Genomic DNA, 57,671 nt, shown 5'->3' on the forward strand with positions numbered 1-57,671 from the left:
GTTTACTCTCCTAGCTTGTTAAAATTTCATCCTGATAATTTTAAAATTATTAGGATGGATGTTTTTATTGTATTTATTTTTTTATTTTTGTTTTATTATTTAATTTTATAAAAATATAATTATCTTTTTATGCAACTTATAAGATAATATTAGATTTTAATGTAACTATCAAGGAAAAATATGTTTGATAAAATTCATTATTATTATTTTAATGCTAATTATGAAAAATGTTTAAACTTGAGTGAGCAATTTTTAAAAGAAAGTCCAAAATTTGCTTTAGAATTTGCTACGCTTTCTTCTTATAAACTTTCTCTTTTTCAAAAAGCTTTATATTATGCTCAAGAGCTTTTTTCTTTAAATCCTACAAGTTTTAATGGTCTTATGCTTGCTAAAAGCTATATTGAAAATTTAAGACTTGATGAAGCCTTGAATTTATTACAAACACTTTTAACTCGCAAAGATGATTTAGAAGATGAACTTAAGTTAGAATTGGCTTTTATTTATAAACTGAGTAATAAACTAGAAGAATCTGAACAAATTTTCAAAGAATTACTTTCTAAAGATATGTATAATCTTAATCTATGGAAAAATTATGCAGAAATTTATTTTAAACATGATTTTACGAAGGCATTAAATGCACATGAGCACTTGTGTCATTTTATGCAAGATTTGATTGATAAACTACAAAAAGGAATCATTGCTGAACAAACCAATCTTAATTTAGTCAAACTCGAAGATAGGCTTCACAGTAAAACCAAAGAAAATCTTACCATTTCTAAAATAGAAGATTTTTTAACTCATCAAATTTTACCCCAAAAAGCATACTTGCTTTTTAAGCTTTTTAGAATATCTGATTCTTTAGAACTTTTTCAATCACTACAAGAAGCCAATCAACACCATGCACAGTTTTGGCAAAACTATGCTAAGGTATTAGAATTTAACTCAAACTATCAAGAAGCTTATCATGCTTATAAAAAATGTCTTAGCTTGGATTCTCATGCAACCTATCAATTTGATTTGGCTTATCTTTTGATGCGTATGGGAGTGGATGATAATTTTGAAGAGGGCAAGAAATATTATGAAAGCAGATTATTTTATGCTCATAATGAAACTTTTTCTACTTATCATTATAATGAAAGCCTAAAAGCTTTTAATAAATTTGGCGTTGATGCTTTTAAAAATAAAGAAGTTTTAGTATTTTGCGAGCAAGGCTTTGGCGATACTATAATGTATGCAAGATGCTTAGAAAAACTTTGCAAAATCGCTTCAAAGGTTTTATTTGCTCCTCAAAGTGCCATGTATGAAATGTTTAAAAATCAAATCAAATTTTTAAATCAAAATGATGATATTTTTAAAAATGTAAAGGTTTTAAAAAATCTACCTACAAATTTTGATTATGCTATTCCTATTTGTTCTTTGCCTTTTTTTATTGATATTAAGCTTGATGAGATTTTACGATTAAAAACACCTATATTGCCACAGAAAAAACCGCATAATCAAAGAAAAAAACTTGGTATTTTTTATGCTACTCCTAATGCTGAAAATTCTGATTTATTAAGAAATGTAAAATTTGAATTTTTATTTGATGTATTAAAAGACTTAGATTATGAAATCATTTCTTTTCAAATGCAATTAAAAGAAGAATTACCTAAGGTAATAGAAGATAGAAGCAAGCTTATAAAAAATTGGAATGATACTCTAAATTATTTATATGATATTGACTGTATGCTTAGTATTGATAGTGCTATAGCGCATTTAAGTTTAGCTATGGATATTCCTACTATAGTTCTTTTACATCCTAGGTTTGATTGGCGTTGGGGAAAATTTGAAAATCCTAAAAGTTATTTTTGGCCAAAAGCAAAATGTTTTATCATAAAAGAACAAGAAGAAACAAAAAGGAATTTGCAAAAACTGATTAAAGATATTTTAAATTAAAGCTTAGTTTAAGAGCTTTAGGTGGAAAATTTGGTTTTTGATAACATCAGCTAGCATTTTTGGCATTTGGTTTATAATATCTTGATAATTTTGCTTTGCATCTTGACCTTTTAATGTCAAATTTAATTTTGCATTTTTTGCTGCAAGAATTTTTCCATTACTTGTAGAAATGATTTTAAAATTAATACTAGCCACACCTTCCTTACTCGTTGTGATAAAATAATTTGTAATATTTACATAAAAATCTTGCAAATTTACCACCACAACATAATCTGTAAATTTAGCATACATTTTAGCCTTGTCTTTTTCTTGTGTTAAAAAAGGACTTACATTTATAAGTTTTGCATCTTTAGGACTAAAATGTGACAAAGTTTTAGAACTTTGATAAATACCATTTGCAGCAGAATTAACCCAATTAAGCTTTAAACTTTGAATCAAATTTTTAGCAAATAATGTAGAAAACTCCTTATCACTCACCCTGAAACCATCTAAAAAATAACCGAAATTTTTCCTAAAAGTTAATACAATAGCAAAATCAATATCTTTATCTTTGGTGATTTGTGATTTTTTTTCAATCAAAGTAGAACTATCAAACAATGCTTTTTGTTGATTTAGATTTGGATTTGTAACATTTTGATTTAGATCTATTAGCTCAAAACTATCTGCGTTTTTTTCAATTTTAATAACTTTTTTCTGAGAAAAATTATTTGCCAAAAGATTAGAACTTAAAACTAAACTTAAAAACAAAATGAAACAATACCTCATCTTCATCCTTATAAACTATTTAAATATAAAATTATACTCTTTATTTTATAAAAAATCTTGTAAAAAATTCATAGATGAAACACAAATAAAAGGACTGGATTTATAATCTAAAGGGTTATATAAAATGTATTTTTTAGAAAAATCTCCCATAAATCCTCCATTTTGATTAATCAAAAAATCTCCTGCTACAATATCCCAAATATTAAGCTTTTCAAATCTTTTATAAACTCCTGCCTTAGCCTCTAAAATAGCACAAAATTTCAATCCAGAGCCTATATTAATAGCTTCTAATTGATGCTCTTTTGCAAAGTCTTCATCTTCTTTGCTAAGATGATTAACACTCAATAAGGCTTTATATTTATTTTTCTCGTATTCTTGCTGGTCAATTTGCAAAGGTTTATCGTTTTTATAAACCTTAGTTTTTGCATGAGCATAGAACATATCACCTTTTGATGGATTTTGTATAAGCGATAAAACAGGGCGATTGTCATGAACCAAACTTATCATAACGCAAAATTCATCACTGCCTTTTAAAAAACCACTTGTTCCATCAAGAGGATCAATAAGCCAAAAAGTTTTTAATTCTTCACATTCTTCTTTGCTGAGTAATTTTTCTTCTGATAAAATTTTAATATCCGTAGAACCTAAAATATCATTTAAAATTTTATTAGAAGCAAGATCTGCTGATGTAAGCGGGCTTTTATCTTCTTTTTCCCAAGTTTTGAAATTTTTTCTCTCTTCTAAAATAGCCTTAGAAGCTTGATTGCTAGCATTTATAGCAATTTCTAAAAATTTATCAAGATTAAGCATGATTATAAACTTTCTATAAGATTTTTAAAATTATACAAGAAGATTTTGTGGAATTTTTAATTTCCACAAAAAATTTTAATTAAATTTTACTAGTTTCACCCAAATAAAGTTGTCTTGGACGGACTATTTTAAGACTTTCTTGCTCTTTTTGTTCTATCCACTGAGCTATCCATCCTGGGGTGCGTCCTATAACAAATAAAGTAGCAAACATTTCATTTGGAATACCTAAGGCTTTTAAAATAAGTCCGCTATGAAAATCAACATTCGGATATAGCCCTCTTTGAACAAAATAATCATCGCTTAAAGCAATCTCTTCTATACGCGTTGCTACTTTAATAAGATTGGTATCAATACCCAACTCATCAATAAGTTGATCACGAAGTTTTTTAAGCACTTTTGCTCTGGGATCAAAATTTTTATAAACCCTATGCCCAAAGCCCATCAAACGGAAAGGATCGTTTTTATCCTTAGCCCTTTTGATGAATTCATCTACCCTATCAACACTACCTATTTGCTCAAGCATTCTAATAACACCTTCATTAGCTCCACCATGTGCATGACCCCAAAGTGCGCCAATACCTGCTGCTATACAGGCATAAGGATGAGCATGAGTTGAACCCACAGCACGAACCGTTGAAGTTGAAGCATTTTGCTCATGATCTGCATGAAGCATAAAAACTGTATCAAGTGCTTTTACCTCTATAGGTTTAAGCTCTACATGATCGTAAGGATAAGTTCTTAACATATATAAGAAATTTTCTGTAAAACCACGATCTAAATTTGGATAAGCCATAGGAAAGCCATGTTTATATCTATAAGCGGTGGCGACTATAGTAGGGATTTTAGCTACTATTCTAGCTGCCATTTCCATATATTCTTCTTTTACGTTCATATTTAAATGATCAGGATAAAAAGCACTAAGCGATGAAACAGCACCTTGTAAAACTGCCATAGGATGAGCATTATCAGGGAAAGAATCAAAAAGACGATGCATACCTTCATGGATAAAAGAACGCTTTTTCATTTCATAACGAAACGCTTCAAGACGCGTAGCATCAGGTAATTCTTTATAAAGTAAAAGATGAACCACATCTAAATAAAGTTTGTTTTCAGCAAGCCACTCTATAGGATAGCCACGGTGCATTAAAATTCCGTTTTCTCCATCAATATAAGTGATTTTTGATTTACAAGTAGCTGTAGAAGTTAAGCCCTCATCATAAGAAAACATTCCTGTTTGTTTATAAAAACTTGACATATCTACAACGCTTGGCCCAGTTGTACCATCATATATAGGAAATTCATAGCTTTTTCCATTTCTATTATCGGTTATAGTAACGGAATCTGACATTTTCGCTCCTTTTATTGTTACTTTTATTAATTCTAACAAAAAAGGACGATTATGAGTTTTTTTATTATTGAATTTTTAAGATTTTGTTTGCTTTTTTGAGTAAAAAAGTAACTTTCATTTTTTAGAATTAGAAAGAAATTTAATCATACTCATAACAATAATAGCCTCAAATAACGCTGTTAAAATAAGTGCTGAATAAAGCTTCTCATCAATAACCTTGCCCGAATAACCCAGAGTAGCTGTTGCTATAAGCAAGGTTAAAGGCATAGAATGACTAAGACCAAATAAAATCATATTTTTAAAACCAATTCTTTTTAAAAAAACACTTGCACATAAAATTCTTAAACCCACCATAACAAACATAAGTAAAAATGCTTGTAAAACGATTTTATAATCTAAAATCATTTTAAGATCAAAGGTTGAGCCTATATGGATAAAAAAAATAGGGATCAAAAACCCGTGTCCAAAAGTAGAAAGCTTGTGCTCAAGATCTTTTTTATGATCAAAAAAAGTAGCTATAAATGAACCTGCTATAAAAGAGCCAAGAACGATTTCAAGTTTTGTAATAACCATAGCAACAATAATCAGTATAAAAATGGCCATACAGAATCTTATATCTTTTTCATTTTTATCTTCCCATGGCATAAGCACAACTTTAAGCTGAGGATACCACCAAAAAAGCACACCAAGCATTTTAAATCCGAGCAAACAAAGTCCCAAAAAGATATTAAGATATAAAATACTTTGCGCTACATCAATAATACCTGTTCCTTCGCGCAAAAAAGCTCCCGCTATAGTCAAAAGCACAATAGAAATCACCTCAGCTAAAGTAGCTACTATCATAGCAATATTTAGCCAATAACACTCTTTTCCAAAATCCTTAAAAAGTAAAGATAAAAGCCCTACACTCATCACAGGTATAATGATAATAAATACTAAAGAAAGTCCAAAAATCCATACTATAAAAGAAGATAAAGCGTAAAGTAAAAAAATATAAAAAAAACTTTTTTTGACAACTTCTTTATCCATATTAAAAAAGGCTCTTAAATTTACCTCCATGCCCGCTATAAACATTAGATAATAAAAACCTACATTGGCTAAAAGTGCAAAATTTTCACTTTTTCCTATGAAACCAAAATACGCTATTATTGCCCCTAAAATAATTTCAGTAGCCGAAAGAGGCAAGCGTAAAATTTTTGCAATATGCGGAGAAAAAAGTAAGCATAAAGCTATAACAATAAGAATTTTTAGATCAATTAAACCTTGCGGATCAATGACACTCTGATGCAAAAGTAAATCCCATTTCTTTTAATTTTATTATATCTTGACTTGGTTCTTCACCTTTAGTGGTTAAATAATCCCCTATAACAATAGCCCCAGCACCTGCTTGAAAAATTTCATATTGTCTTTCTCGTAATACCACTTCACGCCCACCTGCTACCATTACCACGCTTTGCGGTAAAGCCTCTTTGGTATCACGCACGATTTTTAAAGCTTCATCAGCGCCAAGTCTTGGAACTTGTAGTTTTAAATTTTCATTTGCTATAAAAAAATTAATAGGCGTTGAAAAAGGCTGTAATTCTTGCAAAGATTTTCTAAAACTTAGCCTATCTTCTTCACTCTCACCCATACCATAGATTCCACCACAACAAAGCATAAGCCCTGCTTCTTTAGCGTTTAAATTGGTTTGAAATCTACTTTCCCAAGTATGCGTGGTGCAAATTTGTGGAAAAAATTCCTTAGAAGTTTCAAGATTGTGATTATAAGAAAAAATTCCTGCTTTTTTAAGTTCTTTGAGTTGCTCCACGCTTGCCATGCCATTACAGGCAATTAAAAGCAAGTTAGGCACTTCTTTTTGCACAGCCTTAGCAGCTTCGCAAACATACTCAAGCTTTTCATCATCAATCCCAAGTCCTGCTGTAACCAAACAAAAACCCAAGGCTTCATTTTTCTTTGCCATTTTTGCTTCTAAAACGATTTGTGAAAGTTCTTTACGACGATATTTTTGAATATCTGTTTTTACATGGGCACTTTGGGTACAGTATTTACAGTCTTCTGAACAATTTCCACTCGCTATATTTGAAATAGCACAAAGCATGATTTGCATTTTAATCCTTCATTTCTTTTTTAATTTTACACTTTAAACATTCTAAGAATGTACCTTTTTTAAGCTCTTTTATCACTAAAGTTTCGCCACACTCTTCGCATTTTTCTTCGCTTGGTTTGTATTTACTTATAAAATTGCATTTTGGATAAGCGCTACAGCCATAAAATTTACCGCGTTTTGAAAAGCGTTCTACGATTTCACCTTTTTGACAACTTGGACAAGTAATACCTGTACCATTAGCTTTAGCTTTTGCGGCAGTATTTTCGCTTTCATTTTTACTTTCACTTTTTAAATTTCTTGAATACTTACATTTTGGGAAATTTAAACACGCTACAAATTCTCCAAAACGCCCTTTTCTAATAGCAAGTTCCCCACCACAATCAGGACAACTTTCACCTAATTTTGTAACAGTTTTTTGACTGGCGATTTTTGTTTTTCCTTCTTCGATTTTTCTCATAAAAGGATAGTAAAATTCTTTTAAAGTTTCTTGCCAATCTGCCTTATCTTCAGCGATTTCATCTAGGGTATTTTCAAGATTTGAAGTAAATTTACTATCCACTATATCGCTAAAATTTTTTTCAAGCACTTCGGTTACATTAAAAGCAACCTCACTAGGAATAAGTTGTTTTTTGTCTATTTTTACATAATCACGGCTTGTAAGTATAGAAATGGTTGGTGCATAAGTAGAAGGGCGACCTATGCCTAAACTTTCAAGTTTTTTTACAAGTCCTGCTTCTGAATACCTTGAAGGTGGTTCGGTAAAATGTGAGTTCATTTCTAAATTTTGTATTTTTAAATTTTCACCTATTTTAAAATTTGGTAAAATTTTATCCTTATCCATATCACCATAAACTTTATAATATCCATCGAAAAGGATTTTTCTACCGCTTATTTTAAAAACTGCTCTATCATTTTTTACAAATACATTTTGAGTTTGAGAGATAGCAGGATTCATCTGACAGGCTAAAAAGCGATTGTAAATAAGTGTGTAAAGTTTTAACTCATCTTTGTCTAAAAATTTGGCCGCAATTTCTGGAGTAAAACTTAAATTTGTAGGGCGTATAGCTTCATGAGCTTCTTGAGCACCTTTAGCCTTTGTAGTATATACATTTGCTTGGCTTGGAAGATAATCTTGGCCAAAATTTGCTTGTATGAATTTTCTTGCATTTTCTATAGCTTCTTTGGCCAAATTTAAACTATCAGTTCTCATGTAGGTAATAACCCCCATCACGCCCTCGTGAGTATTTACTCCTTCATAGAGTTTTTGAGCTATCATCATGGTTTTTTTAGGGTTAAAACCAAGGCGATTGCTAGCACTTTGCTGTAAAGTTGAAGTCATAAAAGGAGGTGGTGGAGCGATTTTTCTTTCTTTGCTTTCAATGTCACTTATAGTATAAGCTTCATTTTTGCAAGCTTCCAGTACAAGTTTGGCACGATCTTTGTTGATAATGGTAAGTTTTTCTATCTTAGCTTTGTCAAACTCAACTAGTTCTGCATCCAAATCTTTTTGAAAAATCATATCTATGCTAAAATATTCCAGTGGTACAAAGGCACGAATTTCTTTTTCACGATCGACTATGATCTTTAAAGCCGCACTTTGAACACGCCCTGCGCTAAGTCCTCTTTGAATTTTTTGCCCCAATAAGGGGCTGAGTTTATATCCTACAATGCGATCTAAAAGGCGTCTAGTTTGTTGGGCATTTACAGAGTGCATATCTAATTTTCTTGGATTTTTTAAAGCATTTTCTATAGCACTTTTAGTAATTTCATGGAAAACGATGCGTGGCAAGGTGTTTTCATCTTTTCCTATAGCTTTTGCAATATGATAAGCTATGGCTTCTCCTTCTCTATCCTCATCCGTTGCAAGATAGACTTCTTTGGCATCTTTGGCTTTGCTTTTAAGTTCTTTAACTAAGGCGCTATGATCGCTTGTGATTCTATACTCAGGGATAAATTCATCATCTTCTATTTTAATCCCAAAGCTTGATTTAGGTAAATCTCTAATATGTCCTTTAGAAGCAATCACTTCATAATCTTTTCCCAAAAAATTTCCTATGGTTTTAGCTTTTGCAGGAGATTCTACTATGATTAAATTTTTCTTCATTTTACACCCTTGTTAAATAAAAAGCTGAATTTAGCTAAAATTATTTAAAATTCTACTTATAAAATATATTTTAAAAACAAAACTATCATAACAAAATAAATAAAATATAATTTTAAGTAATTTTAAATACAAATCATAATTTTTGGAGTATAATAAAATAAAAAAGGCAAAATTATGAATGGCAAAACTTATAAATTTCATCCAAATGATACAAAAATGGATAAAAAAATAATTCAAATTACCGAAAAATCCGGATTTAAAGCAGCTGTGTTTTCTATGGCCGCTATGACTATGCTAGGAAGTGTAGTCATTTCATCTGCTCTACCTGCTATCAACAGACATTTTGAAGAACTTTTAACCCAAAGTGGTGCTACTCTTGCTTCAAGTTTCACATTAGCTCATCTTGATATACTTGTTCGCTTAGTTTTAACCATTCCTGCTATTTTTGTTGTCATTTTATCTCCATTCGCTGGTATTTTAATGGATAAATTTGGCAAATTAAAATTCATTCTTCCAGCTATGGTGGTTTGGACTATTTCTGGAGTAAGTGGCTTTTTCTTAAATGATATTTATGCTATACTGACTTCAAGAGCTATTTTTGGTATGGCAACTGCTTTTATAATGACAGGCGCTTCGGCTTTACTTGGAGATTATTATAGTCGCGGTGGCTTTAATCGCAGAGAAAATGCTTTAAGTCTTCAAGGATTTTTTTGTGCGGTAGGGGGTGCTATTTTTATTTCTATTGCGGGATTTGTTTCAAGTTATTCTTGGCGTTATCCTTTTTTGGTGCATGGACTTGGAATTTTAATTACCTTAATGGCTATCATTTATCTTTTTGAACCTAGAAAATTTAAATTCTATAATCATACAAAAATAGAAGCAAAAACAAATTATTGGCAATTTTTCCCTATCTATTTTATAGGTTTTTTTATCATGGTAGTTTATTATATTTCGCCAACTCAACTTCCTTACTATATAGAAGAACATTTAAGATTGGACCCTAAATATATAGGTATTTCGATGTCTGTGTCTGCACTATGTTATGGTTTTTTCTCTCTAAGCTATAGATATATTATAAAATTCTTAAGTATTAAAACTATCTATGTTTTAACTCTTTTTATCGTATCTTGTTCTTTTTTACTGCTTTTTTTAGTAGATAGCTTTTTCACAGTTTTAATCGCCTTAGCTTTGCTTGGAATGGGCGGAGGTATTATGCTTGTAAATAATACGGCTTATCTTTTTTCAATCTGTCCCGAAAATGCTCGCGCTAGGGCTTATGGAATTTTAGCAAGTTGTATATTTTTAGGACAATTTTTAAGTCCTATTATCTCTCAACCTATCGTTAGGCAAATGGGTCTTGTAGATGCTTTTTTAATATGGTCAATAGTAATTTTTATAGTGTGCATTGTGTTTTTATTTTTAAAGCAAAAACCTAGGATAAATTAGCAAGAAAAATCTTGCTAATTTTATTTATTACAAACCTACTGCACTTAAAGTTTGGTATTTACTCATATAAATTTGAGCTTCAATTTTTCTCATTGTATCAAGCGCTACTTGAACTACAATAAGTACAGAAGTACCGCCAAAATGAAAAGGCACACCCATAAATTTCACCAAAACCCAAGGCAAGGTTGCAACAAGCCCTAAATAAATAGAACCTGATAAAGTTAAACGAGAAGCCACTTCATTAAGATAATTTGAAGTTCCTTCACCTGGACGAATTCCAGGGATAAAACCGCCTTGCTTTTTCAAATTTTCTGCTATGTCTTTAGCGTTAAATACAATAGAAGCATAAAAATAAGCAAAGAAAATTACAAACAAGAAAGTTAAAACATGAAACAAATAACCATTTGGATTTAAAAAGTCATTAATGGCTTGTAGATAAGGATTTGTACTAGTTTGTAAAATCGTTGTTGGAAACATCAAAATCGCACTAGCAAAAATCGGTGGAATAACTCCACTAAGATTGAGTTTAATAGGAATATAATTCATAATGCGTTTGTTTTGATTTTGCATTACAACTTTACGAGAATAAGAAATAGGAATTCTTCTTTCTCCAAGTTCTACATAAATAATCACGCCTATAGTGATTAAAATCAAAGCAAAAATTGCAAAAGCGGTTAAGAAATTCATCTCACCTGAATTAATTTGTCCTACAGTTCCTGAAATCGCTCTTGGAATACCTGAAACAATACCTGCAAAAATGATTAAAGAAATACCATTTCCTATACCTCTTTGTGTAATTTGTTCGCCAAGCCACATTAAAAGCATAGTTCCTGCAAGCATAGAAATAGCACAAAGTGCGATAAACATATTTAAATCTTCCACCATTATAGCCCCTGCGCCACCACGACCATGTAAGCTTTGCAAACCTATAGCAACGCCTATACTTTGAACCAAAGTAATCACAATAGTCGCATAACGGATAATTTGCATATATTTTTGCATACTATCACGCTCTTTTTTCATCTTACCAATATTTGGAAAAGTTGCTGCAAGAAGCTCCATAATAATAGAAGCAGTAATATAAGGCATAATACCTAAAGAAATGATAGAAAAGCGTTCAGCCGCTCCACCACTAAAAACATTAAATAAACCCAAAGCATTGTTTTGATTGTTATTAAAAAATTCCGCAATCACATCAGCATTGACGCCAGGAACTGGCACATAAGCCAGAACCCTATAAGCAAACAAAAATGCTAAGGTGATTAAAATCTTATTCGTCAATGCTCTATTCATTATTTTGATCCGGTGACGCTAATATTCTCGTCTTTGATTTTTGATACTAAGTCTTTTGCACTTGCACCAATTAATTTGATTTTATTCACAGATTTTGAAATTTTGTGAACACTTTTAACGCTCTCAAATGTAATTTCACTAAGCTCTTTTATAGCTGTGATTTTTTCAACATTGATCACATAAGGTTTTTGAATTTTAGAAGTAAAACCTACTTTTGGTAGTCTTCTTTGAAGCGGTTGTTGACCCCCTTCAAAACCTCTTTTTTCATTATAACCTTTTCTAGCAGTTTGACCTTTACCCCCTTTAGTAGCAGTCTTACCCATGCCAGAACCTTGACCACGGCCAATTCTTTTAGTTTTATGCGTTGAACCCGCTGCTTTTGTTAAATTCATCTTCTTATCCTTTTAACATTGTTAAAGCTTTGATTGTAGCACGAACCACATTAGCTGAATTATTTGAACCCAAAGACTTGGTTAAGATGTCTTTAATACCTGCAAGTTCCACGATAGGGCGTGTAGAACCACCTGCGATAACTCCTGTACCTTCACTAGCTGGTTTAAGTAAAATTCTACTTGCATTATATTTTACCTCTACATCGTGAGCAATAGTTGAGCCTTTAGTTTTAACTTCAACGATATTTTTAAACGCATCGTCAACAGCTTTACGGATAGCATCTGGAACTTCCTTAGCCTTACCATAACCAATACCTACTAAACCTTTGCGGTTTCCAACGATAACTAAAGCAGTAAATCTAAATCTTCTACCACCTTTAACAACCTTAGTAACTCTGCCGATATCGACGATTACTTCTTCAAATTCTTCTCTATTATATTTTTCCATCGATTTACCCCTTATAGCCTAATGCCATTTTCTCTTAAAGATTCAGCCAAAACTGCAATAACACCATGATATACATAACCATTTCTATCAAAAACAGCTTGTTCTATCTTTTTAGCTTTTAAAGTTTTAGCAAATTCAGCAGCGATTTTTTTAGCGCCTTCTTTATTTGCTTTAACGCCAAGTTTGCGTCCATCAACTGCTGCTAAAGTTACAGCTTTTGCATCATCAATCGCTTGGATATATAGAGTTCTGTTCGATTTAAATACAGAAATTCTTGGAAAATTTTCACAACCTGAAATTTTCGCTCTAATTCTTTTTTTTCTTTTGATTCTTAAAGTTAGTTTTCTTTTTAATACATTTGCTCTCATATTCTACCCTTACTTCTTAGATGTCTTACCAGCTTTGCGGATAATGCGTTCATCAGAATACTTAACGCCTTTTCCTTTATATGGCTCTGGTGGTCTAAATTCACGAATTTGAGCAGCAACTTGACCTACAACTTGTTTATCACTTCCTTTAACTGCAATAGTATTTTTATCCACTACAATTTCAATTCCTTCTGGAATATCATAATTAATAGGATGAGAAAAACCAAGGCTTAGTTCTAAAACTTTACCTTTTAAAGCTGCTTTATAACCAACTCCATTGATTTCAAGAGTTTTTGAAAAACCTTGAGTTAAACCTACAACGATATTGTAAGCTAAAGCTCTGTAAGTTCCCCAATAAGCTCTACTTTGTCTATCTTCACCTTTTGGAGAAAAAAGAATATTATTATCTTTAATCTCAACATTTACATTTGCTTTAGTATCAAGTTCTTTTGCCAAATTTCCTTTTTTAAATTTAAGCAAATTTCCTTCTAATTTTACTTCTACTCCTGCTGGAATAGCAATCGGTTGTTTACCTATACGAGACATATTTTTCCTTTTTATTTGTCTAGGATATTTCTACTTTTTTAAAAGAATGGATACCCAATGCCATAAAAAGCAGATTTTTTACCAAATAGTACATAAAATTTCGCCGCCAACACCTGCTTTATAAGCTTCATCATTAGCCAAAACGCCACGACTTGTGCTAACTACAATAGTACCATAACCATTTTTAAAACGCTTGATTTCATCTTTACCTTTATAAACACGACGACCGGGCTTAGAAATTCTTTTAAGCTCATTGATAACACTCTTACCTTTTTCATCGTATTTTAAAACTACATTGATAAATTTCTTTTTATCTTCTTCAATAACGTTAAAACTCTCAATATAGCCCTTAGCTTGAAAAATTCCAACTAAAGCTTCTACAACTTTAGAATGTAAAAGCTTGGTTGTTTCAAGCTTTCTCATTCCTGCATTTCTGATACGAGTGAGTGAATCTGAAATAATATCATTTATCATATTTTATCCTTACCAACTTGCTTTTTTAAGACCTGGAATCAAACCTTCATTGCCCATTTTTCTTAAGCAAACTCTGCAAATTCCAAAATCTCTATAAACCGAATGCGGACGCCCACAAATTTGGCATCTCGTATAAGCTCTAACCTTAAATTTAGGCTTGCGTGCCGCTTTTGCAATCATTGATTTTTTAGCCATCTTACTTTCCTTTTGTAAATGGCACACCGATAAGTTCTAATAACTTTTGTGCCTGTTTGTCATTTTGTGCTGTTGTAACTATAGAAATATTCATACCATGAGTTCTTAAAATTTTATCATACTCCACTTCTGGGAACATCAACTGCTCATCAAGACCGAAGTTATAGTTTCCGCGTCCATCAAAACCATCTCTACTTAAACCTCTAAAGTCTTTCACCCTTGGCAAAGCAATAGAAATTAATTTATCAAGAAAAGCATACATATTTTCTTTTCTTAAAGTTACCATTACACCTACAGGAAAACCTTCGCGAACTTTAAATCCTGCAACTGATTTTTTAGCTTTAGTAATCACAGCCCTTTGTCCTGCAATTAAAGAAATAGTATCTGCAACATTTTGCAATACTTTTTGATCTTTAGCTAACTCACCAGCACCTACACTGATAACTACTTTTTCGATCACAGGGATAAGCATAGGATTTTTAATATCAAATTCTTTAACCAATGCAGGTTTAATGCTTTGATTGTATTTTTCTTTTAATCTCATCATCGCTTACTCCTGAACTTTTGCCACATTGGAAATATCCATTGGCATTTCTTTATTGATAAAACCACCATTTGGGTTTTTCTCGCTCGGCTTAATAGCTTTTTTAGCAATTTTACATCCTTCAACTACCACTTTAAGTGTTTTTGGATATACCGCCAAAACTTTACCTGTTTTACCTTTATCATCGCCTGTGATAACCTTAACGCTATCACCTTTTTTGATTTTTAATTTAACCGCCATTATAATACCTCCGGTGCTAGTGAAACGATTTTCATAAAGCCACCATATCTAACTTCTCTGCCCACTGGCCCAAAGATACGAGTTCCGATAGGCTCTCTTTTATTATCAAGAATAACTGCAGCGTTTTCATCAAAACGAATCAAAGAACCATTATCTCTATGAATTTCTTTTTTAGTTCTAACGATAACCGCTTTTACCACTTGACCTTTTTTAACTTTTCCATTTGGTAAAGCTTTTTTAACAGATGCAACGATTACATCACCTACAGTAGCGTATCTTCTTTTGCTACCCCCTAAAACCTTGATACACATTAATTCTTTTGCACCGCTATTATCAGCAACTGCAAGTCTAGTAAAACTTTGAATCATTACTCAACTCCTGTAGCTAATACAGATTTTAAGCGAAATGATTTTCTTTTTGAAAGTGGTCTGCATTCTACTGCAACAACAGTATCACCCACTTTAACTTCATTTCTCTCATCATGAATTAGATATTTTTTAAAGCGTTTAACAATTTTTCTATATCTTGGATGAACCACTTTTCTTTCAACCAAAACACTTGCGGTTTTTTCACCAGCGATTTTAACAACAACGCCTTGAATTTCTCTTTTAAATGCCATTTTCTATCCTTATCTTAAAGCGTTAATTGCTGTATTTATTCTAGCAATGTCTTTTTTTACTTGGCTAATCTCTTTTGGATTAGTAAGTTGCATTGTTTTTAGCTTTTGTTTTAAAGTGAATAAAAGCACCTTTTTTTCTTTTAGCATTGTTGCAAGCTCAGCTGCTGTTTTATCTTTAATCTCAGTATATTTCATTTTGGCTCTCTCTTGTAACAAACTTAGTTTTAAATGGAAGTTTATGCATAGCTAAAGTCAATGCTTCTCTTGCCATTTCTTCGCTTACTCCTGCCATTTCATAAATGATACGGCCTGGCTTGATATTCATTACCCATTCCTCAACAGCACCTTTACCTTTACCCATACGAGTTTCTAAAGGTTTTTTTGTCAAAGGCTTATCTGGGAAAACTCTAATCCAAGTTTTTCCTTGTCTTTTAACAAAACGAGTTAAAGCAATACGCGCTGCTTCGATTTGGCGTGAGTTAATGCGTCCTGCTTCAGTTGCTTTTAATGCAAATTCACCAAAAGTAAATTCTGTTCCACGATTAGCATAACCTCTGTTACGCCCTTTCATCATTTTGCGATATTTAGTTCTTTTTGGCATTAACATGATTATTTACCCCTTCTTGTGCGTCTTGGCTTTTTAGCTGGAGCACTTTCTTCAGTTTTTTCAGGTTGCATACCTTTGTGTAATACCTCACCTTTAAAGATCCATACTTTAACCCCTATGTTTCCATAAGTAGTTCTAGCTTCTGCAAAACCATAATCGATTTTTGCTCTTAAAGTATGAAGTGGAACGCGTCCTTCAAGATACCATTCTGTTCTTGCCATTTCAGCACCGCCTAAACGACCAGAAACTGAAACTTTAATCCCTTTAGCACCTGCTTTTTGCGCGCCTTGAATTACTTTTTTCATTGCTCTTCTAAAAGCAATTCTTTTTTCAAGTTGAGTTGCAACACTTTCAGCAGCAAGTTGAGCTGAAGCTCCTGCTTTTCTTTCTTCTTTGATATTGATATTTACATCTTTACCGATTAAATCTTGCAATTCTTTTCTTAAATTATCAACATCACTACCTTTTTTACCGATGATGATACCTGGTCTTGCAGCAACTACAGTAACGCGAAGTTTTTTAGCAGTTCTTTCTACTAAAATTTGGCTAATTCCTGCATAATAAAGTTTTCTTTTTAAGAAAGCTCTAATTTTGTAATCTTCACCGATATTTTCTACTAAATTTGCTTTAGTTGGAAACCATCTTGATTCCCAGTTTCTATTGATTCCTAGTCTTAGACCAATTGGATTAACTTTTTGTCCCATTAGCTTTCCTTTTTCGCTGTTGCTTTTTTAGTGCTTGTTGTTTTTTTAGCTGGAGCTTTTGTTGTAGTAGTTTTTTTAGCTACTGTTTTTTTCTCTTCAGCTTTCACTTCTGCTTTTGCCACTTCTACTAAAATATGTGAAGTTGGTTTTCTAATACGACTTGCACTTCCTCTAGCTCTTGGTCTAAATCTTTTTAACACCGCAGCTGCATCCACGCGACAACTTTTTACAATCACTTCGTTTGCTTCAAAGCCACCATTTGCTACTGCACTTGAAATTGCGTTTGCGATATATTTTGCACCTTTATTTGGCATAAATTTTAAACTAGCCATAGCTAATTCTGCATTCATCCCCTGAACTTCCCTAGCAATCAATCTTGCTTTAGTTGGAGATAATCTTATGAATTTAATTAATGCTTTACTCATATCTTATCCCTTACTTACCAATTTTCTTTTGCACAGAGCCTTTATGCCCTTTAAATGTGCGTGTTGGAGCAAATTCACCAAGCTTATAACCGATATGATTTTCAGTAATATAAACTGGAATAAAGCTTTTACCATTATGAACATTAAATGTAAGTCCTATCATATCAGGAGTAATTGTGCTTCTTCTTGACCAAGTTTTAATTGGTTTATTATCATTAGCCTTTTTAGCAGCGATGACTTTTTTCATTACATGATCATCAACAAAAGGACCTTTTTTTAGTGATCTAGCCATCTTACTTTCCTTTTCTTCTTGAAATTATTAGCTTATCGCTAGCTTTTTTACGACGAGTTTTCGCACCTTTAGTTGGTTTACCCCATGGAGTTACTGGATGACGGCCTGAATTTTTCTTACCTTCACCCCCACCGTGCGGGTGATCTACTGGGTTCATAGCAGAACCACGAGTTTGTGGACGGATACCTCTATGGCGATTTCTACCTGCTTTACCGATAGTTACATTAGCCCATTCTTCATTTCCAACTTCGCCGATACTTGCCATACATTCAGCTAAAACTTGTCTCATTTCGCCACTTGCAAGTCTTAAGATAACATATTTTTCTTCTTTACCCATAAGTTGTGCATAAGCACCTGCAGAACGGATCATTTGACCGCCTTTGCCTGGCTTTAACTCAACATTATGAACAATAGTACCCACAGGAATGTTTTTAAGTTTCATTGCATTACCTGGTTTAATATCAAGTCCGCTTTCAGCAGCTGCAACAATATCGCCAACGCTTAATCCACGTGGTTGAAGAATATATCTTTTTTCCCCATCTTTATAAGCAATCAAAGCAATTCTACAATTTCTATATGGATCATACTCGATTGCTTCTACTTTACCTTCTATACCGAATTTACGACGTTTAAAATCAATAATTCTGTAAAGTTTTTTAGCACCCGCTTCTTTATGACGACTTGTAATTCTTCCATAGCTGTTACGACCCGCGTGTGCTGGAAGTTTAACAAGTAGTGAGCGTACACTTGGTTTAGCTGTAATATCTTCAGAACTTAAACCTGTGATATATCTTCTACTTGGAGTATATGGTTTATAAGTTTTAATTGCCATCTTAAGCCTCCGTATTTTCTAAGCTAACACCTTCAGGTAGCTTAACATAGAATTTTTTATAATCGTTTCTTTGACCTAAACGACCTCTAAAACGCTTAACTTTTCCATCCATTCTTAAAGAATTGATACTTTTTGGAGTTACACCAAAATACTCTTTTAAAACCGCTTTCAAGCCTGTTTTAGTCATTTTTGGTGAAGTTTGAATAACTACGACACCTTGCTCTTGCAAATTCAAACTTTTTTCTGTGTAAAGTATAGTCTTTATATCAGTAATATCTGCCATAATTATCCCTCTTTTGTAATAGATTCTAATGCTGATTTTTCTATGATAACAGCATTAAATACAGATACTAAATAAGCATTTACTTCAGTTACATCAACTACATAGCAATTTGCTAAATTTCTGTAAGCTAAAAGTGTTTTTTCATCTAGTAAATCTTTAACGATTAAAGCATCTTTGACGCCAAGTTTTTTAATCACAGCGTTTGCATCTTTTGTTTTGCCACTTTCAATAACCAAAGAATCAGCAGTAAATAACGCACCTTTAGCTGCTTTATCTGCTAAAGCTCTTTCAAGCGCCAATCTTTTTTGTTTTTTATTTACTTTTTGAAAGTAGTTTCTTTCATTTGTTGGGCCAAAAGCAACCGCGCCACCTACCCAAACGTTAGTTCTTGTTGAACCCGCTCTAGCACCGCCACGACCTTTTTGTCTCCAAGGTTTTTTACCACCACCACTTACATCACTTCTACCTTTAGCATGAGCTGTATTTGCTCTTAAACTTGCAAGGTAAGATTTTACATATAAGTAAAGATTGTGTGGATTTACTTCCGCATATTTTGAAGGCAAATCAAGTTCACCTGCTTTTTCTAACTTATCATTTAAAACAACTACTTTACTCATTTTGCAATCCTTATTTTACCCATAGCACCATTATAACCTGGTACTGCACCCTTAACTACTAAAATTTTGTTTTCAGCATCATAAGATACAACTTCGTTTTTAACGGTTACTTTAGTATTTCCATAATGTCCTGCCATTTTCATACCTGGTTGAACACGACCTGGCCATTCTCTATTACCAATAGATCCGTGGCGTCTATGAAATCTCGAACCATGACTTGCTGGACCCCCTGCGAAGTTATGTCTTTTCATAACACCGCTATAACCTCTACCTTTAGTGTTAAAGCTTACTTTTAAAATTTTTGCTTCATTTAATGGAGTTTCATCTAAATCTCCTGCTTCAGTATTTGCTACTTCTAAAGTCGCAAATCTATTGTATTCTGCAGAAAGATTATACTTTTTTTGTTGTCCTGCGACACATTTATTACTTGCTTTACCTTTTGGATATGCTACTAAAGCCTTTCCGCCTTCAACTTCACATACTTTTGCATTTACAACTCTTAGTAAAGTTACAGCGATACTTGGATTAGTAATTGTTCTGCTCATTCCGATTTTTTCTACAATATATTCCATATCTTATCCTTACTTACCCATAGCTCTTACTTCAACGCTTACTTCTGGCGCTAAATCAAGCTTAGTTAAAGAATCAACTGTATCTGGAGTCGCTGCTACTATATCTAGCATACGCGCGTGAATTCTTATTTCAAACTGCTCACGAGAATCTTTGTTAATGTGTGGAGATTTTAAAACTGTATAGCGTTTGATTTTAGTAGGCATTGGTATCGGACCTCTGATATCCGCACCTGTTCTTTTAACAGCTTCTACGATTGCTGCAACTGTTCTGTCTAGTACTCGATGGTCATAAGCTTTTAGCTTAAGCCTAATTCTTTCCATAATATTTCCTTTAAAAAGAACTCGTTAGTTAAAAACTAACCAATTTATAAAAATTGAAATGAGAGTATATAAAATCTTGTTTTCAAAGTCAAGGAATTTGATGAAATTTTTCTATTATTTTCCTTTTAAAAAGGATAAAAATAGAATTTTTAGAATTTAAAAATTATCATTATTTTTTAAATTTTTGTATATAATGATCAATATCTTATTTCATTAAATTTTAAAAAATCTCTTAATTTTTCATATTCGCCATTTTCCAAATAGCGATGTTTTCCTGCCTTTAACATACCAAGATCTAAAGCCCCAAAAGCAACACGCTTAAGATCCATAACCTCAAGATCAAAATGCCCAAAAAAGCGTCTAAGCTCTCTATTTTTACCTTCATTTATAACCACTCTAAGCTTAGTATAACCTCCACTTGATCCAAAAATTTCAAAGTCAATAAAAGGAGCAAAACTCATAGAGGTAATTTTGGTTTTTGCGTGTGCACCTTTTTTTTCATTTTTAATCTCAAGTCCATTTTGCATGGCTTCGATGACTTGTTTGCTCACCGTGCCTTTAACTTTAAGGTAGTATTCTCTTTCTAAATCGCTATGCATTAAAGCATCAGCAATCACAGGAGAATCTGTAAGCAAAAGTAAGCCTTCACTTGCATAATCCAGCCTACCTACGCTAAGCCAAGTACTAAATTGTCTTGGCAAGGTATCATATATAGTTTTTCTTCCACGATCGTCTTTTTTACTGACAATTTCACCTTTTTGTTTATGGTAGATTATCACGCTAAATTGCGTTCTTTTTTGCACTCTTTTACCCTTAACAAAGACTTTATCATCAAATTTAACCTCATCGCTTAAAAGGGCAATTTTATTGTTTATTTTTATTAAGCCTTGTTTGATAAGCTCATCAGCTTCACGACGTGAATAGCAGGTATTATGGGATATAAATTTATTAATTCTCATTTGATCTTCCTTAAAAAGGGCGTTTTTGCCCTTTTTTACATTACAAAAATAGTTGGAACTATGGTTGGGTATTTTTTAATCTTTCTAAAAATATGCTTTCTTAAAACTTGGCGGATTTGATTTTCTAAAAATCTTGGATCATTGAGTACTTCATCTTTAACATTGATGAAAAACTGTCCTAAAACTTCAGCCATATCTTTGCTAAAAGCATGATCGTGTTTGTCAGCTACTAACCCATAGCTAAATACTCTTGGTTTGTTGATCAGTGTTTTTGTGGCTTTGTCAATTTGTGCGATAATAACCACTATACCACTATCTGCAAGTTTTTGGCGATCTATAACTACATCATCGGCGATTTGTTTGTTGATTTGATTATCCACAAAAACTTTACCTATTTTTACGGTTTTTATGCGTTTGACATATTTTTGACAAAGTTCTACTTGATCGCCATCACTCATAAGATAAATATTTCTTTCGGGGATACCGCACTTCATCGCTGTTTCTTTGTGCTTGGTGATGTGATTGTATTCTCCATGAACTGGTAAGAAAAATTTAGGTTTGGTAAGGGTTAGCATAAGTTTTTGCTCTTCTATACTAGCGTGTCCGCTTACATGAATTTCACTAAATTCTTGATACGCTACTTTAGCTCCTGCTTTTAAAAGATAGTCAAGCACCGCAGAAACACTTGCTTCATTTCCTGGTATGGCTTTAGCTGAAATGATTACTTGATCTGTAGGTTTGATTTTTATAAATTTATGCTCATCTGTTGCCATTCTATAAAGCGCACTCATGGTTTCGCCTTGACTTCCTGTGGTTACAATAAGCACTTCATTGTCTTTATATTTACTTACTTCATCAGCATCGATGAAAATTTTTCTATCAAGTTTGATGTAGCCTAATTCCATAGTGGTATAAAGATTTCTTTCCATAGAACGACCGATGACACAAACTTTTCTGCCGTATTTTAAACCATAAGTGATAGCTTGATAAACGCGGTGGATATTAGAACTAAAAGTACTCATGATCACTCTGCCCTTAGTGCGTGCAAAAATTTGATCAAAAGTTGGTCCTACGGAGCTTTCACTTTTTGTATAGCCTTCTTTATAGGAATTTGTACTATCGCTTAAAAGACATAAAACCCCTTCTTCCCCATAATGTGCCAAACGCCCTAAGTCTGTTGGATAGCCATCGATTGGGGTTTGATCGATTTTAAAATCACCTGTATGGATAATAGTTCCTGCTTTTGTTTTGATCGCAAGTGCTGAAGCATCAATAATAGAATGCGTGATATGGATCCATTCTATATCAAATTCGCCTATCTCATAAACACGGCGTTTTTCTACAGGGCGAAACCATTTGCGTTCTGCTTTTAAGCCATGTTCTTCAAATTTGTTTGAAATCATCCCTAAAGCCAAAGGCGTAGCGTAGATAGGAAATTGAAATTCTTTAAAGAAATAAGGCACCGCACCGATATGATCTTCGTGTGCATGGGTAATCACTATACCACGAATTTTATCTTTAATTTTTCTTACATAATCAAAATCAGGGATGATAATATCTACCCCATGCATAGTTCCATCAGGAAAACTCATGCCTATATCTATTATGATTGCATCTTTATTGGTTTCAAAAACGCTAATATTTCCACCGATTTCTCCTAAGCCTCCTAAAGGAGTAATGCGGATTTTATGTTCGCTAGAATTATTATATTTTAAAGGGTGTAAGCGGTTTTCATGTGAAACACGGTTAGCTTCTATACATTCTGCAAGAGCGATTTGCCAATCTTCATTGCCTGTGAGTTTTGAAGGAAGATTGCGATTTTTCTTCTTTTTTTTCTCAGTTTTATTTTCTGAGTTTTCAGAATTTTCCTTGTTAGAAATTTGATCGATTTTTGGAGTATCGTTTTCATTTTGCAAAGAATCGGCTAATTTTTTTCTGCGATTTTTATATTTATAGCGTTTATTGTTTTTTGAATTTGAGTTCGGATTTTGTTCGTTTTTATTTATCTCTTTGTTTTCGTCCATATTCATCCTTTAATTTGTCATAAATTTTAAGGTATGAATTAACGCAAATTTCATGTGGTCTGATGTTTTCTTTTAAGCCAAGAATGCTTAAAACTTCTAAAACTTTTACTTTATATGTTTTTAAATTTCCTAAGAGTTGTTTTCTAGGAGCTTTAAAACAGTCTTTTAGAAAATTTTTGAAATTTTCTATTTCACAAAATTCATCAAAATCCTTAGTTTTAATCAAACTCATTACCGCTGATATAACTTTTGGCGGCGGATTAAAACATTGTGGATCAACATCAAAAAGTATTTTTCTTTCGCAAATCATTGCACTTAAAACGCCTAAGGAAGAAAACTCACTATTTCCTTCCTTAGCGCAGAATTTTTCAGCCATTTCTTTTTGCACCATTACAATAAGCCCTAGACAATTTTTATCTTCTAAAGCTCTTAATATAATGTGACTTGCAACATAATAAGGCAAATTTGCAACCAAAAAATATGGTTTTTCATCAAGACTAGAATTAAAAGCTTCGCTTGCGTCTTGATGGATCAAGTTAAATTTTCCACATTCAAGTTCTTTTTGAAATTTCTTTTTTAAAATAGGTATGAGATCATTATCGATTTCATAAGCTTTTACTTGAGAAATTTTTAAAAGTTCTTGCGTTAAATCACCTAAGCCAGGCCCAATCTCAATGATATTGTTCATCTCTTTGGGTATGGCTTGGATGATTTTTGCTAATACGCTTTTATCGATTAAAAAATTTTGTCCGTATTGTTTTTTTGCTTTAACCATAAGAAATAATTTTATCTAAAAATTCTTAATTAAGTCTTTTTAGGTAGAATTATTTTTTATAAAATTTCATAAGGAACAAAATGATTGTTTGTGCGGGTGGAAATGAAAATTTTTCTTTTGCAAAAGCTATAGGTATAGGTTTGGTTGAATCAGCTTTTCATTTGGGTCAACTTTGCTTAAAAGAAAAACCATCAAAACTCATATTTATAGGAACTTGTGGGCTTTATGATAAGGGGGAAATTTTAGAAATTTATAGAAGTTCATATGCTTTTAATGTAGAATTTTCTAAAATTTCACATGCTTTTTATACTCCTGCAAAATATGAAATTTGCTTAGAAAAAGAAAATGTTTCTCGTGAAACAATCAAAATCAATTCTTCAAATTATATTTGTCAAAATTCAAAAGCAGCAAAAGAATTTTCAAAATTAGGTTTTTTTGCAGAAAATATGGAAGCCTTTTCTATTTTGAGCGTAGCTAAAAATTTAAATATTGATGCAGAGTGTATTTTGTGTGCAACAAATTTTTGCAATGAAAACGCTCACGAAGATTTTATAAAAAATCATCAAAAGGCAAAAGAAAAATTAGAAGAATACTTAAAAAAATATTATTATATTTAAAAATTCAAAAAGGAAAATAATTTTGAAAGAGCTTGTTAATATTTTAGATTTTTTACCTGAAGAATTAGGAGAAAAAATCAAACCGATGTTTCGCGTGAAACAAATTTATCAATGGATTTATCAAAAATACGCCAATAATTTTTCCGATATGTCAAGTTTACCAAAAGATCTACGTTTAGAACTTGCACAAAATTTTCATTTCTCTCCTGTAAAATGCGTTAAAAATGAGCAAAGTAAAGATGGAAGTATAAAATATCTTTTTGAACTCGTTGATGGTTTAAGGATAGAAAGTGTGCTTTTGCCTATGAAAGAAGAAAAAATAGACGCGGAAGGCAAAAGAATTTCTCATGCGAGATATACTATCTGTGTTTCTTCTCAAGTGGGTTGTAAAAGTGGCTGTAGTTTTTGTCTTACTGCCAAGGGTGGTTTGAAAAGAAATTTAAGTGCAGGGGAGATAGTCGGACAAATTTTATGGATCAAAAAACAAAACAATATCCCTTACGAACGCCGTGTAAATATAGTATATATGGGTATGGGTGAGCCTTTGGATAATCTTAAAAATGTTTCTAAAGCGGTAAAAATTTTATCACAAAATGATGGACTTGCCATAAGCCCACGCCGTCAAACCATCAGTACTAGTGGTTTGGCAAAACAAATCAAAGAATTAGGTCAAATGAATTTAGGTGTTTTACTTGCTATATCGTTGCATGCAGTTAATGATGAGCTTCGAACTGAGCTTATGCCTATCAATAAAGCTTATAATATCGCTGCGATTATGGATGCGGTGCGTGAATTTCCCATAGATCAAAGAAAAAGAGTGATGTTTGAATATCTTTTAATTGATGGTATTAATGATAAGCTTGAACACGCTAAAGAATTAGTCAAGCTTTTAAATGGTATTAAAGCTAAAGTAAATTTAATACTCTTTAATCCACATGAAGGAAGTTTATATAAACGCCCTAGTTTAGAAAACGCGATTAAATTTCAAGATTTACTCAGCAATAAAGGTGTAACTTGCACCATAAGAGAAAGTAAAGGGCTTGACATTTCAGCTGCTTGTGGACAGCTTAAAGAAAGGGCAAAAGAACAATGACAATGTTAGATATTTTCGAAATCATTTTTATAACAGCTGTTGTGATTATAGGTTTTGGTGGAATTGTTTTTGTAGTAACAAAAGAAAAAAAATAATTCTTACACTTAATGGTGTCAAGGGGGAGACTTGAACTCCCGACCTCCGGCTTATGAGACCAGCGCTCTAACCAGCTGAGCTACCCTGACTAAAATAAAAATATAATTATACTACTTTTTACTAAAAATTTTCTGATTTTTTTTAAAAAATAATTTTATTTTCAATATTTACAAAATTTCTTTATTTTTAAAGCTTTTATTAGATATAATAAATACTTTATTTCATAGACAGGTGTCCGAGCGGTTGAAGGAGCACGCCTGGAACGCGTGTAAAGTGCAAGCTTTCGAGGGTTCGAATCCCTTCCTGTCTGCCATTCTTATTTTTAATATTTAAAATATTATTGTTCTGTCAAAAGTTATTTTATTGTTTATAAATTCTTAAATTTTTGATAAAATATTAAAAATTTTATTTATTAGGTTTTTTATAATGCTACAATCAAGACTTTTAATGAATTTAAAAGGAATAGGAATATCTTTTATACCAAGATATTTTTTTCAAATAAATTTAGATAAAATTTTTAATGATATTTTAAAATACAATATTAAAGACTTAGAAGAAATACAAACTCGAGTTAAATATTATAATCAAATAAATGAATTTTTTACACCTACAGCAAAGAAAAATAGGAAAATTTCCTTTTAAAGACATCTTATGCTTTTGATGCTTATGAAATCAGTAAATACTTTAAAGATGAATTTTTATGGAATAAAGAATTTGGCGATGTAAGACATACTTTTAAAGAAGCAACTATTTGCAAATCGAGATCTTTGGAAAATAATATAAATAATATTTTATTAAAACTTGACAAAAATAGGCATTTTTGCTTTTTAAAAGATAACATAAACTATGAAAATAAAAAGGATATAGCAATATTTAGAGGAGCAGTATATCAAAAACATAGAAAAGAATTTTTTGATTCTTATTTTGGTAGAACTTTTTGCAATATAGGAGATACTTCAAAACAACCTAGCCAATGGAAAAAAAACTTTTTAAACAAAAAAGAACAAATGAAGTATAAATTTATAATTTCTTTAGAGGGTAACGATGTAGCAAGCAACTTAAAATGGGCTATGAATTCTAATTCTTTAGTTTTAGCTCCAAAAATAACTTGCGAAACTTGGTTTATGGAAGGAACTCTAAAACCAAATTATCACTTTGCTTTGATTGATAATGAGAATTTGTCAGCAGTAATTGAATATTTTAAAAGTCGCCCAAAAGATGCATTGGAAATTATTAATAATGCTCATCAATATATTAAGAAATTTTTAGATAAGAAAAAAGAATTCCATATAGGAATTTTGGTTTTGACCAAATATTTTTATTATTCTAGACAGCTTGAACTTAGCAAAAAAAGAGATATTTTAGAATTAATCAAATAGTAAAATTACTCTCATTAATTCTCTAATTTTTCATAAAAATAAATCTTTTTATACATATATTACATCATAAATTAAAAATTTGATTTTAGTTTTCAGCCAAAAACAAGTAATATTGCGATAAAATCTCAGACTTATAAAGGGGCATTAGCTCAGCTGGGAGAGCACAACGCTGGCAGCGTTGGGGTCAGCGGTTCGAACCCGCTATGCTCCACCATATGGTTCCGTAGCTCAGCTGGTAGAGCACTACCTTGACATGGTAGTGGCCGTTGGTTCAAGTCCAATCGGAGCCACCATCACCCTTCCTTATACAAAGGATTATTATGCAAAACACTATCATACAAAAAGCCGTCCATAAAGATTTAAATTCTATACTTGAAATCACAAAAGATGCTTTAAATGCTATGAAAGCTATGAATTTTCACCAATGGGATGAGAATTATCCCAATGAAATAGTTTTTCAAGAAGACATACAAGCACAAGAACTTTATGTGTTTAAAGAAAATGATGAAATTTTAGGCTTTATCTGTATCAATGAAAAATTTGAACCTGAATTTTACAAACAAGTTATTTTTAACAAAAATTATGATGATAAAGCCTTTTATCTACACCGTTTAGCCGTCAAACAAAATGCAAAAGGCAAAGGCGTGGCACAAAAACTTTTAAATTTTTGCGAAAATTTTGCCTTGGAAAATCACAAGGCAAGTTTAAGAGCAGATACTCATAGTAAAAATTTTCCTATGAATTCGCTTTTTAAAAAGCTTGATTTTAATTTTTGTGGAAACTTTGACATACCTAATTACCAAGATCCTTTTTTAGCTTATGAAAAAATTCTAAACCAAAAAGCTTTTTGAGTTTTTTTCATAGGCTTTGATTTGTGCTTCATGTTTTAAAGTCAAAGCTATATTATCAAGTCCTTCCAAAAGACAAATTTTGTGAAAATCATCTAAATCAAAAGAAAAAATCTTATCTTTAAAAAATACTCTTTTTTCCAACAAAGAAATTTCTATATTTTTATCTTGGGATTTTTTTAACTCATCAACTATTTCCAAAACCTCATCTTTAGCAAGTTCTATGGTAAGTAAACCATTTCCTAAGGCATTGTTTTTAAAAATATCCGCAAAAGAAGGTGCGATAATAGCTCTAATACCATAATCAACCAAAGCCCAAGGCGCATGCTCTCTTGAAGAGCCACTACCAAAATTTTCAAAACTCACCAAACATAAACATCATCTAAATTATAAATATTTTCATCGTAGTCTAAATTTTCAAGGCAAGTTTTTATCGCCATAACCACTTCTTCTAAATCGCATTTTCCACATCACGCAAAGTGGTATCAAAGATTATGATTTTATTATCTTTCATGATTTAATCCTTTAAAACCAAATAGACTAAATGAATAAAATTTCAAAAACTTAACAACAATGATAAAAAATTAAAAATGTAAAAAATGATTAAAAATAAAATTGAGTTTTAAAGTGAGAGTTGCAGTAGCAGATTAAAAGTATTGTCTTTACTTTTTTATTGGACTGGATTTGAAATTTTACAAATTTGCTTCATCTTTTCCTCCTTTGTTAAAACTAATCCTTGATGTATCATATTTTTAGTAAATGTATTTGTAAAATTCTTAAATTAAGAAAATTATTGATATAATTGTAATTTTAAGTAACAAAAAGGATGTTGATGTTAAAAGAACTCTTAGAGATTAAAAAAGAAATGGAACCTGTTATTCACGAAGCCAATGTAAAATTAAATATGCTAGCCCGTGAAGTCATAGTCCGAAAAAAAGAATACGAAATTTATGGCCCTATGGTAGATCGTGTTTATCTTGATAATGCCATTTATGTTAAAGTTATGTCAAGTGGACGCGATGTAAAAACAGACAATGTAGCTATAAAAAATGGTTTTTACATGGTTTTTGTAGCCCCTGAAAAAGAAAGTACAAAAGACATCAAAAACAAACTCAAAGTAGCTTATGAGGGGCTTGATAACAAATTTATCGCTACACTCATACGATCTTGCCAACGCTTTAAAGAAATCATAAATAAAACCCAAGCCACACTCGCTAAAGCTTCTAAAATGAATGTAGTAGTAAAAACAAATTTAGGCGAAGCAAGTGCTGCACTTAAATTTAACATCAATATAGAATACACTAGAGACACTCAAAAACTCACTCGCGAAAATTCAAAATCAGCAGGAAGCTTTAGAGATACTAAAACTTATATAAATCTTATAGTAGAAAAAAATACAGATTCTCAAATTTGTGAAAAATTACTTGATGATGTTGAAAAATACTTTATTGGTGGAGGTTGATTTCATTAATGCAAGTTATAAAAACTTGCATTAGATTAAAATTTATAATTATATCCTAAATACACACCATAATTTGTTTGTTTAGGATCGTAAAAGTTTGAACCCACTTGATTTTGATAAAAATTTCTAGAATTATAATGAATTTGCTCTGCTTTAAAGCCTAATTCTATTTCATTATGTGGTGTCAAATCATATAAAGCACCTATTTTCGCTCCATAAAAATAACCGTCAAAATTTTGCGACAAAGATAAAAAGCTTGTTTTTAAGGTAAGATCTGTTCTTGCATATCCTCCATACACACCTAAAACAGCTCTGGTTTTTTCAAAAAGCTTAGGAGTAAAATCATAACCTGTTAAAAATTTATGTGTAGTAAAATCACCTTCGATTTGAATTCTAGGAGTTTTGATAAAATCACTAAATTCATCAGAATAATTATAACCAGCATAAATTCTATGATTTTCATTTAAACGATATCCAAGTTTTAGACCAAACGATGGTATATTACCTGAAATATCTCCATTAAAATTTTGCTTTGTATTCTTATGTTTTAACTCACTTTTTACTTGAGCATGCATCCAAGCTGCATCAGCACCTATAAAAAAACCGGAATTCTCATCTGCTAAAGCCAAATTTGAAAACAAAGTAGCACTTGCGACAATGCTTAATAATTTTTTATTCATAACCTAACTCCTTATAATAAAATTCGATCTAAAAAATTTAGATCTTTTTATATTATATATTCTTCAAAGATTAAATAAGAATTTTTTATAAAATATTTAATCTTTACATAAAAATATGTGAATATTTTACTCAAATATTATTTTGAAACAACTATATCACTACGACATTCTATCACCGTATGCACATTTCCACGCGGGTTAAAATCCCCTACAACTTTAATCCATTTTGGTTTTAATTTATCTTTTAAAGTATTATAAATTTCATTGATACTTGCTTCATGTGAAACATTTCTATACATAAAAGTATTAATATAAAGCTTTATCGCCTTAAGCTCAACCACAAATTTATCAGGCATATATTCAAGATAAATCGTCGCAAAGTCAGGATAACCCGAACGCGGACAAGTACACATAAATTCAGGCAAAGTAATTTTAATGATATAGTCATTTTTCGCATCATTTGGCCAAATTTCCATATTTTCTACATCAAATTCTTTGATTTCTTTTTCACCATAACGCATAGATTTTCCTTAAAAATTTAAATTTCGAGCAAAAATTATAACAAAATAAGTTTTTAAAACGATTATGATACAGATAAGAAAATGCAATTTTATTGCAACTCACCCCTAGCAAGAGTGAGTTAGCAATAAATTGAAGGCAGTTCAAGCCTAAGCCTAGTATTACAAGACTACCAAGATAGGCTTGTAAAGCAAGGCTTGCCCCCTTTAAGGGAGCAAAAAACAATATTTTATAGAATGCTAAGCTTAAATTATTGTTTAAGCTGGATCAAGGTTTGAAGCATTTGATCACTGGTTGAAATGGTTTTTGAGTTTGCTTGATAACCCCTTTGGATAATGATAAGTTCTGTTAAAGAACGGCTCAAATCCACATTTGACATTTCAAGAGCTGAGGTTTTCATCTCACCACGACCCCCTGTTCCTGCTTCACCTACTACGATATTACCACTATTTGCAGTAACTTTGAAAAGGTTTCCGCCGATTTCCTCAAGACCTGAGTTATTAGCCACTGAAGCCATAGCGATTTTTGCCACTGCAAAGGTTTTACCATTGGTAAATTCGCCTAAGATATTTCCTTTATCATCAACGCGGATAGCATCAGGTTTTAAGTTACCCGAAGTATAACCATCGGTTGCTTGTCCTGTTAGAGTTGAAGCAGAGTTTGAGCTTACAAGACCGTCATTGCTTCCGCTTGTTCCAAAAGAAAGTTTGATTTGTTGATTTGGCGCAGCACCATTGTTTGGTGAAAAGCTTATAGTTTTTGGTGTATAGCTTGCCAAAGATCCATCGTTGTTAAATCTTGCACTACCCACGATGATGTTCGTAGGACCTTCTCCTGTAGTGTTGATCTCTGCAGGTTCTGGCACACGGATGATCATTTGCCATTCATTGCCCCCATCTTGAGTGGTGCTTTGTTTTACAAATTGCACTTCTAAAGTATGTTTTGAACCTAAAGAATCATAAATTTCAAGCCCTGCTGAAAAAGATGAAAGTTTAAGCTGTTCGCTTTCTTTGATCGATCCACCCGTTACTAAAGGACCATCCCAGGCTTTAAAGATAGCTGTAAAAGCATCATTAGTGCTTACTGTGCCTTCTTTATTAGAATAAGCAGTGATATTAAAACTCATATTTTTAGCTGCTACATTTTGAGCATTGCCATTATTAACGCCTGCACCTGAAGGTATGGTGGAGTCTTCATTTGCATTAGATATAGCAAAATGTCCGCTTGAATTTACTACAACTTTGACATTTTGATTGATATCATTCATATCTACTGTTGCTCCATCACCTTTACCACTACCATTATAGTCTACACCATATCTAGCATCTCTTTGCAAAAGTTCTCTTAAATCTTCAGTCGTTCTAAATACTCTTGCATCAGTATTTAAAAGTCCACCATGCAAAGCATCCCAGTAGTTTGCAGAAGCAGGATCTGTAGGTTTTTGATTATTATTAGCAACATAACTTGGACCCCCATCAGGATTATACATAGGAGGTAAATCCACAGGATTTGAACTGTAAATATACTTATGAGCAGTAATAACTTTTACATTTTCACCTCCTGTTTTTCCATTATTATCACCAGATATCCAAGCAGAATTAGTCTTAGCAGTATTCATTTGTGCTACTTCAAATTTCTTTTGTCCTTGATTATAAGTTACATTTTGAATTTCACCCGCACTATTATTAGAATTTACAGTAAGATCAATATTTTTCATATTATCTGTAGTGCCATCAGCATTATCATTGACAAATTCTATGCCTGAGCCATCTGATTTTTTAACCGCTTTTACTCCTGTTCCTTCTCTAGTATCAGTTGGAGCGGTGAAAGTATTAATATAAGCTATGGCATCATCAAGACTTTGAATATCAGCATTAAAAATATTTACACCATTTAAAGTTATATCTAAAGTTACTTTATTGTCCTTATCACCCCAAAAAATTACTGGGTTTTGAGTTGACGTATTGTTAGGATCAAATACTTTTTGTCCTCCTGTATTTGTAGTGTATTTTGCATCTGCGTATGAAACCCAAATTCCTTGTCCATCTCTTAGATTTAGCCCTGTTCCTTTTGCATTAAATAAAGCTCCTGCATCTACGCCTTTTTCTGTTACTTCAACCGAATTTTTAGAAGTAGTATAAAACTGAGTGGTTCCTGTATCGTTTTCATCTTCAGCTTTGTTGGTTTTAGTATTATAGCCATGAACTGAGTCAAGTCCATATAAATTCGTGCTTGAAGTTCCTATATTTAAACCACTATTTAAATTTGCTTTGATAGCTACTTCGGTTGATTTTGCTGCAGGGATATGCATGCCTGGATCGATGAAAATGTTTTGTGGAGTTCTTGAGCTATCTATGGTTTGATCATCCCAGTTGATATTCCAACCTTGAACCACATAACCAGCATTGTTTACGAAATTCCCATAAGCATCAAGTTTAAAGTCTCCACTTCTTGTAAGATAGTTTGTAAGACCGCCATCATCACTCACCATGAAAAAACCATCACCATTGATAGCAACGTCAGTGTTTTTATCTGTAGTTTGAACTGAACCTTGAGAGTGAATTCTTGTAGTAGAACTTACTGAAACGCCAAGACCGATTTGAAGTGGGTTTTGTCCACCTCTTCCATCAGTTGGAGTTGTAGCGATTTTTACTGTTTGGCTAAACATAGTTCCAAAATCTGCACGAGAGTATTTAAAACCAGTGGTATTAACATTTGAAATGTTATTACCTTCAACATCCATCGCAACTTGATGTGCTTGTAGTCCGCTTACGCCAGACCAAAGTGATCTCATCATCTTAAATCCTTTATAAAATATTGCTTTAAAAATTTAACGCTTTGGCTTTAAAAACTTTTGCGTTTATGTGAAGTTTTACAAGCAAGTTCTGTTCCAACTTTTGAAATTTTTTATGAATTTTTTAAAAATTTATAGAAAAAATTTAAAGGTATTTTAGGAGTTTATGGAGCTTTGGACTTTTGTGTAATGAAAATTACCAAAATCATACCCTAACTCTTAAATTTGCCGCATGGGTTAAAGCCACTGCTATAGCATCTGTGATATCTAAAGGCTTGATATCTTTGCTAAGTCCTAAAAGTCTTTTTACCATAAAAGCAACTTGTTCTTTGGTTGCTTTGGCTTTTCCTGTGACGGCTTTTTTCACTTGTAAGGGAGTGTATTCTGCAAAGTCTCCATGAATTTGAAGAATTTTTAAAGATAGAGCTCCGCGAAATTGTGCGAGTTTTAAAACAGTTTTTGGATTGTAAGCAAAAAAGATATCTTCTATAGCCACCTCATCAAAAGAATGATTTTTAAAAATCAAATCCAAACCCTCGCAAAGCTCTGTGATTTGATACTGTAAAGTACTTGGCTTTATCTTTATAAGCCCTGCTTCTATGAGAATGTTTTTTCCTTTGCTGGCTTCTATGATAGCATAACCGCAATTTTTTGAACCTGGATCTATACCTAAAATTTTCAAATTCATACCTTTTGAAAATAAAATACAAAAGCGGATTTTAACCTTTTTTTATGAAATTTAAGATAAAATTTATACATTATGCAAAATTTAAAGAGAGATTATGAATCCAAGCCAAATACTTGAAAATTTAAAAAAAGAATTAAGCGAAAACGAATACGAAAACTATCTATCAAATTTAAAATTCAACGAAAAGCAAAGCAAAGCAGATCTTTTGGTTTTTAATGCTCCAAATGAACTCATGGCTAAATTCATACAAACAAAGTACGGCAAAAAAATCGCACATTTTTATGAAGTGCAAAGCGGAAATAAAGCCATCATAAACATACAAGCACAAAGTACTAAACAAAGCAACAAAAGCACAAAAATCGACATAGCTCATATAAAGGCACAAAGCACGATTTTAAATCCTTCTTTTACTTTTGAAAGTTTTGTTGTGGGGGATTCTAACAAATACGCTTATGGAGCATGTAAAGCCGTAGCGCATAAAGACAAACTTGGAAAACTTTATAATCCAATCTTTGTTTATGGGCCTACAGGACTTGGAAAAACACATTTACTTCAAGCAGTTGGAAATGCAAGTTTAGAAATGGGAAAAAAAGTCATTTACGCTACAAGTGAAAATTTTATCAATGATTTTACTTCAAATTTAAAAAATGGCTCTTTAGATAAATTTCATGAAAAGTATAGAAACTGCGATGTTTTGCTTATAGATGATGTGCAGTTTTTAGGAAAAACCGATAAAATTCAAGAAGAATTTTTCTTTATATTTAATGAAATCAAAAACAACGATGGACAAATCATCATGACTTCAGACAATCCACCCAACATGCTAAAAGGCATAACCGAACGCTTAAAAAGTCGTTTTGCACATGGGATCATAGCTGATATAACTCCACCTCAACTAGATACAAAAATAGCCATCATAAGAAAAAAATGTGAATTTAATGATATCAATCTTTCTAATGATATCATAAACTATATCGCCACTTCTTTAGGAGATAATATAAGAGAAATCGAAGGTATCATCATAAGTTTAAATGCTTATGCAACCATACTAGGACAAGAAATCACACTCGAACTTGCCAAAAGTGTGATGAAAGATCATATCAAAGAAAAGAAAGAAAATATCACCATAGATGATATTTTATCTTTAGTATGTAAAGAATTTAACATCAAACCAAGCGATGTGAAATCCAATAAAAAAACTCAAAATATAGTCACAGCAAGACGCATTGTGATTTACCTAGCTAGGACACTTACAGCTTTAACTATGCCACAACTTGCGAATTATTTTGAAATGAAAGATCATACAGCTATTTCACATAATGTTAAAAAAATCACAGAAATGATAGAAAATGATGCTTCTTTAAAAGCAAAAATCGAAGAACTTAAAAACAAAATTCTTGTTAAAAGTCAAAGTTAAGTGAAAGGATGTGAAAAAATAAATTCTAGAGTGTGAAAAAAAGAAATTAAGCAAAGTATGATAAAATACAAATTTGATTATTTTGCTTTGAAGAATTTCACAATTTCAACAAGCTTATTATTACAACGAATTTAAATTAAAATAAACCAAGGAGAAAAAATGAAGTTAAGTATCAATAAAAATACTTTAGAATCTGCAGTGATTTTATGTAATGCTTATGTAGAAAAAAAAGACTCAAGCACCATTACTTCTCATCTTTTTTTTCATGCTGATGAAGACAAACTTCTTATTAGAGCTAGTGATTATGAAATAGGTATCAACTATAAAATAAAAAAAATCCGCGTAGAATCAAGTGGTTTTGCTACTGCAAATGCAAAAAGTATTGCAGATGTTATTAAAAGCTTAAATAATGAAGAAGTTGTTTTAGAAACTATTGATAATTTCTTATTTATAAGACAAAAAAGTACAAAATACAAACTTCCTATGTTTAATCACGAAGATTTTCCAAATTTTCCAAATACAGAAGGAAAAAACCAATTTGACATTGATTCAAGTGATTTAAGCCGTTCTCTTAAAAAGATATTACCAAGTATTGATACAAACAACCCAAAATACTCCTTAAATGGTGCATTTTTAGATATAAAAACAGATAAAATTAACTTCGTAGGAACTGATACAAAACGCCTTGCAATCTATACTTTAGAAAAAGCAAATAATCAAGAATTCAGTTTTAGTATCCCTAAAAAAGCTATCATGGAAATGCAAAAACTTTTCTATGAAAAAATAGAAATTTTTTATGATCAAAATATGCTTATCGCTAAAAATGAAAACTTTGAATTCTTTACAAAACTTATTAACGATAAATTTCCAGATTATGAAAAAGTTATACCAAAAACTTTCAAACAAGAACTTAGCTTTTCAACTGAAGATTTTATAGATAGTCTTAAAAAAATCAGCGTTGTAACTGAAAAAATGAAACTTCATTTTAACAAAGATAAAATCATCTTTGAAGGTATAAGTTTAGACAATATGGAAGCAAAAACAGAACTTGAAATTCAAACAGGAGTGAGTGAAGAATTTAATCTTACTATAAAAATCAAATATTTACTTGACTTCTTAACTTCTATAGAAGAAGAAAAATTCACTTTAAGTGTAAATGAACCTAATTCAGCATTTATAGTCAAATCCCAAGGACTATCAATGATTATCATGCCTATGGTTTTATAATAAGAACAAGTAAAAGATAAAGGAAAAATATGCAAGAAAATTACGGTGCGAGTAATATTAAAGTCCTAAAAGGCCTAGAAGCTGTTAGAAAACGCCCAGGTATGTATATAGGAGATACAAACATAGGCGGACTTCATCATATGATTTATGAAGTTGTGGATAATTCTATCGATGAAGCTATGGCAGGACATTGTGATACTATAGATGTAGAAATCACTACTGAAGGAAGCTGTATAGTTAGTGATAATGGTCGTGGTATTCCTGTTGATATGCACCCAACTGAAAATATGCCAACTTTAACCGTTGTTTTAACTGTCCTTCATGCAGGGGGAAAATTCGATAAAGATACTTATAAAGTTTCAGGTGGTTTGCACGGTGTTGGGGTTTCAGTTGTAAATGCACTCTCTAAAAAACTTGTAGCTACAGTTGAAAGAAATGGAGAAATTTATCGTCAAGAATTTTCAGAAGGTAAAGTTATCAGTGAATTTGGTGTGATAGGAAAAAGTAAAAAGACAGGAACAACTATAGAATTTTGGCCTGATGATCAAATTTTTGAAGTGACTGAATTTGATTATGAAATTTTGGCTAAAAGATTTCGTGAACTTGCATACTTAAATCCAAAAATCACTATAAATTTTAAAGATAACCGCGTAGGCAAACATGAAAGTTTTCACTTTGAAGGTGGAATTTCTCAGTTTGTTACAGACTTAAATAAAAAAGAAGCTTTAACTAAAGCAATTTTCTTTAGCGTAGATGAAGAAGATATGAATGTTGAAGTAGCTTTGCTTTACAATGATACTTATAGCGAAAATTTACTCTCTTTTGTAAATAATATCAAAACTCCAGATGGTGGAACACATGAAGCTGGTTTTAGAATGGGCTTAACTCGTGTGATAAGTAACTATATAGAAGCAAATGCAAGTGCTAGAGAAAAAGATAATAAAATCACGGGTGAAGATGTGCGTGAAGGTTTAATCGCTGTTGTGAGTGTAAAGGTGCCTGAACCACAATTTGAAGGACAAACCAAAGGAAAACTTGGTTCAACTTATGTGCGTCCTATAGTTTCAAAAGCAAGTTTTGAGTATTTGACTAAATATTTTGAAGAAAATCCTATCGAAGCTAAAGCTATAATGAACAAAGCTTTAATGGCTGCTCGTGGTAGAGAAGCAGCGAAAAAAGCCAGAGAATTAACGCGTAAAAAAGAAAGTTTAAGCGTAGGAACTTTACCAGGGAAATTAGCTGATTGTCAAAGTAAAGATCCAAGTGAAAGTGAAATTTATCTTGTGGAAGGGGATTCTGCAGGAGGTTCTGCAAAACAAGGTAGAGAAAGATCTTTCCAAGCTATACTGCCTTTGCGTGGTAAAATTTTAAATGTTGAAAAAGCAAGACTAGATAAAATTTTAAAATCTGAGCAAATTCAAAATATGATTACCGCTTTTGGCTGTGGTATAGGTGAAGATTTTGATCTTTCAAAACTTAGATATCATAAAATCATCATCATGACAGATGCGGATGTTGATGGATCTCATATACAAACCTTGCTTTTAACTTTCTTCTTCCGTTTTATGAATGAACTTGTAACAAATGGACATATTTATCTAGCACAACCACCTTTATATCTTTATAAAAAAGCTAAAAAGCAAATTTATTTAAAAGATGAAAAAGCTTTGAGCGAATACCTGATAGAAACGGGAATAGAAGGTTTAAACTATGAAGGTATAGGAATGAATGATTTAAAAGATTATTTAAAAATCGTTGCAGCTTATCGTGCGATTTTAAAAGATCTTGAAAAGCGTTTTAATGTGATTTCTGTGATACGCTATATGATAGAAAATTCAAATTTAGTTAAAGGAAATAATGAAGAATTATTTAGTGTAATCAAACAATTTTTAGAAACACAAGGACACAATATCTTAAATCATTATATCAACGAAAATGAAATTCGAGCTTTCGTTCAAACTCAAAATGGCTTAGAAGAACTTGTGATCAATGAAGAACTTTTCACTCATCCACTATATGAAGAAGCAAGTTATATTTTTGATAAGATTAAAGATAGAGGCTTGGAATTTGATAAAGATATTTTAGAAGTTCTTGAAGATGTTGAAACCAATGCTAAAAAAGGTGCTACTATACAACGCTATAAAGGTTTAGGGGAAATGAATCCTGAGCAACTTTGGGAAACCACAATGGATCCAAGCGTAAGAAGACTTTTAAAAATCACTATTGAAGATGCACAAAGTGCAAATGATACCTTTAATCTCTTTATGGGTGATGAGGTTGAACCAAGACGCGATTATATCCAAGCACACGCTAAAGATGTAAAACATTTGGATGTGTAAATTTATCATTGAAGAAATGATTTCTTCAATGAGTTTTGTTTTGTAAGAGTATAGCTAGAGGAATTCTTCTTCTTGTATCGTATTTTTCTCCATAATATTTTTCAAGATAATTTAAAATTTTTTCTTCATCTTCAGGTTCTATTTCCCAAAGTCCTTCACTATCTTGCATCCATCTTATAGCTGCTAACCAAGCTTTTCTACTTGCGTGCATATTGGTAATGAGATTGGATCCATGACAAGCTAAACAATTTGCTTCCACTAAAGGTGAATCAGGATCGATAATCAATCCTGTATCAGGGTTAATTTCAAGATTTTGAGCCCAACTTGCACTTAAAAACAATGCTAAGATCAATATAATTTTTTTCATACTTAAACTCCATAAACATTAACTCTATGGCATGCATTATTGATATATCCTCCTGGATTCCACTGTGCTAAAACCATAGGTTGACTGTTACCTTGACTATCGATAGCTCTTGCCCAAATTTCATAATATCCTTTTGTTGGTATTGATATTTGAGCACTCCATTTTTGCCATGCTAATCTATTTAATGGTTTTTCTACCTTTGCTTTAGTCCATGTTACGCCATAATCATTGCTTATATAAACTTCACTAACTTCAAGTTCGCCAGCCCAAGCTTTACCTCTAACTTCAAATTTTTTATTTGTTTTTATTTCAGAACCATTTTTGATATTAGTGATTACAGATCTTATAGGCATTGATTCTATGATTTTCATCTCGCCTTTATAGTTAAAATCTCCTGGTTTTACTGGATTTACAGGAACTTTATAAGAACCTTCCATTTTTTCACCATCATGAATTTTATTTCTTACTGAAATTTTATAAAGCCATTTACCGCTTGTACTTGCAGGATAACCACCGCAAACAAGTCTAAGCGGATAGCCATTAACTAAAGGAATATCTTTACCTTCATAAGCCCAAGCAATTAAAGTTTCATCTTGTAAAGCTTTAGAAATAGGAACTCCTCTACTAATAGGTGAAGTTTCTTCACCATTTAATTTTGTATCTATACCATAATATCCGATATACACCGCATCATTTTTGATGCCACAATCTTTTAAAATATCTTTTAAACGCACTCCTGTCCATCTACCACAAGCTACTGCACCATAACCCCATTGAGTTCCTTTTGTGCTAGGTATAACTTCGGATCTACCATTTCCACCGCATTCAACTGTTAAGGCATAAGTATAGGTTTTAAATTTCTTTTTTAAATCTTCTATGGTGTAAGATTTTTTATTGATAATGCTTTCTCCATCGATTTCTAAAGTCCAACCTTTATGAAGTCTTTCTTTTATCGTTTCTAGGCTTGGTGGTAAGCCATTATTTCTAACAAAGAAATTTTCAGGTTTTGTAAAATCAGAATCAAGAGCATAAATTTCAGTTTCTGCTGTTAATGGTTTTTCACCATGATAGATAAGATCTTTTTTACCTTCTATTTTAAAATCAGGCAATTCTTTTGCCAAAGCCTTACTTCCTAAAAAATTCTCAAAAGAAAAATTTGACAATACACTAATGCCAAATAAACCAAGTCCTATATTTTTTAGAAAGTCTCTACGATTTTCTTTTTGATCGTTTTGTTTCATTGAAATATCCTTAAATATTTATATAATCTTTTATTTTATTATAAATTTTAAAAATTTAAATAATTAATTATATTAATTATTTAAATTAAAAAAATTAATTATTTTTATAATTTTACATATTAAAATAAAATCATCATATGTTCGAGTTTTATTACATTTTAACTAAGTTTTTTCTACAATTAAATTTTTAAAATTATTTAAGGAATGATTTTGACTTTACTTACTAATCCTATCATTATCAGTGTTGTTTTGATGACTTTACTTTGTTTGCTTCGTTTTAATGTGCTTTTGAGTCTTTTGATTTCAGCTCTTGTTGCAGGTGTATTTTCTCATCTTGAACTCGTAGATACTATGAATATACTTATAAGCGGAATGAAAGAAAATTTAAAAACAGCTCTTAGCTATATACTCTTAGGAGCCATTGCCGCAGCGATTTCAAAGACAAATTTAACTGCATATTTGATTAAGATAGTAAGCCATTTTATATCTCATAAAAAATATTTATTGCTTTTGTTTATAGCTTTGATTTCTTGTTTTTCTCAAAATTTAATTCCTATTCATGTGGCTTTTATACCTTTGTTAATTCCACCTCTTTTAAGTCTTTTTAATAAACTTAAAATCGATCGTAGAGCGGTTGCTTGTGCTTTAACTTTTGGACTTACTACGCCTTATATGGTTTTGCCAGTAGGCTTTGGACTTACTTTTCAAGATCTTTTAAAAGATAATTTAAATGCAAATAATGTAAGTGTATCTTTAAATGATGTTACAAATACTATGTATTTTGCTGCTATTTGTATGATAACAGGACTTTTTCTAGCGCTTTTTGTGTTTTATCGTAAGCCAAGAGAGTATCAAGAAGTAGAAATTGCTAAAGTAAATTTAGAAAATCTTGAAATGACTCGTAAGGAATGGGGCGTTTTAGCTGGGCTTGTTTTAACTTTAATTTTGCAAATTTTGACTATGAATTTACCTTTATCAGGGCTTTTGGGTTTTGTTTTAATGGTTATTTTGGGTGGAGTTGAATTTTCAAAAGTCAATGAAGTTTTTGATGATGGACTTAAAATGATGGGTTTTATAGCTTTTGTTATCCTTGTTGCTGCAGGATATGGAGAAGTTTTAAAAGAAAGTGGATCAGTAGTAGAGCTTGTAAATTCAGTCGTTCCTTGGATGGAACAAAGTAAATTTTTAGCAGTATTTTTTATGCTTTTAATAGGACTTATCATCACTATGGGTATAGGTACTTCTTTTGGAACTATACCTATCATAGCTACGCTTTTTTGTCCTATTTGTTTGGAACTTGGTTTTAGTACAGCACTTATTATATTTATCTTAGGAGTAGCAGGAGCTTTAGGAGATGCAGGAAGTCCAGCCAGTGAAACAACCATGGGAACTACTGTAGGATTAAATGCTGATAAACAACACGATCATATTAAAGATACTTGCATACCAACTTTTATTTTTTATAATGGCTCATTATTGATTTTAGGTAGTATTATCGCCATGTTTTTATAATTTTTACAAATCTATCAAAATATTTTTTAATTTATTTATTTTTAAGATAAAAATTATATCGATTTTAAAAAAATGTATGCTATAATCCTTTATAAAGCTAACAAAATTTAAATCAGTCTTATAAGGAGAGCAGAATGGATTTAGAAAATATCCTAGAAAATAATCAAAGCATAGGTTTATATCACCCAAAGAACGAACATGATGCCTGCGGTATCGCTGCAATTGCTAATATACGCGGTATTGCCTCTTATAAGGTTATTTGTGATGCTTTAGAAATTTTGATGAATCTTGAGCACCGAGGTGGTGCAGGAGCTGAAGAAAATTCAGGTGATGGAGCGGGGATTTTGATCCAAATTCCACATGATTTTTTTAAAACTCAAGAATTAGGTTTTGAACTCCCTAAAAAGGGTGATTATGCCGTAGCACAGATGTTTTTATCACCCAATACTGATGCAAAAGAAGAAGCAAAAGAGATATTTTTACAAGGTTTAAAGGATAAAAAACTTGAATTTTTAGGTTTTAGAGAAGTGCCTTTTAATCCTAGCGATATAGGTGCAAGTGCTTTAAAAGCTATGCCTTATTTTTTACAAGCCTTTGTGAAAAAACCAAGTAAAATAAGTGCAGGACTTGAGTTTGAAAGAGTGCTTTATAGTACGCGTCGCCTTATAGAAAAAAGAGCTATTAATGTGCCAAAATTTTATTTTTCAAGTTTTTCTTCACGTACCATAGTTTATAAAGGAATGCTTCTTTCAACTCAATTGAGCGATTTTTATCTTGATTTTAAAGATGTCAATATGAAATCAGCTATCGCTTTGGTGCATTCTCGCTTTTCGACTAACACCTTCCCAAGTTGGGAAAGAGCCCACCCAAACCGCTATATGGTACATAATGGAGAGATTAATACCATACGCGGAAATGTTGATAGCATAAGAGCTAGAGAAGGTTTGATGCAAAGTGAGTATTTTGAAAATTTAGATGAAATTTTTCCCATCATAGCTAAATCTAGCAGTGATTCTGCAATGTTTGATAATACTTTAGAATTTTTAGCTCTAAATGGTCGCACTTTAGAAGAAGCTTTTATGATGATGGTGCCAGAACCTTGGCATAAAAATGAAAACATGGAAAGCAAAAAGCGTGCTTTTTATGAATATCATTCTTTATTGATGGAGCCTTGGGATGGACCTGCTGCTATAGTTTTTACTGATGGAGTGATTATGGGGGCGAGTTTGGATAGAAATGGTTTTCGTCCTTCAAGGTATTATCTTACAAAAGATGATATGCTCATACTTTCAAGTGAAACAGGGGCTTTAAAACTTGATGAAAAAAATATTAAAGCCAAAAAACGCTTAGAACCTGGAAAACTTTTACTCGTTGATACAGCAAGAGGTAGGGTTATAGCTGATAATGAAATCAAAGAGCATTATGCTAATGCTAAGCCTTATAAAAAATGGCTTAAAAATTTAGTTGAACTTGAAAAACAAAAAAGCGGAGTTTATAAACATCAGTTTTTAAAAGAAGATGAGGTTTTAAAACTTCAAAAAGCTTTTGGTTGGAGTTATGATGAGCTTAAAATGAGTGTGGCTGCTATGGCTCAAAATGGTAAAGAAGCTATAGCAGCTATGGGTGTAGATACTCCTTTGGCTATACTTTCTAAAACTTATCAACCTTTGTATAATTATTTTAAACAACTTTTTGCACAAGTAACTAATCCTCCTCTTGATGCCATAAGAGAAGAGATCGTTACTTCTACAAGGATTTATCTAGGAAGTGAAGGCAATTTATTAAAACCTGATGAAAACAATGCAAAACGCGTAAAAATAGCCTTGCCTGTGATAAGTAATGAAGAACTTTTTGAAGTTAAGGCTTTAAATAAATTTCAAGTTAAAGAATTTTCTATACTTTATGATTATTCTAAAAAAACTTTAGAAAAGGCTTTAGATGAGCTTTGCGTTAAGATAGAAGATGAGGTTAAAAAAGGTGTTTCTATTATCATTTTAAGCGATAAAGGAGTGGATGAAAAAAACGCTTATATCCCCGCTTTGCTTGCTGTTTCTGGAGTGCATAATCATCTAGTAAGAAAAAATTTAAGAACACACACAAGTCTTATTATCGAAAGTGGTGAACCTAGAGAAATTCATCATTTTGCATGTCTTTTAGGTTATGGTGCGACTGTTATTAATCCTTATTTGGTTTATGAGAGCATACAAAAACTCATTGTCAATAAAGATTTAAATTTAAGTTATGAAAAGGCGGTAGAAAATTTCATCAAGGCAAGTTCAAGTGGCATAGTCAAAATTGCTTCTAAAATGGGAGTTTCTACCTTGCAAAGTTATAATGGCTCTGCACTTTTTGAATGTTTGGGCTTAAGCTCTAAGGTGATTGATAAATACTTCACTTCTACAACTTCACGCATTGAAGGTATGGATTTAGAAGATTTTGAAAAAGAACTCATTGCTTTACACAAACATGCTTTTAACGATACACATAAGGCTTTAGATTCTAAAGGAATTCATGGTTTTAGAAGTGCTAAAGAAGAACATTTAATCGATCCGCTTGTGATTTTTAATCTTCAGCAAGCTTGTCGCAACAAAGACTATAAAAGCTTTAAAAAATACTCGGCTTTAGTAGATGAAAAACAAGTTAATTTGCGTTCTTTGATGGAATTTGATTTTAGTGAAGCTATCAGTATAGATAAGGTTGAAAGTGTAGAAAGTATAGTTAAACGCTTTAGAACAGGGGCGATGAGTTATGGTTCTATTTCTAAAGAAGCACACGAGTGTTTAGCACAGGCTATGAATAAAATAGGTGCTAAATCAAATTCAGGTGAAGGTGGCGAGGATGAAGAACGCTATGAAATCAAAGAGGGTGTGGATAAAAATTCAGCCATTAAGCAAGTAGCAAGTGGGCGTTTTGGCGTGGATTTAAACTACTTAAGTCATGCAAAAGAAATTCAAATCAAAGTCGCTCAAGGCGCAAAACCAGGTGAAGGCGGACAATTAATGGGCTTTAAAGTCTATCCTTGGATAGCTAAGGCTAGACATTCTACTGCAGGTGTGACGCTTATTTCCCCACCTCCTCATCATGATATTTATTCTATAGAAGATTTAGCTCAACTTATTTATGACCTAAAAAATGCTAACAAAGACGCTAAAATTTCAGTAAAACTTGTAAGCGAAAATGGCATAGGAACGGTTGCTGCAGGTGTGGCTAAGGCAGGAGCGAATTTAATCCTTGTTTCAGGTTATGATGGAGGTACAGGTGCAAGTCCTAGAACTTCTATACCGCATGCAGGAATTCCTTGGGAGTTAGGTTTGGCTGAAACGCATCAAACTTTGATTTTAAACAAGCTTAGAGATAGGGTAAGATTAGAAACTGATGGAAAGCTTATGAATGGGCGTGATTTAGCCATAGCAGCACTTTTAGGAGCTGAAGAATTTGGTTTTGCAACCGCACCTTTGATTGTTTTAGGTTGTACAATGATGAGAGTTTGTCATCTCAATACCTGTCCTTTTGGTATAGCCACTCAAGATACAGAACTTAGGGATCGTTTCAAAGGTAAAGTAGATGATGTGGTAAATTTTATGTATTTTATAGCCGAGGAGCTTAGAGAATACATGGCAAGGCTTGGTTTTGAACGCCTTGATGATATGATAGGTCGTGTGGATAAACTCCGCCAAAAAAGTGTGCAAGGTAAAGCAGGAAAGCTCAATTTAGATAAAATTTTAAAATCCTTGCCTACTTATAATAGAACCGCTGTGCATTTTAAAGACTATAAAGATAACAAGCTTGAAAAAACGATTGATTATAGAATTTTACTTCCGCTTTGTAAAAATGCTGTGGAGAAAAAAGAGCCTATCAAACTTTCTTTAGAAGTAGGAAATCAAAGCCGTACTTTTGCGACTATGCTTTCAAGTGAAATTTTAAAAACTTATGGAAAAGATGCTTTAGATGAAGATAGTATCCATATCAAAGCTATAGGCAATGCAGGTAATAGCTTTGGAGCGTTTTTGTTAAAGGGCATTAAACTTGAGATTATAGGCGATAGCAATGATTATTTAGGCAAGGGTTTAAGCGGGGGAAAAATCATTGCGAAAATTTCAAATGAAGCCACTTTTTCACCTGAAGAAAATATCATCGCAGGAAATGCTTGTTTGTATGGTGCGACTGAAGGTGAAGTGTATTTAGATGGTATAGCGGGGGAAAGATTTTGTGTAAGAAATTCAGGGGCTTTGGCTGTGGTTTTAGGAACAGGCGTGCATGGTTGTGAATATATGACAGGTGGGCAAGTTGTAGTTCTTGGAGATGTGGGTGCGAATTTCGCTGCTGGTATGAGTGGGGGCGTTGTTTATATTTTTGGAAGACACAATGAAGCTCATGTAAATACCGAGCTTGTGGATATTAAAGATCTTAATGCTAAGGATGAAAAAGAATTAAAAGCTGTGATAGAAAAACATATCGCTTATACAGATTCTAAAAAGGCTAAAGATATTTTAGAAAAATTCGATAAAAAAGACTTTTTTAAAGTCATGCCAAGAGATTATGAAAAGATGTTAAAAATGCTTGATCTTTGTAAAAATGAAAAAGATCCAAATTTAGCAGCATTTTTGAAAATCACACAAAAATAAGGAGTAAAAATGGCAGGATTTCAATCACCAATAACAATTAATGAAGCAATGCAAAGAGTAAAAAACAATGAATATTTACTTCCAGCATTTCAAAGAGAGTATGTTTGGGAGCCTTGGCAGATAGAAGAATTATTTGATTCACTAATGCGAGGCTATCCTATAAGTTCTATGCTTTTTTGGAAAGTAAAAGATGAAAGTAAAACAGCTTGGAAATTTTATAGATTTTTAGATTATTATCGTGAGTACTATCATACACACAATGATTATTTTAACACCTCAAGTCATAAAGATTTTGATGCAATTTTAGATGGACAACAAAGATTAACTTCTCTTTATCTTGCTCTTTTTGGAAATTATGATATTCATAGATTGTATAATAAATGGGAAGATAATGATAGATATTTTAAAATTTGTCATTTTTATTTTAACCTTACTCAAAGTGAGAAACCAAAAAACGAAAATGTTGAATATGAATTTTTGTGGCTTGATAGACTAGAGACGAAAGAGCAAAATATTTATATTGATAAACATCAGCAAAAATGGTTTAGGTGCAAAAGTATTTATAATATTTCAGATGTCAATGATATTATGGAATTTGCTGAAACTAATAATTTGCAAAAGGAAGAGAGAAAGCGTTTAAGTGAATTTCATACTTTGATTTTTAATACTAAAGATGAATCAAAAATTAATTTCTATTTAGAAGAAGAACAAGATCCAGATAAAGCGGTTAATATTTTTATTAGAATTAATTCAAATGGTGAGCCTCTTGATTATTCTGATATTTTATTTAGTATTGCTATTGCAAATTGGAATAAAATTGATGCAAGAACAGAAATAAATAATCTTGTAGATAAAATTAATGAAAATTTCGATATCTCTAAAGATTTAATCCTTAAAGGATTTTTATATTTATTCCATAACAATATTAAATTTCAAATCAATAGTTTTGATAAAAATTTTATAGAATCCATAGAAGCTAAATGGGAAGGTATAAAAAATGCTTTTATCGAAACATTTAGATTGCTTAGAAGTTTTGGATTTGAAGCAAAAACACTTTCATCAAATAATGCTATTTTACCCATTTTATATTTTATTTATCATAAAAATTTGACAAATAATATAGTAGATTCTGTCAAATGTAATGAAAATAGAGCTATAATAAAAAAATGGTTGTTAAGGGCAATTATTTTAAAGCCTTTTGGTGGAAGTAGTGATACGGTATTGTCTAACATGCGTAAAGCTTTTATTAAAGATTTTAAGCAAAATAGTGGCTTTTTTGATAGAGAAATAGAATTATTTCCATTGGAAGAAATTGAAAAAGAGGCAAAATATATACAAACAATAGATGAAGAATATTTAGAAAATAATGTCATAGAATGCCGTAAAAATAGTCCTGAAGCGTTTGCTGTGTTATCTTTACTTTATCCAAATTTAGATTATAAAAATAATAATTTTCATAAAGATCATTTGCATCCAGAGTCCGCATATAAAGAATATGAAAAACTTTATAAAGCTACAGATAATTGTATTTCTTTTAATATTTATGATTCTTTACCAAATTTACAAATGCTTGATGCAAATGAAAATGAATCTAAAAATAACAAACCTTTAAAGCAATGGGTAAATGAAAAATGTAATGGAAATAGAAAGGAATTTTTAGGAAAACACTTAATTCCTGATGTTGATTTATCTTTGGAAAATTTTAATAATTTTATAGAAGAAAGAAAAAAAATTATTATAGACAAGCTAAAAAGTATATTAAATAAGGAGTAAAAATGGGAAATGCAAGAGGTTTTTTAGATTTTAAAAGGGTAGATTTTAAAAAAGTTGCTCCTAAAGAAAGAGTTTTAAATTTCAAAGAATTTACAACGCTTTTAGACAAGAAAGAACAAGAAATTCAAGGCGGGCGTTGTATGGATTGTGGTGTGGCCTTTTGTCATACGGGTGTGATGAGCGAAGGAAAAGATGTGGGCTGTCCTTTAAACAATCTCATTCCTGAATGGAACGATCTTATTTACCGTTCTTTATGGAAAGAAGCTTATGAAAGACTTGATCTTACCAATCCTTTTCCTGAATTTACCGGTCGTGTTTGCCCTGCTCCTTGTGAGGATTCTTGTGTGTGTGCGATTAATGGAAAAAGCGTAAGCATCAAAAATAACGAGCTAGCCATCATAGAAAATGCTTTTAAAGAAAATTTAGTAAGAGTAAATAAACCTAAGCAATACAATGGCAAAAAAATCGCTATCATAGGAAGTGGACCTGCTGGGCTTGCTTGTGCTAATACCTTAAATTCACTCGGCTACAAGGTAAGCGTTTTTGAAAGAAGCGATAAAATAGGCGGACTTTTGATGTATGGTATCCCTGATATGAAGCTTGATAAAAGTATAGTTGATAGACGCGTTGATTTGCTTAAAAAAAGCGGGATTGAATTTAAAGTGAATGAAAATATAGACAGCAAAGATAAGGTTTCAAAACTTCTAAAAGAATTTGATGCCTTAGTACTTTGCACAGGAGCAAGTAAGCCTATAGATCTTGATATAGAAGGTAGAAAACTAAAGGGCGTTGAATTTGCTCTTGATTTTTTAACGCAAAATACCAAAACTTTGTTAAAAACAGGTAAGGGTGCAGATGCAGCTAAAGGTAAAAATGTCTTGGTTATAGGAAGCGGGGATACAAGTGTTGATTGTATTGCTGTGGCTACAAGACAAGGGGCTAAATCTATAGTGCGTTTTGAAAGAAGTCCAAAAAGACTTTTGCAAAGAAGCCAAAACAATCCTTGGCCTTTAAAAGCTGACATTTTTACTACTGATTATGGTTTAGAAGAAGCCATTGCTATATATGGCAAAGATCCTAGAGAATATCAAAAAATGACAAAGAAATTTTTAGGAAAAACTTATGTAGAAGGCGTTGAAGCAAATGATTTAAAACGCGAGTTTAAAGAAGGTAAAGCTATAAATGTTGAAATTCCAAATTCTAAAAAAACTTATAAAGTGGATTTAGTACTTTTAGCTATGGGTTTTAGCGGGTGCGAAGAAGCTATCTCTAAAAATTTTGGAGTGAAATTAGATGAGAAAAACAACATAAGCACAGAAAATTTCCAAACTACTCATAAAAAAATCTTTGCTTGCGGAGATGCTAGAAAAGGACAATCTTTAGTTGTTTGGGCTATAAAAGATGGTATAGAATGTGCTTTGAGTTTGCATCAAAATTTAGCAAAATAATCATAAAAGTTTAAAACTTTTTCGGTGGAGTTTGCAAATTCCAAATTTAGCTATAAGTTTTTTATGAGCTTTTGTGCCATAGGCTTTGTTTTTTTCAAATTCATAATAAGGAAAGTCTTTAGCTAAGAAATTCATCACCCTATCTTTACTAACTTTTGCAAGTATGCTAGCTGCACTTACTTGCAAAATGCTAGTATCGGCTTTGATTTGTGTTTTTATCCCATTTATACCTAGGTTGGTATTTCCATCATATAAGAAGTTATTTTCTGTTTTAAAATGCTTTTTTATAAGCTTTAAGCCTGTTTTTAAACAAGTGCTTAAGCCTAGTGCGTCGATTTGTTCTGAAGAAAAAGCAAGTATGAGATAGTTTGAATTTTTGATGATGATTTCATAAAGTTCTTCGCGTTTTTTTTCGCTTAGTTTTTTAGAATCGCACAACCCATCAAGTTTTTTGTTCAGTTTGCAAGCCGCCATCATCATAGGACCTGCTAAAGCACCGCGTCCTGCTTCATCAATACCGATTAAATTTATATCAAATTCGTTTAAAAGTTCTTTTGTGTCAAATAAAGTTTTCAAAATTTTTCTAAAAAGAAGGGCAAAAATGCCCTTTTATTCTACTGTAATATCATTTTTGATTTTTTCAAAAAGCTTATCACCTATGCCTTTAACTTTTTTAAGATCATCAATACTTGTAAAATTTGCTTCTTTGCGGTATTCTAAAATCGCTTTAGCCTTAGCTTCGCCAATACTATTTAAACTTTTTAATTCTTTTAGTGTTGCAGTGTTGATATTTACAGCACCAAAGAGAAAAGCCGTTAAAGCAAAAAATAAAAATAGTAATTTTTTCATTTTCTTATCCTTTTATTAAAAAATAATTATAATATTATCTTAAAAAGGATAAGAATTTCTTAACTTAACCTAAAAATTCGCGTTTAAAATACTCTTTTGGTGCTTTACATAAAGGACAGGCTGCTGGAGCTTTTTTGCCACGATGTATATGTCCACATACTTCACAAACCCATAATTCTTCTACTTCGCTATTAAAAAATTCTTCTTCTTCAAGCATTTTTTTAAGTGCTAGATATTCTCTTTCGTGTTCTATCTCTACTTTACCAATAGCTGTAAATAATCTCGCTATAGCCTTTTTACCTTCATCTTCAGCAATTTTTGCAAAATTTGGATACATAGTTGTGTGCTCATAGTTTTCACCTTCTGCAGCACTTACTAGGTTTTTTGTAGTTACTTCTAAAGGTTTGCCGTCAACGATTTCATGATATGCTTTAAATTCTGCTCTTGCATGCCATTTTTCATTTTCAGCTGCTTCTCTAAAATGTCTAGCAACTGCATGCCAACCTTCTTCTTCGGCTACATCAGCGAATAAATCATATTTGTTTCTTGCCATAGATTCGCCTGCAAAAGCTTTCATCAAATTTACCGCAGTTAAATCTGTAGTGATACATTTCATTTCTTTACCACAACAACTAAGCTTACCGCCACCTACATTTTGAACTTCTACTTCATTGCCACATTTTTGGCATTTATAGGTTTCATATTGTCTCATTTTGACTCCTTTTTGATTATCAAAAAGCATTGTATTATAAAAAAATATTTTTGTCAATTAATAATTTTTATCATTTATGAAAATGTATATCAAAATAAATTTCACAAAAATTAAGCTTTGCTAAATATAATTTTAAAAAATTATTATCAGGAGTTACAATGAGAAGCGATGCGATAAAAAAAGGACATTTAAAAGCACCTAATCGTTCTTTACTTCGTGCTTGTGGTTTGAAAGATGAAGATTTTGACAAACCTTTTATAGGTGTAGCAAATAGCTATATAGACATAATCCCAGGGCATTATTTTTTAAATGATTATGCTAAAATCATTAAAGATGAGATACGCAAAAATGGTTGTGTGCCTTTTGAGTTTAATACCATAGGTGTAGATGATGGTATAGCTATGGGGCATGAAGGTATGCTTTATTCTTTACCAAGTCGTGAAATTATCGCAAATTCCATTGAAACAGTGATGAATGCTCATCAACTTGATGCTTTAATCTGTATCCCAAACTGCGATAAAATCACTCCTGGTATGTTAATGGGAGCTTTAAGGGTTAATGTTCCAACCATTTTTGTAAGTGGTGGGCCTATGGCTTCAGGAGTAACCAAAAAAGGAGAAAAGATCAGTCTTAGCTCTGTTTTTGAAGCTGTAGGGGCTTATGAAGCCAAAAAAATTAGCGAAGAAGAATTTAAAGACATAGAATGTTCAGCCTGTCCAAGTGGTGGATCTTGCTCGGGAATGTTTACGGCAAATTCCATGAATACCTTATGCGAAGCTATGGGTATAGCACTAGAAGGTAATGGAACCATTTTAGCTTTAAGCAAAGAAAGAGAAGAGCTTTTAAGAAAAGCAGCGCGTCGTATTTGTGAAATCGCCTTAGATGAGCGTTTTAAAATTCGCAATATCATCACTCAAAAAGCCGTGCGTAATGCTATGGTAGTAGATATGGCAATGGGTGGAAGTAGCAATACAGTTTTACACATGCTTGCCATTTCGCGTGAAGCAGGGGTAGCACTAGACATTAAAGATTTAAATTTCATCTCAAGCAAAGTTGCACACATAGCAAAAATAGCCCCATCGCTAAATAGTGTTTATATGGATGATATCCACAAAGCAGGGGGTGTGAGTGCAGTTATGGCTGAAATTTCAAGCAGACAAGGACATATTTTAGAACTTGATGCACTGACTATCACAGGAGAAAGTCTCAAAGAACGCTTAAAAAATGCCAAAATCAAAGATGAAAATATCATTCGTAGAGTAGATAATGCTTACTCAAAAGTAGGTGGGCTTGCTATTTTGTTTGGAAATTTAGCTGAGCAAGGTTGTGTCATAAAAACCGCAGGAATAATCGGAGAAAGAAAATTTAAAGGCAAAGCTGTTTGTTTTAACTCTCAAGATGAAGCTATAAAAGGCATTATCAAAGGCAAGGTGCAAAAAGGAAATGTTTGTGTGATACGCTATGAAGGTCCAAAAGGGGGTCCTGGTATGCAAGAAATGTTAAGCCCTACTTCACTTTTAATGGGTATGGGTTTGGGTGCTGATGTGGCTTTAATCACCGATGGTCGTTTTAGTGGGGCTACAAGGGGTTTAAGCGTGGGTCATATTTCCCCTGAAGCAGCTGAAGGTGGTCTTATAGGACTTTTAAAAGATGGAGATGAAATAGAAATTGATGTAGATGCTTATACTATTCATGCAAATTTAAGCGAAGAAGAAATTGCTAAACGCAAAAAAGAATTTGTATTACCTCAAAAAGAAGTGCCTTCAAGATGGCTTAGAATGTATCAAAAACTTGTTAGCAATGCTAGTAAAGGTGCGGTTTTGGATATGGAATGAAAGGAAAACTTTCATTCTTCTATTTCTTTGGTTATACGATTTCTTATATCTCTACGAACTATTTCCATACCCCATAGCCAAACAATATGGCCAAAAATTTCAGACAGGTGTTCATCAAAAGGAATTTCAGAAAGTGGTGGAACTTCTGCAATTAAAGGCATTACAATAACATGGGCAAAAAGATAAACAAAAAATCCAAAAACTGCACCTTGCCACATAGTAATGCGGTGCCATTTTTCCGCTATCATACAGTAAGCCACTCCAAAAACAATAGAAAAACCAACATGCACTATAAAAATTGACAAAGGCATTTGCATACCTGAAAACATATAAGTCCAATCAGTAGGTAAGCCTAGTTGTTCTAGAAAAATTTTAGGTGGAGTAACACGTTCTAAAGCATCTGCTGGCCAAAAAACATTGGGATTTCTTGGAGGAAAAGGTACTTCCCAACCCCATTTAACAATAGCTCCGAAAATACCCGCTAATATACCTATAAAAAAGGCTAAAGTATAGCGCTTTTGAAAGTATTTTTTCATAATAACTCCTTTATATTTTATACAAAATAAAATTTGAATTTATAATATTTTTGTTTAAAATATATTGAAAATAGGAGCATAAAAATCTTATTTAAATTTTAAAATACTCTCTTAAACTTTCACAAATTTCAAAAAAATTCACCCCATCTATAGTAGGATTTTCTTTAAAAAACTCATACATTCCTAAAAAACCACTTTCAAGTTCTTTAGACTTTACACCATAGCTTATACTAAGTCCTGCTTCTATATAAGCAGCAATTTTATCGCAGTATTTAAGCGCCTTACCATCTATAGCACCAAATTCATTTTCATTAAAAGAACTTAAACTTCCGCTACAAAGCTCTATTTTAGCATTTTTATAAGTGCGATTTTCAAACTCATTTTTTACAAAATTTGACTCATCATTTCTACCTTCTCTAATACCTAAAATATAAGAAAACTCAGCCCTTAAACCCTCAGGCACAAAGGGTAAAATTCTTTCATTAATAAGTTTCATTTCATAATCATTTATGATATCATGAAGCCCATCAATACCGTATTTTACAGGGCTGATAATATCACGCGTTAAAGACTCTGGCAAATCATGAAACAAAGCACAATAAAAATTATTCTCAAGTCTTTTATCGCAAGCCTTGATTTTTAGTGAGTAAAAATATCCTAAAATCGCCACCACAAGCATATGTCCTAAAACCGCAGTTTCTGGTATGCGTGGAGTTTGAGCCCAACGCTTTTGAAAGCGAAGTCTTCCGCTAAGATCAATAATTTTTGCAATTTTTTGATTTAAAGCGATTTTTCTAGCTCCTATAAGCTCATAGTAATCTTCTAATTCTTCTTCAACTTTGTTTTTAATCTCATCAATATCATTTAAAAAAGCTGAGGTTTGATAAACTATGTTAAATTCCCATCTTGTAGCAAAATACGAAGCTGCTTTTAAGATAAGTCTTTCTTTAGTATAAGCATTGCCGTTTAAATACGCTTCAAAACGCTTTAAAAACTCTCCTTCTTCTATATCTTCTATCATAGGTTCGATTTTGCTTAAAACCCAAGCATTAACTTCAGCTTTTTTTTGACGCACGATTTCATGATACACATCAGGGCGTATATCGGTTACTACCACACGACTTAAAAACTCAAAAATTCCCCCTTCTATAATCACTCTCATATCCACATCTTTTTCCATTTTAGCGATAAAATATGCGATGATGAATTTATGAGCTTGTTTGTCAAGCTCAACCAAATTTGCCATTCTTGGATAATCATTCCAACGACTGATAGAAGCGGCTTTAAAAATGTGTTCTATGAGTTTTATGTTTATCATGCTTTTGCCTTTTTTGCAATTTAAATTTAAAAATTTTCGTTAAAATTGCGAAATTATAGCAAATTTAAGGATAAAAATGAGTAAAAAAGCACTTTGTATCATAAGTGGCGGTATGGATAGTACTTTGTGTGCTTATCTAGCCAAAAAAGAAGGTTATGAAATCATCGCTTTGCATTTTGATTATGAACAACGCACTCAAGAGAAAGAAAGAGAATGTTTTAAGCAAATTTGCAAGGCTTTAAAAGTAGAAAAATCTTATATTTTAGATGTGAGTTTTATCAAAGATATAGGGGGTAATGCCTTAACCGATAAAAGTATAGACATTCCTAAAAATGAGCTTTGCATAAGCGATACCCCACCTATCACCTATGTGCCTTTTCGCAATGGAATTTTCTTAAGCATAGCAGGATCTTTGGCTGAAAAGGAAAATTGTGAGAGTATTTTTATAGGGGTGGTAGAAGAAGATGGCAGTGGTTATCCTGACTGTACTGATGAGTTTATACAAAAGGCACAAGAATTTATCAATGAAGGTACGAGTAAGAATTTCAAAGTTTGTATAAAAACTCCGCTTGTTAGACTGAACAAAGCTAAAATTGTAGAACTAGCCTTAAAAGAAAATGTACCTTTAGAACTTACTTGGTCTTGTTATGAGAGTAAAGATGAAGCATGTGGGGAGTGCGATAGTTGTTTGCTTCGTTTAAGAGGTTTTGAAAAAGCAGGGTTTAAAGATAAGATCAAATATAAGTCCTAGTTTTCACTAGGACTTAAAGCTTAGTTTAGAGTATAAAGCTTGTTTGCTCCATCTTGATAAGAAAGAATGTTGATTTTTCCATCTTTAAAGAAAATACTTCTAGCATTAGTGATAGAGCTTGGGAAAGCGATAGTTTTTACTACTTCTTCCTTAACTGGATCAATTACGGCAATCACATTGTGATTTTTGCTTAGTGCATAAATTTCTCCATCTTTAAAAGTCATAGAAGTTACATAAAGATCGCCTAAAGTTTTACCTTCTTTAAGATTTGCTTTTGGAGTAAATTCTCCTGAAAGAACACGATCTTTTAAAGAAATTTTAGAGATTACAAAAGTTTTAGCGTCTTTGTTGTTTGGAACAGTTGCAAGATAAAGATAATTTCCATCTGTAGTCATGCTTGCTACATGGTTAAATTTTGCTCTTACAGTATCAAGTCTTCCACGACCTAAACCTTCGCCTTGGCCTTTAAATTTATCATTACCTTTTACAAAATCAGCGTATTGTTTAGCGATATCTTCTTCACTAGCATTAGGATTTTTTGCAAATCTTAAGAAAGATTTGTTTGAGCCCATAAGAATGAATTTATCGTTCATATAAGGTATGATGCCAATAATTGGATCGATAGTAGCTGAAAAATAAGGATCAAGCTCAAAACCTTCTTTAACGCTAAAATTATTATCTAAGAAAGCCACATCCCATTTAGAGCTTGCTACAAATTCATTGTTGATATAATCAAGAGTATTGATGGCTTTGTCAAAATTTATAGTTTGTTCATTTGTGATTTTAAGCTCATCATTGATTTTTGCAAATGGAGCATTGTTGATATCATTATCAAATTTTATGCCAAGTTTTTCACTTGCAGGTGCAAAAGCATAATCAGGAGCTTTAACATCGCGCTTTCCTAAGAAAGAAATATTTTGCCATAAACCATTCCAACCTTCTTTACTCCAAATGATGTATTTTGGATTTAAGCTAAATCTTACAGGATCGCCTTGTCCCACATAAGGAGGAATTCCTGTGCTTACAAAAGCTTGGAAAACATTTGAAGCTACTACAATCGCACTGATAACTACAGCTGCGAGAGAAAATTTCGTATATTTTCTAAATTTTTCTCCATTTAATTCTGCTTCAAAAGCATTAAATTTAGGAGCAAAAGCAAAAATCACACCTAAAAGCAATACAACAGCCCAAAATACCACTTCAGCCCAAAAATAAGTATGGATACCAAAAACTGCTAAACCAAAACCTTGATCTAAATCTCTATGAGCGTGATTGCCATAGTGAGCAAAAGATTGATAAAGGCCTACTGCTGTCATGATTAAAAGAGCAGCAAGGTATTTACCTTTCATACCATAACGAACAATGAAAAGCGCCATCACACCGATAAAGATCATTGCTTCTCTTTGTCCCCAGCAAAGTGTGCAGGGACTATCACCCAACATATAACCAAATACAAAATTTGCAATACCTACAGGTAAGAGTATGATCAAAAAGCCTGCT

At 32.0% G+C, this 57,671-nt stretch carries 59 protein-coding genes, 4 tRNA genes and 1 pseudogene (1 of these 64 running past the window's edge); 20 read left to right on the top strand and 44 right to left on the bottom strand.

Going from position 1 to position 57,671, the window contains the following annotated elements; genetic code table 11:
• Positions 1–180: 180 nt before the first annotated feature.
• Positions 181–1,935: a hypothetical protein gene (locus AJ888_RS00135; RefSeq protein ID WP_002851245.1), complete on the top strand. Its 1,755-nt coding sequence runs from the start codon at positions 181–183 to the stop codon at positions 1,933–1,935.
• A 3-nt stretch (positions 1,936–1,938) separates the two neighbouring features.
• Here AJ888_RS00135 and AJ888_RS00140 read toward each other — a convergent pair whose 3' ends face one another.
• The 6 genes from AJ888_RS00140 to topA all read right to left on the bottom strand — a co-directional run bounded on the left by AJ888_RS00140 (position 1,939) and on the right by topA (position 9,069).
• Entirely contained in the window at positions 1,939–2,706 is a 768-nt protein-coding gene (locus tag AJ888_RS00140) for a hypothetical protein (RefSeq protein WP_074469934.1), read from the bottom strand.
• A gap of 39 nt (positions 2,707–2,745) precedes the next feature.
• A complete protein-coding gene (locus AJ888_RS00145) occupies positions 2,746–3,510 on the bottom strand; it encodes a 3'(2'),5'-bisphosphate nucleotidase CysQ (RefSeq protein WP_070278383.1) in 765 nt (254 codons plus the stop codon).
• A gap of 79 nt (positions 3,511–3,589) precedes the next feature.
• Positions 3,590–4,858: a citrate synthase gene (locus tag AJ888_RS00150; RefSeq protein WP_070296080.1), complete on the bottom strand. Its 1,269-nt coding sequence runs from the start codon at positions 4,856–4,858 to the stop codon at positions 3,590–3,592.
• Between the two features lie 114 nt (positions 4,859–4,972).
• The gene (locus AJ888_RS00155) at positions 4,973–6,148 is read right to left on the bottom strand and encodes a cation:proton antiporter (protein WP_060816449.1); all 1,176 of its coding nucleotides are present in this window, start codon (positions 6,146–6,148) and stop codon (positions 4,973–4,975) included.
• Positions 6,129–6,965, bottom strand: a complete 837-nt coding sequence (locus AJ888_RS00160; protein ID WP_070210588.1) for a biotin synthase — start codon at positions 6,963–6,965, stop codon at positions 6,129–6,131. The genes AJ888_RS00155 and AJ888_RS00160 overlap by 20 nt, the downstream gene beginning before the upstream one ends.
• Position 6,966: 1 nt before the next feature.
• Positions 6,967–9,069, bottom strand: coding sequence for a type I DNA topoisomerase (gene topA / locus AJ888_RS00165; RefSeq protein WP_070209939.1), 2,103 nt, complete (start codon positions 9,067–9,069; stop codon positions 6,967–6,969).
• A gap of 174 nt (positions 9,070–9,243) precedes the next feature.
• Here topA and AJ888_RS00170 point away from each other — a divergent pair, with 174 nt between their 5' ends.
• Positions 9,244–10,515: an MFS transporter gene (locus AJ888_RS00170; RefSeq protein WP_070296081.1), complete on the top strand. Its 1,272-nt coding sequence runs from the start codon at positions 9,244–9,246 to the stop codon at positions 10,513–10,515.
• A 27-nt stretch (positions 10,516–10,542) separates the two neighbouring features.
• Here the strand turns inward: AJ888_RS00170 and secY are convergent, their stop codons facing one another.
• The 24 genes from secY to rsmA form a co-directional block, all read right to left on the bottom strand.
• Positions 10,543–11,808, bottom strand: a complete 1,266-nt coding sequence (gene secY / locus AJ888_RS00175) for a preprotein translocase subunit SecY (protein ID WP_002860827.1) — start codon at positions 11,806–11,808, stop codon at positions 10,543–10,545.
• On the bottom strand, positions 11,808–12,200 hold the full coding sequence (gene rplO, locus AJ888_RS00180; protein ID WP_002860828.1) for a 50S ribosomal protein L15: 393 nt from the start codon (positions 12,198–12,200) through the stop codon (positions 11,808–11,810). Before rplO ends, secY begins: the two co-directional genes overlap by 1 nt.
• Positions 12,201–12,204: 4 nt before the next feature.
• Positions 12,205–12,648: a 30S ribosomal protein S5 gene (rpsE, locus tag AJ888_RS00185; protein ID WP_070296082.1), complete on the bottom strand. Its 444-nt coding sequence runs from the start codon at positions 12,646–12,648 to the stop codon at positions 12,205–12,207.
• A gap of 11 nt (positions 12,649–12,659) precedes the next feature.
• Complete coding sequence (gene rplR, locus AJ888_RS00190) at positions 12,660–13,016, bottom strand: 50S ribosomal protein L18 (RefSeq protein WP_002860829.1); 357 nt, start codon at positions 13,014–13,016, stop codon at positions 12,660–12,662.
• 9 nt (positions 13,017–13,025) lie between these two features.
• Positions 13,026–13,562 (bottom strand): 50S ribosomal protein L6, encoded by a 537-nt coding sequence (rplF, locus tag AJ888_RS00195; protein ID WP_002851302.1) that lies wholly within the window; start codon positions 13,560–13,562, stop codon positions 13,026–13,028.
• Between the two features lie 78 nt (positions 13,563–13,640).
• Positions 13,641–14,036 (bottom strand): 30S ribosomal protein S8, encoded by a 396-nt coding sequence (gene rpsH / locus AJ888_RS00200; protein WP_002860830.1) that lies wholly within the window; start codon positions 14,034–14,036, stop codon positions 13,641–13,643.
• A 9-nt stretch (positions 14,037–14,045) separates the two neighbouring features.
• Positions 14,046–14,231: a type Z 30S ribosomal protein S14 gene (locus AJ888_RS00205; protein ID WP_002851478.1), complete on the bottom strand. Its 186-nt coding sequence runs from the start codon at positions 14,229–14,231 to the stop codon at positions 14,046–14,048.
• Between the two features lies 1 nt (position 14,232).
• Positions 14,233–14,778, bottom strand: coding sequence for a 50S ribosomal protein L5 (gene rplE, locus AJ888_RS00210; protein ID WP_002870460.1), 546 nt, complete (start codon positions 14,776–14,778; stop codon positions 14,233–14,235).
• A gap of 3 nt (positions 14,779–14,781) precedes the next feature.
• A complete protein-coding gene (gene rplX / locus AJ888_RS00215; protein WP_002779437.1) occupies positions 14,782–15,015 on the bottom strand; it encodes a 50S ribosomal protein L24 in 234 nt (77 codons plus the stop codon).
• A complete protein-coding gene (gene rplN / locus AJ888_RS00220) occupies positions 15,015–15,383 on the bottom strand; it encodes a 50S ribosomal protein L14 (protein WP_002779438.1) in 369 nt (122 codons plus the stop codon). Before rplN ends, rplX begins: the two co-directional genes overlap by 1 nt.
• Positions 15,383–15,634, bottom strand: a complete 252-nt coding sequence (rpsQ, locus tag AJ888_RS00225) for a 30S ribosomal protein S17 (protein WP_002851549.1) — start codon at positions 15,632–15,634, stop codon at positions 15,383–15,385. The genes rplN and rpsQ overlap by 1 nt, the downstream gene beginning before the upstream one ends.
• A gap of 9 nt (positions 15,635–15,643) precedes the next feature.
• Positions 15,644–15,829, bottom strand: a complete 186-nt coding sequence (gene rpmC, locus AJ888_RS00230) for a 50S ribosomal protein L29 (protein ID WP_002851566.1) — start codon at positions 15,827–15,829, stop codon at positions 15,644–15,646.
• Positions 15,816–16,241, bottom strand: a complete 426-nt coding sequence (gene rplP / locus AJ888_RS00235; protein WP_002779441.1) for a 50S ribosomal protein L16 — start codon at positions 16,239–16,241, stop codon at positions 15,816–15,818. The genes rpmC and rplP overlap by 14 nt, the downstream gene beginning before the upstream one ends.
• Positions 16,242–16,243: 2 nt before the next feature.
• Positions 16,244–16,945: a 30S ribosomal protein S3 gene (rpsC, locus tag AJ888_RS00240; protein ID WP_002851138.1), complete on the bottom strand. Its 702-nt coding sequence runs from the start codon at positions 16,943–16,945 to the stop codon at positions 16,244–16,246.
• Positions 16,945–17,370: a 50S ribosomal protein L22 gene (gene rplV, locus AJ888_RS00245; RefSeq protein WP_002860832.1), complete on the bottom strand. Its 426-nt coding sequence runs from the start codon at positions 17,368–17,370 to the stop codon at positions 16,945–16,947. Before rplV ends, rpsC begins: the two co-directional genes overlap by 1 nt.
• Positions 17,371–17,380: 10 nt before the next feature.
• The gene (gene rpsS, locus AJ888_RS00250) at positions 17,381–17,662 is read right to left on the bottom strand and encodes a 30S ribosomal protein S19 (protein WP_002851509.1); all 282 of its coding nucleotides are present in this window, start codon (positions 17,660–17,662) and stop codon (positions 17,381–17,383) included.
• 1 nt (position 17,663) lies between these two features.
• The gene (gene rplB / locus AJ888_RS00255) at positions 17,664–18,494 is read right to left on the bottom strand and encodes a 50S ribosomal protein L2 (protein ID WP_002825501.1); all 831 of its coding nucleotides are present in this window, start codon (positions 18,492–18,494) and stop codon (positions 17,664–17,666) included.
• A gap of 1 nt (position 18,495) precedes the next feature.
• Positions 18,496–18,777, bottom strand: a complete 282-nt coding sequence (locus AJ888_RS00260) for a 50S ribosomal protein L23 (RefSeq protein WP_002856384.1) — start codon at positions 18,775–18,777, stop codon at positions 18,496–18,498.
• 2 nt (positions 18,778–18,779) lie between these two features.
• Positions 18,780–19,394: a 50S ribosomal protein L4 gene (rplD, locus tag AJ888_RS00265; protein WP_002860833.1), complete on the bottom strand. Its 615-nt coding sequence runs from the start codon at positions 19,392–19,394 to the stop codon at positions 18,780–18,782.
• Positions 19,391–19,966 carry a 50S ribosomal protein L3 gene (gene rplC / locus AJ888_RS00270; RefSeq protein ID WP_002779987.1) on the bottom strand — a complete coding sequence of 192 codons (576 nt, stop codon included), beginning with the start codon at positions 19,964–19,966 and terminating at the stop codon, positions 19,391–19,393. The genes rplD and rplC overlap by 4 nt, the downstream gene beginning before the upstream one ends.
• 9 nt (positions 19,967–19,975) lie before the next feature.
• Positions 19,976–20,287 (bottom strand): 30S ribosomal protein S10, encoded by a 312-nt coding sequence (rpsJ, locus tag AJ888_RS00275; RefSeq protein ID WP_002779353.1) that lies wholly within the window; start codon positions 20,285–20,287, stop codon positions 19,976–19,978.
• 197 nt (positions 20,288–20,484) lie between these two features.
• Positions 20,485–21,246: a pseudouridine synthase gene (locus AJ888_RS00280; protein WP_002860834.1), complete on the bottom strand. Its 762-nt coding sequence runs from the start codon at positions 21,244–21,246 to the stop codon at positions 20,485–20,487.
• 35 nt (positions 21,247–21,281) lie between these two features.
• Entirely contained in the window at positions 21,282–23,276 is a 1,995-nt protein-coding gene (locus tag AJ888_RS00285) for a ribonuclease J (RefSeq protein ID WP_079396328.1), read from the bottom strand.
• Positions 23,245–24,045: a 16S rRNA (adenine(1518)-N(6)/adenine(1519)-N(6))-dimethyltransferase RsmA gene (gene rsmA / locus AJ888_RS00290; protein ID WP_002860836.1), complete on the bottom strand. Its 801-nt coding sequence runs from the start codon at positions 24,043–24,045 to the stop codon at positions 23,245–23,247. The genes AJ888_RS00285 and rsmA overlap by 32 nt, the downstream gene beginning before the upstream one ends.
• Before the next feature lie 80 nt (positions 24,046–24,125).
• On the opposite strand from rsmA, the gene AJ888_RS00295 reads away from it, so the two are divergent.
• From AJ888_RS00295 to AJ888_RS00305, 3 genes are read left to right on the top strand one after another with little or no spacing between them, the layout of a single operon-like run.
• A complete protein-coding gene (locus tag AJ888_RS00295; RefSeq protein ID WP_002860837.1) occupies positions 24,126–24,662 on the top strand; it encodes a hypothetical protein in 537 nt (178 codons plus the stop codon).
• 22 nt (positions 24,663–24,684) lie between these two features.
• Positions 24,685–25,755, top strand: coding sequence for a 23S rRNA (adenine(2503)-C(2))-methyltransferase RlmN (gene rlmN / locus AJ888_RS00300; RefSeq protein ID WP_002860838.1), 1,071 nt, complete (start codon positions 24,685–24,687; stop codon positions 25,753–25,755).
• Positions 25,752–25,850 (top strand): hypothetical protein, encoded by a 99-nt coding sequence (locus AJ888_RS00305; RefSeq protein WP_002867513.1) that lies wholly within the window; start codon positions 25,752–25,754, stop codon positions 25,848–25,850. Before rlmN ends, AJ888_RS00305 begins: the two co-directional genes overlap by 4 nt.
• 13 nt (positions 25,851–25,863) lie before the next feature.
• Here the strand turns inward: AJ888_RS00305 and AJ888_RS00310 are convergent.
• Positions 25,864–25,940: transfer RNA gene (locus AJ888_RS00310), tRNA-Met, on the bottom strand.
• Positions 25,941–26,076: 136 nt separating this feature from the next.
• Here AJ888_RS00310 and AJ888_RS00315 point away from each other — a divergent pair.
• The 5 genes from AJ888_RS00315 to AJ888_RS00340 all read left to right on the top strand — a co-directional run bounded on the left by AJ888_RS00315 (position 26,077) and on the right by AJ888_RS00340 (position 28,081).
• Positions 26,077–26,164 (top strand) — tRNA-Ser (locus tag AJ888_RS00315).
• Positions 26,165–26,618: 454 nt separating this feature from the next.
• A complete protein-coding gene (locus AJ888_RS09300) occupies positions 26,619–27,230 on the top strand; it encodes a glycosyl transferase family 90 (RefSeq protein ID WP_002860840.1) in 612 nt (203 codons plus the stop codon).
• Positions 27,231–27,368: 138 nt separating this feature from the next.
• A tRNA-Ala gene (locus AJ888_RS00330) sits at positions 27,369–27,444 on the top strand.
• A gap of 3 nt (positions 27,445–27,447) precedes the next feature.
• Positions 27,448–27,523: transfer RNA gene (locus AJ888_RS00335), tRNA-Val, on the top strand.
• 27 nt (positions 27,524–27,550) lie between these two features.
• A complete protein-coding gene (locus AJ888_RS00340) occupies positions 27,551–28,081 on the top strand; it encodes a GNAT family N-acetyltransferase (protein WP_002870451.1) in 531 nt (176 codons plus the stop codon).
• Here AJ888_RS00340 and leuD read toward each other — a convergent pair.
• Positions 28,061–28,447, bottom strand: a pseudogene (leuD, locus tag AJ888_RS00345) (3-isopropylmalate dehydratase small subunit); the annotation flags it as partial. The gene AJ888_RS00340 and the pseudogene leuD overlap by 21 nt on opposite strands.
• Before the next feature lie 463 nt (positions 28,448–28,910).
• Here leuD and AJ888_RS00350 point away from each other — a divergent pair.
• Positions 28,911–29,540, top strand: coding sequence for a hypothetical protein (locus tag AJ888_RS00350; protein WP_002860843.1), 630 nt, complete (start codon positions 28,911–28,913; stop codon positions 29,538–29,540).
• A 35-nt stretch (positions 29,541–29,575) separates the two neighbouring features.
• Here AJ888_RS00350 and AJ888_RS00355 read toward each other — a convergent pair whose 3' ends face one another.
• The 4 genes from AJ888_RS00355 to ruvC all read right to left on the bottom strand — a co-directional run bounded on the left by AJ888_RS00355 (position 29,576) and on the right by ruvC (position 34,221).
• Positions 29,576–30,220, bottom strand: a complete 645-nt coding sequence (locus AJ888_RS00355) for an outer membrane beta-barrel protein (RefSeq protein WP_002860844.1) — start codon at positions 30,218–30,220, stop codon at positions 29,576–29,578.
• A gap of 137 nt (positions 30,221–30,357) precedes the next feature.
• Positions 30,358–30,741 (bottom strand): preQ(1) synthase, encoded by a 384-nt coding sequence (gene queF / locus AJ888_RS00360; RefSeq protein ID WP_002860845.1) that lies wholly within the window; start codon positions 30,739–30,741, stop codon positions 30,358–30,360.
• Positions 30,742–30,989: 248 nt separating this feature from the next.
• Positions 30,990–33,536, bottom strand: coding sequence for a flagellar hook protein FlgE (flgE, locus tag AJ888_RS00370; RefSeq protein ID WP_002860846.1), 2,547 nt, complete (start codon positions 33,534–33,536; stop codon positions 30,990–30,992).
• Between the two features lie 202 nt (positions 33,537–33,738).
• Complete coding sequence (ruvC, locus tag AJ888_RS00375) at positions 33,739–34,221, bottom strand: crossover junction endodeoxyribonuclease RuvC (protein WP_079264225.1); 483 nt, start codon at positions 34,219–34,221, stop codon at positions 33,739–33,741.
• A gap of 94 nt (positions 34,222–34,315) precedes the next feature.
• Here ruvC and dnaA point away from each other — a divergent pair, with 94 nt between their 5' ends.
• The 3 genes from dnaA (at position 34,316) to gyrB (ending at position 39,204) form a co-directional block, all read left to right on the top strand.
• A complete protein-coding gene (gene dnaA / locus AJ888_RS00380) occupies positions 34,316–35,638 on the top strand; it encodes a chromosomal replication initiator protein DnaA (RefSeq protein WP_002860848.1) in 1,323 nt (440 codons plus the stop codon).
• 159 nt (positions 35,639–35,797) lie between these two features.
• Positions 35,798–36,865: a DNA polymerase III subunit beta gene (gene dnaN, locus AJ888_RS00385; protein WP_002860849.1), complete on the top strand. Its 1,068-nt coding sequence runs from the start codon at positions 35,798–35,800 to the stop codon at positions 36,863–36,865.
• 29 nt (positions 36,866–36,894) lie between these two features.
• Entirely contained in the window at positions 36,895–39,204 is a 2,310-nt protein-coding gene (gene gyrB / locus AJ888_RS00390; RefSeq protein ID WP_002860850.1) for a DNA topoisomerase (ATP-hydrolyzing) subunit B, read from the top strand.
• Positions 39,205–39,229: 25 nt separating this feature from the next.
• Here the strand turns inward: gyrB and AJ888_RS00395 are convergent, their stop codons facing one another.
• A complete protein-coding gene (locus AJ888_RS00395; RefSeq protein WP_002853099.1) occupies positions 39,230–39,571 on the bottom strand; it encodes a monoheme cytochrome C in 342 nt (113 codons plus the stop codon).
• Between the two features lie 2 nt (positions 39,572–39,573).
• Positions 39,574–40,812 carry a sulfite oxidase gene (locus AJ888_RS00400; protein WP_002860851.1) on the bottom strand — a complete coding sequence of 413 codons (1,239 nt, stop codon included), beginning with the start codon at positions 40,810–40,812 and terminating at the stop codon, positions 39,574–39,576.
• Between the two features lie 204 nt (positions 40,813–41,016).
• Between AJ888_RS00400 and AJ888_RS00405 the strand changes: the two genes are divergently transcribed.
• The 4 genes from AJ888_RS00405 to AJ888_RS00420 all read left to right on the top strand — a co-directional run bounded on the left by AJ888_RS00405 (position 41,017) and on the right by AJ888_RS00420 (position 50,170).
• Positions 41,017–42,324: a Na+/H+ antiporter family protein gene (locus tag AJ888_RS00405; protein WP_032603259.1), complete on the top strand. Its 1,308-nt coding sequence runs from the start codon at positions 41,017–41,019 to the stop codon at positions 42,322–42,324.
• Between the two features lie 134 nt (positions 42,325–42,458).
• A complete protein-coding gene (gene gltB, locus AJ888_RS00410) occupies positions 42,459–46,949 on the top strand; it encodes a glutamate synthase large subunit (RefSeq protein ID WP_002860853.1) in 4,491 nt (1,496 codons plus the stop codon).
• A gap of 9 nt (positions 46,950–46,958) precedes the next feature.
• Positions 46,959–48,722 carry a DUF262 domain-containing protein gene (locus tag AJ888_RS00415; protein ID WP_070283737.1) on the top strand — a complete coding sequence of 588 codons (1,764 nt, stop codon included), beginning with the start codon at positions 46,959–46,961 and terminating at the stop codon, positions 48,720–48,722.
• 2 nt (positions 48,723–48,724) lie between these two features.
• The gene (locus AJ888_RS00420) at positions 48,725–50,170 is read left to right on the top strand and encodes a glutamate synthase subunit beta (protein WP_002860855.1); all 1,446 of its coding nucleotides are present in this window, start codon (positions 48,725–48,727) and stop codon (positions 50,168–50,170) included.
• On the opposite strand, the gene AJ888_RS00425 is transcribed toward AJ888_RS00420, so the two are convergent.
• From AJ888_RS00425 to AJ888_RS00435, 3 genes are all read right to left on the bottom strand, one after another.
• Positions 50,171–50,746 (bottom strand): ribonuclease HII, encoded by a 576-nt coding sequence (locus tag AJ888_RS00425; protein ID WP_002860856.1) that lies wholly within the window; start codon positions 50,744–50,746, stop codon positions 50,171–50,173.
• A 33-nt stretch (positions 50,747–50,779) separates the two neighbouring features.
• Positions 50,780–51,019, bottom strand: a complete 240-nt coding sequence (locus AJ888_RS00430; RefSeq protein WP_002860857.1) for a ComEA family DNA-binding protein — start codon at positions 51,017–51,019, stop codon at positions 50,780–50,782.
• A 64-nt stretch (positions 51,020–51,083) separates the two neighbouring features.
• A complete protein-coding gene (locus tag AJ888_RS00435; RefSeq protein WP_002860858.1) occupies positions 51,084–51,731 on the bottom strand; it encodes a ferritin family protein in 648 nt (215 codons plus the stop codon).
• 158 nt (positions 51,732–51,889) lie between these two features.
• On the opposite strand from AJ888_RS00435, the gene ilvD reads away from it, so the two are divergent.
• Positions 51,890–53,566 (top strand): dihydroxy-acid dehydratase, encoded by a 1,677-nt coding sequence (ilvD, locus tag AJ888_RS00440; protein ID WP_002860859.1) that lies wholly within the window; start codon positions 51,890–51,892, stop codon positions 53,564–53,566.
• Between the two features lie 11 nt (positions 53,567–53,577).
• Here the strand turns inward: ilvD and AJ888_RS00445 are convergent, their stop codons facing one another.
• Positions 53,578–54,102, bottom strand: coding sequence for a YagU family protein (locus AJ888_RS00445; RefSeq protein WP_002860860.1), 525 nt, complete (start codon positions 54,100–54,102; stop codon positions 53,578–53,580).
• A gap of 91 nt (positions 54,103–54,193) precedes the next feature.
• The gene (locus tag AJ888_RS00450; RefSeq protein ID WP_044794013.1) at positions 54,194–55,420 is read right to left on the bottom strand and encodes an HD domain-containing protein; all 1,227 of its coding nucleotides are present in this window, start codon (positions 55,418–55,420) and stop codon (positions 54,194–54,196) included.
• Between the two features lie 76 nt (positions 55,421–55,496).
• Here AJ888_RS00450 and queC point away from each other — a divergent pair, with 76 nt between their 5' ends.
• Positions 55,497–56,171: a 7-cyano-7-deazaguanine synthase QueC gene (gene queC, locus AJ888_RS00455; RefSeq protein ID WP_002860862.1), complete on the top strand. Its 675-nt coding sequence runs from the start codon at positions 55,497–55,499 to the stop codon at positions 56,169–56,171.
• Between the two features lie 20 nt (positions 56,172–56,191).
• On the opposite strand, the gene dsbI is transcribed toward queC, so the two are convergent.
• Positions 56,192–57,671 carry the 3' portion of a disulfide bond formation protein DsbI gene (dsbI, locus tag AJ888_RS00460; protein ID WP_002860863.1) on the bottom strand. 47 nt of this gene lie beyond the right edge of the window, so 1,480 of the gene's 1,527 nt are visible here — the last part of the coding sequence; its start codon lies off the right edge, out of view; its stop codon occupies positions 56,192–56,194.

The organism is Campylobacter sp. BCW_6467 (assembly GCF_001762855.1).
Lineage (GTDB): Bacteria > Campylobacterota > Campylobacteria > Campylobacterales > Campylobacteraceae > Campylobacter_D > Campylobacter_D jejuni.

What these genes read in the sequence shown, in the direction of transcription:
- AJ888_RS00135 (WP_002851245.1), top strand. Translation starts at nt 181, where the DNA reads ATGTTTGATAAAATTCATTATTATTATTTTAATGCTAATTATGAAAAA.
- AJ888_RS00140 (WP_074469934.1), bottom strand. Translation starts at nt 2,706, where the DNA reads ATGAAGATGAGGTATTGTTTCATTTTGTTTTTAAGTTTAGTTTTAAGT.
- AJ888_RS00145 (WP_070278383.1), bottom strand. Translation starts at nt 3,510, where the DNA reads ATGCTTAATCTTGATAAATTTTTAGAAATTGCTATAAATGCTAGCAAT.
- AJ888_RS00150 (WP_070296080.1), bottom strand. Translation starts at nt 4,858, where the DNA reads ATGTCAGATTCCGTTACTATAACCGATAATAGAAATGGAAAAAGCTAT.
- AJ888_RS00160 (WP_070210588.1), bottom strand. Translation starts at nt 6,965, where the DNA reads ATGCAAATCATGCTTTGTGCTATTTCAAATATAGCGAGTGGAAATTGT.
- topA (WP_070209939.1), bottom strand. Translation starts at nt 9,069, where the DNA reads ATGAAGAAAAATTTAATCATAGTAGAATCTCCTGCAAAAGCTAAAACC.
- AJ888_RS00170 (WP_070296081.1), top strand. Translation starts at nt 9,244, where the DNA reads ATGAATGGCAAAACTTATAAATTTCATCCAAATGATACAAAAATGGAT.
- secY (WP_002860827.1), bottom strand. Translation starts at nt 11,808, where the DNA reads ATGAATAGAGCATTGACGAATAAGATTTTAATCACCTTAGCATTTTTG.
- rplO (WP_002860828.1), bottom strand. Translation starts at nt 12,200, where the DNA reads ATGAATTTAACAAAAGCAGCGGGTTCAACGCATAAAACTAAAAGAATT.
- rpsE (WP_070296082.1), bottom strand. Translation starts at nt 12,648, where the DNA reads ATGGAAAAATATAATAGAGAAGAATTTGAAGAAGTAATCGTCGATATC.
- rplR (WP_002860829.1), bottom strand. Translation starts at nt 13,016, where the DNA reads ATGAGAGCAAATGTATTAAAAAGAAAACTAACTTTAAGAATCAAAAGA.
- rplF (WP_002851302.1), bottom strand. Translation starts at nt 13,562, where the DNA reads ATGTCTCGTATAGGTAAACAACCGATTGCTATTCCAGCAGGAGTAGAA.
- rpsH (WP_002860830.1), bottom strand. Translation starts at nt 14,036, where the DNA reads ATGATAAATGATATTATTTCAGATTCACTCACTCGTATCAGAAATGCA.
- AJ888_RS00205 (WP_002851478.1), bottom strand. Translation starts at nt 14,231, where the DNA reads ATGGCTAAAAAATCAATGATTGCAAAAGCGGCACGCAAGCCTAAATTT.
- rplE (WP_002870460.1), bottom strand. Translation starts at nt 14,778, where the DNA reads ATGATGAGATTAAAAGAAAAATACAATCAAAGCATTAAACCTGCATTG.
- rplX (WP_002779437.1), bottom strand. Translation starts at nt 15,015, where the DNA reads ATGGCGGTTAAATTAAAAATCAAAAAAGGTGATAGCGTTAAGGTTATC.
- rplN (WP_002779438.1), bottom strand. Translation starts at nt 15,383, where the DNA reads ATGATTCAAAGTTTTACTAGACTTGCAGTTGCTGATAATAGCGGTGCA.
- rpsQ (WP_002851549.1), bottom strand. Translation starts at nt 15,634, where the DNA reads ATGGCATTTAAAAGAGAAATTCAAGGCGTTGTTGTTAAAATCGCTGGT.
- rpmC (WP_002851566.1), bottom strand. Translation starts at nt 15,829, where the DNA reads ATGAAATATACTGAGATTAAAGATAAAACAGCAGCTGAGCTTGCAACA.
- rplP (WP_002779441.1), bottom strand. Translation starts at nt 16,241, where the DNA reads ATGTTAATGCCAAAAAGAACTAAATATCGCAAAATGATGAAAGGGCGT.
- rpsC (WP_002851138.1), bottom strand. Translation starts at nt 16,945, where the DNA reads ATGGGACAAAAAGTTAATCCAATTGGTCTAAGACTAGGAATCAATAGA.
- rplV (WP_002860832.1), bottom strand. Translation starts at nt 17,370, where the DNA reads ATGAGTAAAGCATTAATTAAATTCATAAGATTATCTCCAACTAAAGCA.
- rpsS (WP_002851509.1), bottom strand. Translation starts at nt 17,662, where the DNA reads ATGGCTAGATCACTAAAAAAAGGTCCTTTTGTTGATGATCATGTAATG.
- rplB (WP_002825501.1), bottom strand. Translation starts at nt 18,494, where the DNA reads ATGGCAATTAAAACTTATAAACCATATACTCCAAGTAGAAGATATATC.
- AJ888_RS00260 (WP_002856384.1), bottom strand. Translation starts at nt 18,777, where the DNA reads ATGGCAGATATTACTGATATAAAGACTATACTTTACACAGAAAAAAGT.
- rplD (WP_002860833.1), bottom strand. Translation starts at nt 19,394, where the DNA reads ATGAGTAAAGTAGTTGTTTTAAATGATAAGTTAGAAAAAGCAGGTGAA.
- rplC (WP_002779987.1), bottom strand. Translation starts at nt 19,966, where the DNA reads ATGGAATATATTGTAGAAAAAATCGGAATGAGCAGAACAATTACTAAT.
- rpsJ (WP_002779353.1), bottom strand. Translation starts at nt 20,287, where the DNA reads ATGGAAAGAATTAGGCTTAAGCTAAAAGCTTATGACCATCGAGTACTA.
- AJ888_RS00280 (WP_002860834.1), bottom strand. Translation starts at nt 21,246, where the DNA reads ATGAGAATTAATAAATTTATATCCCATAATACCTGCTATTCACGTCGT.
- AJ888_RS00285 (WP_079396328.1), bottom strand. Translation starts at nt 23,276, where the DNA reads ATGAATATGGACGAAAACAAAGAGATAAATAAAAACGAACAAAATCCG.
- rsmA (WP_002860836.1), bottom strand. Translation starts at nt 24,045, where the DNA reads ATGGTTAAAGCAAAAAAACAATACGGACAAAATTTTTTAATCGATAAA.
- AJ888_RS00295 (WP_002860837.1), top strand. Translation starts at nt 24,126, where the DNA reads ATGATTGTTTGTGCGGGTGGAAATGAAAATTTTTCTTTTGCAAAAGCT.
- AJ888_RS00305 (WP_002867513.1), top strand. Translation starts at nt 25,752, where the DNA reads ATGACAATGTTAGATATTTTCGAAATCATTTTTATAACAGCTGTTGTG.
- AJ888_RS00340 (WP_002870451.1), top strand. Translation starts at nt 27,551, where the DNA reads ATGCAAAACACTATCATACAAAAAGCCGTCCATAAAGATTTAAATTCT.
- AJ888_RS00350 (WP_002860843.1), top strand. Translation starts at nt 28,911, where the DNA reads ATGTTAAAAGAACTCTTAGAGATTAAAAAAGAAATGGAACCTGTTATT.
- AJ888_RS00355 (WP_002860844.1), bottom strand. Translation starts at nt 30,220, where the DNA reads ATGAATAAAAAATTATTAAGCATTGTCGCAAGTGCTACTTTGTTTTCA.
- queF (WP_002860845.1), bottom strand. Translation starts at nt 30,741, where the DNA reads ATGCGTTATGGTGAAAAAGAAATCAAAGAATTTGATGTAGAAAATATG.
- flgE (WP_002860846.1), bottom strand. Translation starts at nt 33,536, where the DNA reads ATGATGAGATCACTTTGGTCTGGCGTAAGCGGACTACAAGCACATCAA.
- ruvC (WP_079264225.1), bottom strand. Translation starts at nt 34,221, where the DNA reads ATGAATTTGAAAATTTTAGGTATAGATCCAGGTTCAAAAAATTGCGGT.
- dnaA (WP_002860848.1), top strand. Translation starts at nt 34,316, where the DNA reads ATGAATCCAAGCCAAATACTTGAAAATTTAAAAAAAGAATTAAGCGAA.
- dnaN (WP_002860849.1), top strand. Translation starts at nt 35,798, where the DNA reads ATGAAGTTAAGTATCAATAAAAATACTTTAGAATCTGCAGTGATTTTA.
- gyrB (WP_002860850.1), top strand. Translation starts at nt 36,895, where the DNA reads ATGCAAGAAAATTACGGTGCGAGTAATATTAAAGTCCTAAAAGGCCTA.
- AJ888_RS00395 (WP_002853099.1), bottom strand. Translation starts at nt 39,571, where the DNA reads ATGAAAAAAATTATATTGATCTTAGCATTGTTTTTAAGTGCAAGTTGG.
- AJ888_RS00400 (WP_002860851.1), bottom strand. Translation starts at nt 40,812, where the DNA reads ATGAAACAAAACGATCAAAAAGAAAATCGTAGAGACTTTCTAAAAAAT.
- AJ888_RS00405 (WP_032603259.1), top strand. Translation starts at nt 41,017, where the DNA reads ATGATTTTGACTTTACTTACTAATCCTATCATTATCAGTGTTGTTTTG.
- gltB (WP_002860853.1), top strand. Translation starts at nt 42,459, where the DNA reads ATGGATTTAGAAAATATCCTAGAAAATAATCAAAGCATAGGTTTATAT.
- AJ888_RS00415 (WP_070283737.1), top strand. Translation starts at nt 46,959, where the DNA reads ATGGCAGGATTTCAATCACCAATAACAATTAATGAAGCAATGCAAAGA.
- AJ888_RS00420 (WP_002860855.1), top strand. Translation starts at nt 48,725, where the DNA reads ATGGGAAATGCAAGAGGTTTTTTAGATTTTAAAAGGGTAGATTTTAAA.
- AJ888_RS00430 (WP_002860857.1), bottom strand. Translation starts at nt 51,019, where the DNA reads ATGAAAAAATTACTATTTTTATTTTTTGCTTTAACGGCTTTTCTCTTT.
- AJ888_RS00435 (WP_002860858.1), bottom strand. Translation starts at nt 51,731, where the DNA reads ATGAGACAATATGAAACCTATAAATGCCAAAAATGTGGCAATGAAGTA.
- ilvD (WP_002860859.1), top strand. Translation starts at nt 51,890, where the DNA reads ATGAGAAGCGATGCGATAAAAAAAGGACATTTAAAAGCACCTAATCGT.
- AJ888_RS00445 (WP_002860860.1), bottom strand. Translation starts at nt 54,102, where the DNA reads ATGAAAAAATACTTTCAAAAGCGCTATACTTTAGCCTTTTTTATAGGT.
- AJ888_RS00450 (WP_044794013.1), bottom strand. Translation starts at nt 55,420, where the DNA reads ATGATAAACATAAAACTCATAGAACACATTTTTAAAGCCGCTTCTATC.
- queC (WP_002860862.1), top strand. Translation starts at nt 55,497, where the DNA reads ATGAGTAAAAAAGCACTTTGTATCATAAGTGGCGGTATGGATAGTACT.